This window comes from Ramlibacter pallidus (genome assembly GCF_015070875.1).
GTDB classification, from domain to species: Bacteria; Pseudomonadota; Gammaproteobacteria; order Burkholderiales; family Burkholderiaceae_C; genus Ramlibacter; species Ramlibacter pallidus.
In genome coordinates, this window is record NZ_JADDIV010000001.1 from 164,074 (window position 1) to 221,744 (window position 57,671).

A 57,671-nucleotide genomic window follows, 5' to 3' on the forward strand; every position below is an offset into this window, starting at 1 on the left:
CCCTTGTCGATGCTGGCCACGATCTCCTCGGGCGAGCGGTCGCCGCCGAGCATGTAGGTGTTGGTCATGCGCGGCATCGGGATGTGCGCATAGCTCTCGCGGCGGCCGTTGCCGGTGGGCGCGACGCCCATCAGGCGCGCATTCATCGAGTCCTGGATGTAGCCGCGCAGGATGCCGTCCTCGATCAGCACGTTGCGCTGGCTCGGGTTGCCTTCGTCGTCGACGTTCAGCGACCCGCGGCGGTCCGCGATGGTGCCGTCGTCCAGTACCGTCACGCCCTTGGCCGCCACGCGCTGGCCGATGCGGCCGGAAAACGCGCTGGAGCCCTTGCGGTTGAAGTCGCCCTCGAGGCCGTGGCCCACGGCTTCGTGCAGCAGGATGCCGGGCCAGCCCGGGCCGAGCACCACGGTCATCTCGCCCGCGGGGGCCGGACGCGACTCCAGGTTGGTCAGCGCGGACTTGACCGCATCGTCGACGTAGCTCTGCAGTTGTTCGTCCGTGAAGTAGGTCAGGCCGAAGCGGCCTCCGCCGCCGCCGGAGCCCATCTCGCGGCGGCCGTTCTGCTCGGCGATCACGGTCACGGACAGGCGCACCAGGGGGCGCACGTCGGCGGCCAGCGTGCCGTCGGCACGGGCGACCAGGACCACGTCGTACTCGCTCGCCAGCCCGGCCATCACCTGCGCCACGCGCGGGTCCTTGGCGCGGGCCATCTGTTCCACCCGGCCCAGCAGTTCCACCTTGGAGGTGCTGTCGAGCGTGGCGATCGGATCCTGCCCGCCGTACAGCGAGCGGCTGCCGGCCACCGTGGTCGGGGTGACGCCGACGCGGCCGCCGCGCGCCCCGGAGCCTATCGTGCGCACCGTGCGCGCCGCATCCAGCAGCGACGCCTCGGAGATGTCATCGGAATAGGCGAAGGCCGTCTTCTCGCCGCTCACCGCCCGCACGCCCACGCCCTGGTCGATGCTGAAGCTGCCCGTCTTCACGATGCCCTCTTCCAGGCTCCAGCCTTCGCTGCGCGTGTACTGGAAGTACAGGTCGGCGTCGTCCACCCGGTGCGCGCGGATCTCCGCCAGGGCGCGCGTCAGGTGGGTTTCGTCCAGGCCGAAGGGATCGAGCAGGAGCGCGCGGGCCGTCGCCAGGCGCTCGATGGTGGGTTCGCGGGAGATCATCGGGCCATTGTAGGCCGCACCCCTTGTCCCCGCGGCCTCGCGGTCAACGCGTGGCGAGGGTCCTCAGCAGGGGAAGCTCGTCCAGCGCGGCGAGGAACTCGCGCGCGCTCGCATAGCGGTCCGCCGGCCGCTTCGCCATCAGCTTGTCCAGGACGGGCTGCAGCCCGGCGAACTCCTGCGGCAGCTGCGGCACGGGCGCCGTGAGGTGGCGCGCCAGCAGCAGGTCCAGCGTCTCGCCGCTGTACGGCCGCGAGCCGGTCAGCATCTCGTAGAGCATCACGCCCAGGCTGTACAGGTCGCTGGCCGGCGTGATGGCGCCGCCGGTGGCCTGCTCCGGGCTGAGGTAGAAAGGGGTGCCCACGACCTCGCCATGCCGCGTCTGCGTGAGGGCCAGTGCCTCGTCCTGCAGCAGCGACTTGGCGACGCCGAAGTCGGCCAGCGCCACGCTGCCATCGGGCCGCAGCATCACGTTCTCGGGCTTGAGGTCGCGGTGGATGATGCCGCCCGCATGGATCGCCTCCAGCGCCAGGGCGATCTGCCGCACGACGTCGAGCACGCGTTCGCGCGCCATGCCGCCGCGCAGCTCCGAGCGCAGGTCGCCGCGCTCGAAGTACTCCATCGCGATGTAGGCGTGGTCGTCGGAGAAACCCTGGTCGTAGATGCGGATGACGTGCGCATGGTCGACCCGGGAGAGCAGCGCATATTCCTGGATGAAGCGGGCCAGGTTGGCGCCGCCGCGCTCGGCCGACGCCTCCAGCACCTTCAGCACCACCGGCAGGCCGTCGTCGTCGCGCTGCGCCAGGTACACCTCGGTCATGCCGCCGGACGCCAGCTTGCGCGTGAGGCGGAAGCCCTTGAGCCGCAGCGGCGCGTCGCCCGGCTGGAACTGGTGCCCGCGCAGCGTCGACAGCTTGCTGCGCAGCGCGCCCTTCACGGCCCGGGCGGTGATCTCGGAGTTGATCTCCACCGCGCGCCGGATCTCGTCGGCGCGCTCGGCCACGGCCGCCATGCCGTGCTCCAGGTCCGCGTTCGTCGCGGCGAGGCCGACGATCTCCGCGACGTCCAGCCAGCCGTTGCGCCCGCGCACTTCGAGCGAGGTCATGCCGCCGGTTTCCACGCCTTCGCCGGCCTCCTGCAACACCGCCGAACTCGCCACCACCGTCCAGCCCAGTTCCTTGCTCGCGCCCTGCAGCCGCGCGGCGGCGTTCACGGTGTCGCCGATGGCGGTGGTCTCGCGCACGTCGCCCGCGCCGATGCGGCAGATCGTCACTTCGCCGGCGTGCAGGCCCACGCCCACCGCGAAGGCGGGCAGGCCGCGGCCGCCGAAGCGCTCGTCGAGCCAGCTTCGGAATTCGTGCGTCGCCAGCGCGATCGCCAGTCCGGCCGCGAGCCCGCGGCGCGCCGCGGCGATCGGCGCGTCCGCCATCGTGTCCGCGAACACGGCCATCAGGCCATCGCCGACGAACTTGAGGTGGCGGCCGCCGTGCCGCAGCACGGGGTCGCTGGTGCGTTCGAAATACTGGGTGAGCAGTTCCGCGACTTCGGCCGAACTCAGCTTCTCCGCCAGCGACGTGAAGTTGCGGATGTCCGAGAACAGCACCGTGGCCTGCAGCACCTGGTCCGGCACGGCGTCGGCGGGCGCGTCCAGTGCCGCCGGGTGGGTGAGCGGCTGTCCACCCAGGCTCGCCGTGAAGGCGCGGCGCAGGTGCTCCTCGCGCGCCTGCACGGCGGAATGGATGCTCAGCTCGATGCGGCCGCGCTTTTTCAGCAGCGCGTCGAGCGCGTCCAGCAGCTCCGTGCGCGTGAACGGCTTGGCCAGGTAGTCGTCGGCGCCGGAGCGCATGCCGCGGCGCATGCTCGCGCGGTCGTCCAGCGCGGTCAGCATCATCACCACGGTGGTCTGCAGCGCCGCGTCGGCGCGCAAGGCTTCCACCAGGGCGAAGCCGTCCATGCCGGGCATGTTGATGTCGCTGATCACCACGTCGGGCCGCAGGGCCCGCGCCCGCTCCAGGCCCTCGATCCCGTTGGTGGCGACCGTCACCTCGTAGCCTTCCATGCGCAGGAGGCGGGCAAGGTTGCCGCGGATGGCGTCGTCGTCCTCGACGACCAGGATGGAAGTCATCGCACCCCCCGGTACAGGCGCAGCAAGGCGGCGTCGTCCAGGTCCGCATCGCCGGCGGCGACCGCGCGATTGAAAGCCTCGTGCGCGACGGGCCCCAGCGTGCCTTCGAACCCGGCGGCGCGGGCGGCCTCCAGCGCCAGGCGGGTGTCCTTCTGCAGCAGGGTGACGTGGGCGCGCGGAGACCAGTCACCGGCGATGGCGCGGCGCATGCGGTCGGAGCCGATCCAGCTCTGGCCGCTCGACTGCTCGATCACGTCCAGGGTGGGGCCGGCCTGCAGGCCGAGGCGCTCCGCCAGGGCGATCGCTTCGGCGGCCCCCGCGAGGTTGACCGCCGCCAGCAGGTTGTTGACCAGCTTGGTGCGGGCACCGTCGCCCGGCCGCGTGCCGACGCGGAACAGCTTCGTGCTGAGCGCCTCCAGCAAGGGGCGCTGGGCTTCGAAGACGTCGTCGGGGCAGGCGATCATCAGGCTCATGCTGCCATCCCGGGCGCGGGCGGGTCCGCCGGACATCGGCGCGTCGATGGCATGCAGGCCGCGTTCCTGCAGGCGGGCGGCGATCGCCTCGACGTCCGACGGCGCGATGGTGGGGCACAACAACACGGCCGCGCCCGGCCGCAGGGCCGCCGCGCCACCCGACGGGCCGAACAGCACGTCGCGCGCCTGCGACGCGTCGACGACACAGAGGATCAGGGCCTGGGCACCGGATGAAGCTTCGGCAGGCGTCGCCGCGGCCCGGGCGCCCTGCCGCTGCAACGCCTGCACCTTGTCCCGGACGAGGTCGCAGGCCTGCACCGCCCAGCCGCGCTCCAGCAAGTGGGCGGCGATGCCGCCGCCCATGTTGCCCACCCCCACGATGCCGACCGTCCTGCCCATGGCGGACGATTATGGATGCGCGGAAGACGCAGCTTCCCCGCACATCCCCCATTGAGCAGAGGACGCAACTGGGAGCAACATGTACGTTCGGACACAAATAGGGGCAGTCGTGACAACGGAGGGAGAGTTGGCAGCAGTACGCGCAGCCGGGCCGCAGGCGCCCCGGGAGGAAGTCCACCAGCGGCTGCTGGAATTGCTGGCGGAACAGAGCCGCCGCGTGCCGGTCGGCGTCGGCGTGCTGATGGTGGTCGTCGCCTGGATGGCCTCGCGCGTCATGCCGCCGTGGATCCCCGCCGTGTGGCTGCTGGCCGCGCTGGCCATCCTGATGGTGCGCAGGGAATGGCTCGGCAAGCTGCCGCGGCAGACCGAGCTGCCGACGCCCGTTCGCGTGCGCACCGCCATCCGCCTCAGCCTGCTCAATGGAACCACCCACGGCCTGAGCCTCGCGGCCTTCCCGCTGCTGCCCGACATCGAACGTCCCTTCTTCACCCTGCTGCTGCTCGGACTCTCGACCGGCGCGGTCGGCACCACCGCGGGGCACCGCAAGATCTACCTGGCCTACGCGCTGCCCGCGGCCGGCACGCTGCCGATCTGGTGGGCCATCCATCCCAATTCTCCGATCGGCTGGTATGGCCTGGCGCTGGCCCTGCTGATCGTCCTGTATCTCTGGGTGCTGTACGGCCTGGCCCACAACGCCTGGCACAACTTCACGGACTCGGTGAACATGCGTTTCCTGGACCGGGAGCGTGCCGCGCAGCTCACCGAGGCACTCGCGCAGGCCAACCAGGCCAACCAGGCCAAGACCCGCTTCCTCGCGGCCGCCAGCCACGACCTGCGCCAGCCGCTGCACACCATCGGCCTGCTGGTCGCGGCGCTGTCGTTGCGGCCCATCGAGGGCCGGGACCGCGAGGTCGTCGACCTCCTGAGCCAGGTGACGGTGGCGCTCTCCGAGCAGCTGGACCAGCTGCTGGACATCTCCAAGCTGGATGCGGGCGTGGTCGCACCGGACAAGAAGATGGTCGACCTGGCCGAGATGCTGCGCATGCACCATGCCGAGATGCGGGCGGCGATCGAGGAAAAAGGGCTGCGCGCGGTGATCGACGTGCAGGGCAGCGTGCGCTGCTGGACCGACCCGGCGCTGGTGCTGCGCGTGCTGCGCAACCTGACGGAGAACGCGATCAAGTTCACGCCGCAGGGCCACGTGGCGCTGCGCATGCGGGTCGAAGGCGGCGACGCCTGCATCTCCGTGGAGGACACCGGGCGCGGCATCCCGCCGGCCGAACAGGCGATGGTGTTCGAGGAGTTCTACCAGGTCGACAACCCGGAGCGCGACCGCAGCAAGGGCCTCGGGCTCGGCCTCTCGATCGTCAAGCGCCTTTGCGGCCTGCTCGGCGTGACCTTGCAACTGCACTCCACCGAGGGCCAGGGCACGCGCGTCACGATGCGCCTGCCGCTGGACACCTTCGGCGCGGCGGCCACCGTCGTCCCGGAGCCTGCCCACAACTGGAGCTTCGCCGGCGTGACGGTGCTCGTCATCGACGACGAGCGCTCGGTGCGCATGGGCATGCGCGTTCTGTTGGAGGAACTGGGCTGCCGCTTCGTGGAAGCCTGTTCCGTCGAGGAAGCGACGCGCGAGGCGATCGCCACGAAACCCGACGTGATCCTGGCCGACATGCGCCTGCGCAACGGCGAAACCGGCATCACGGCGATCTCCAGCGTGACGTCCGCGGTCGGGGCCACGCCGGCCTTGCTGATCTCCGGCGACACGGCGCCGGACCGCCTGCAGGAGGCCAACCGCGCCGGCATCAAGCTGCTGCACAAGCCGGTGGCCTTGCCCATGCTGCAGGCGGAGCTGGCGCGCATGCTCGGCGACAAGGTGCAGCCTTGAACCCCCACGAGCAGCGCCGGCTCTCGGGGCCGGTGCGGCGGCTCTCGCGCGGCTATTCGCAGCTGCGCGAAGCCGCGCGGGCCGGCACGGTGTTCGACGTCTTCATCGTGGGCAGCGGCTACGGCGGGTCCATGGCGGCGTACGAGTTCGCCGGACTGCGCGACGCGGGCGGTCGCCCGGTGTCCGTCTGCGTGCTGGAACGCGGCCGCGAGTACGCCCCCGGCATGTTCCCCTCCTCGCTGCAGGAATTGCCCCCGCACGTGCGGATCCACCGCATGGGTCCCGACAAGACCATCGGCCGGAAGGACGCATTGCTCGACGTGCGCATCGGCGCCGACGTGACCGCGATCGTCGGCAACGGGCTCGGCGGCGGGTCCCTCATCAACGCCGGCGTCATGGAGCAGCCGAAGCTGGAGGAATGGGACCTCGCGCGCAAGCACCTGCCCGACGCGGTGGTCGCCGACCTCGACGCCCGCTTCTTCCGCCGCCTGCGCAAGGACCTCGGGGCTTGCGAGCCGGAGGCTGCCGACCATCCCGCGCACGGCAAGGGCGGCCTGCGCAAGACGGCGGCATTGCGCGACATCGCGCGCCGCGCCGGGGGCGAGTTCCGCCTCGCGGCGCTCACCGTGCAGACCGACGACTCGCATCCGGAACTGCCGCAATGCACGCTCTGCGGCGACTGCATGACCGGCTGCAACGTGGGCGCCAAGCTGTCCCTGGACAAGACCCTGCTCGAACGCGCCCGCGAGCGCGGCGCCGAGATCTACACCGGCGGCAGCGTCCTCACCGTGCGCCGCGATCCTGCCGGCGGCTGGGCAGTGGAGACGGTCTTCACCGACGACAACCTGCGCAAGCGCCACGCGCCCGTCCTGGTCAAGGCCCGCAAGGTGGTCCTGGCGGCCGGCACCCTGGGCAGCACCGAGATCCTGCTGCGCTCGTCGGACGCGCTGCCCCTGTCCCCGCGGCTGGGGGGCAGTTTCTCCTGCAACGGCGACAACCTCGTCGCCGTGCACGGCCTGCCGGACGCCGTGGGCACCACGACCGAGGAGTCGCAGCCCCTGGACCGCCGCGACATCGGACCGACCATCACCGGCATCGTCGACCTCGGGGGCTTGCTGCTGCAGGAGTTCGCGGTGCCGGCGCCGCTGCGCCGCTTCTTCGACGAGGCGGTCACCACCACCGACCTGCTGCACCGCCTGACGCAGAAGCCCGCGCGCCGCGCTTCGCAGGACCAGCAAGGGCTGGACAGCGCCGCCGTCGACCCCGCGGCGATGGAACGCACCCTGCTCGTCGGGCTGATCGGCCACGACGAAAGCCGCGGCCGCGTGCTGCTGCCGCGCCGCCGCCGGCGCGCCGACACGCGCGAGCAGGAAGGCCGCGTGCGCATCAAGTGGGCGGAGGTGCGGCGTTCTCCCGTGATGCAGCGGGACTACGCGTCGGCGGCCGACACCTTGCAGCGGGGCGCGCAGGGCGCGGCCGTCCTGCCCAACCCGCTTTGGCAGCCCTTGCCCGCCGCCATGGACTTCCTGGTCGGCAATGAGCGCGGCCCGGTGCTCACGGTGCACCCGCTCGGCGGCTGTCCGATGGGTGCCAGCGTTGCGGAAGGCGTGGTCGACCCCCTCGGGCGGGTGTTCGCCGCGGACGGCGCGATCCACGAAGGCCTGATGGTGCTCGATGGTTCGGTGCTCCCCGGTTCGCTGGGCGCGAACCCCGCGCTGACGATCGCGGCGGTGGCGCGCCGCGCTTCGCGCAAGCTCGCCGCGGAATGGGGCTGGACCCGCGGCCGCGCCCGCTTCGTCGGCCCGCCGGCGCCGCGCCCGCTGTACCGTCCCATCGCCGCGTGCACGCCGGCCCCTGCCATCGCCACCGAGGTGGAACTCGTGGAGCGGCTCGCGGGCGAGGTCGGGACGCATTGGGTCGAACTCACGCTCTGCTACCGCCGGCTGCCGGTGCGCGATCTCGCGGTGCGCGCCTCGCGGCGGCTCGAGCTGTTCCCCGCCAAGTCCTTCGTCCGCGTGTTCGACAACGCAGCGGGCGACGCGCGGCACCGCCTCATGACGCTGCGCGAGGACGAGCGCAACCGCCAGGCCGTCTTCATCGCACGGCTGGAAGGCAGCCTGACCTTGCGCGAAGGCGCCATGCCGGACGGCAGCTGGCTGTCCTCGCGCAAGGCCGCGTTCGCCTGGCTGGCGAACCGTGGCCACCGCGAGATCTGGGACCTGCTGGGCGACGCGCTCCGGCTCGATTTCAGCCGGATCCGCCACGCCGGCGGGTTCTTCCAGTCTGCGGTGCGCGCCAGCCAGTCGCGCCTCTTCGACTACGTGCTGGTCGTCGGCGAAGCCCTGCAGGGCGGCCAGTCGGACATCGGGCGCCAGCTGCCGCAGGGGCACGCGTTGCGCGGCGGCAAGGAACTCACCTATGGCCGCCGCTGCAACCCCTGGCTGCAGCTCACGCGCATGAAGCTGTCCGGTTTCCCCGGCGTGCGGGACGGCAGCGTGCTCGCGCTCGATGGCCGCTTCCTCGCCCGCCAGGGCATCCCGCTGCTGCGCATCACGCGGCAGGAGAACCAGGTGGTGGCGCTGGCGGAGTTCGCCTCGCTGGCGCTGTCCTGGGCGCGCATCCTGCTCGACATCCACCTGTGGTCGTTCCGCGCGCCCGACCCGGCGCCCGCGCGCGAGCCCCGCTTGCTGCCGCAACCGATGCAAGGCGTCCCGGTGTTCGACAGCGGGATCATCCCGCTGCAGGTCCGGCCGGGCCGCCTGCCGGTGCAATTGCGCTGGACCCGCTACGGCCGCCCGGGCGCGCAGCCCGTGGTGCTGGTGCACGGCTACAGCGCCAGCGGATCGACCTTCACGCACGACGCGATCCCGATGCCGCTGGCGCGCTACCTGTGGAACCGCGGGCGCGACGTGTGGGTGCTGGACCTGCGCACCAGCGCCGGCCTGGAGACCGCGCGCGAGCCGTGGAACTTCGAGGACGCGGCCTTCGCCGACCTTCCCGTCGCGATCGACTTCATCGCGCGGCAGACCGGCCGCCCGGTGGACGTGTTCGCCCACTGCATCGGCGCCGTGATGCTCGGCATGGCCCTGCTCGGCACGCCGCTGCCGGAGCGGCCCGGCCAGCCGCGGCACGCGTTCCCGCGCCAGCTCGCCGCGCTGCGCGGCAACATCCGGCGCATCGTGCTCTCGCAGAAGGGCCCCGTCGTCGTGTATTGCGACGACAACGTGCTGCGCGCCTACTTCATGCGGGTGCTGCGGCGGGCGATCCTGCCCGAGGATTACCAGTTCCGCTCCGAGGCGAAGCCCGGCGCGGCTACGCTGCTGATGGACCGCCTGCTGGCCACGCTGCCCTACCCCGACGACGAGTACGACCGCGAGAACCCGGGGCTGCCCTGGCTGCGCGCGCCGTGGGCGGGCTTCCGCCACCGCATGGACGCGCTCTACGCGCGCGACTTCAGCCTGTCCAACGTCGACGGCCGCACGCTCGCGGCAATCGAGGACCTGTTCGGCCCCCTCAACCTGGACACGGTCGCGCAGGCCATCCATTTCGCGCGGCTCAACACCATCACCGATCCCGCCGGCCAGCCCTACGACACCAGCGGCGCGCACCTGGCGGCCCGCTGGCCGCGCGGTGGCACGCTGTCGCTCCATGGCGCCGACAACGGCCTGGTGGACGTGCGCACGGTGGAGGCCTTGGGCTCGCAGATGCGGCACGCGGGCGTGCCCTTCGACGCCCGCGTGGTCGCCGGCTACGGCCACCAGGACTGCCTGATCGGGCGGCACGCGCAACGCGACGTGTTTCCGCTCGTCGAGGAGTTCCTGGCGTGAACCGGCTGTGGAAAGTGCCTTCCGAGGCGATGAAGCCGGTGAAGGGCGAGTGGCACGTCCGGTCCGAGGCCGGCCTCGGCGCCGCGCAGGCCGTGTTCGTCCCGCTGGAGCAGGTGCGGCCCGGCAGCTGGCGCGTCGCCCCGCAGGCCCCCGCCTCCTTCCCGCTGGTGGACGTGGACGAGACGGAGTGGAAGGCCGTGCCGCTGCGGGCGGTGCCAGGGGCCACGCACCACCTGTGCCTGCTGCGGTACGACCATCCGCCCGAGCGCCCCGGCACGACCTTCCGCATGCTCCTGGACCAGGACATCCTGCGCGCGCAGCTGGCGCACCTGGAGGCACTCGATGGAAGCCCGGTGGCCGCCCCGCTGCCCGGGCAGGTTTCGCGCGAAGCGCTGCAGCACGTGCTGGCCGACCAGCTGGCGCGGCACGGGCAGCGCCTGGGCCTGTACATGGTGTCCGCGGCTGGCGGCACGCGGACGGAGCCCCGCAGCCTGAGCTTCGCTTTCGCGAGCTGCCAGTACCCGGCCGGCATGCTGGACCGCCCGGTCGCGCATGCTTCGTACCGCAAGCTGGCGGCCTACCTCGCCGACCCGGCCCACGCGATGCCCGAACGGCTGCTGCTGCTGGGGGACCAGGTCTATGCCGACGCCACCTACGGTCTCCTCGACCCGGTGCGGCTGGACGACCGCTACCGGCTTCCGTACGAGGCGCTGAAGGACCGCGAGGTCGGGCCCATGGCGGACCTGCCGCAGGACTTCCTGGCGCGGGTGCGCATGACGCCGGACGACCACGAGATCGCGGACAACTGGGAGCCCGCGCCGGACGGCGCGCGCGACGAGGCCTTCGAGCACGCGATCGAGGCCTTCTGGCGGCACCAGCGGCAAGGCGACCCGCGCCGGCGCCGCCTGCAGCTGCTCGACGAGGGCCCGGGCTGGTCGCTCTTCATGGCCGACACCCGTACGCAGCGCGAGCACCGCAGCGAAGCCACCCTCGCCACCGCGCACATCCTCGGCCGGCGCCAGGGCGGGCACCTGCTCGCCTGGCTGCGCTCGCGCCGGCCGCAGGACCTGAAGATCGTCACCTCGCCCGGCATGCTGCTGCCGCGCACCCGCGACTGCATCGAGGAGCCGCTGCAGCATGACGGCTGGCAGGGTTTCCCGGCGTCGTTGCACGCGCTGCTGGCCTTCCTCTGTGACCAGCAGGTACGCAACGTGGTGTTCCTCTCGGGGGACCTGCACGTGGGTTGCAGCGCGCGCGTCACGGTGCGCAACCTGGCGACGGGGGCGGGCACGGCGTTCGCCTCGTACCACACGCCGGCCCTGTACGCGCCCTATCCGTTCGGCAACGAAAGCCGCTGGAACCTGCTGCTGCAGGACCGCTTCCGGTTCGCGGCGGTGGCGGGCGGCCCGCCGGTGTACGAGTGCGTGGTCGACGCGGAGATGGTGGAGGAGGGCCGGCAGGGCTGCGGGCTGCTGCAGGCGACCCCGGCCGGCGGCACGTGGGACCTGGCCTTCCAGGTCCTGCGCTGACTCAGGAGATGCGGACGCCCTGCTCCGCCGCCATGTAGACGGCCTCGGTGCGGTTGCGCGTGCCCAGTTCCTGGTAGATCGCGCGCAGGTGGGTCTTCACGGTGCCGTCGCTGATGCCGAGTTCGCGCGCGATCAGCTTGTTGGAGCTGCCCCGCAGCGCCGCGCGCAGCACGTCGGCCTGGCGCTCGGTCAGGGAGGGGAAGGCATCGCGCACGTCGCGTGTCTGGATCTTGGCCAGGCCCGCCGTCGGCAGGTAGACGCCGCCGTCGGCGATGGTCTTGACCGCCAGCATCAGCTGCGCGGGCGGCGAATCCTTGGGGATGAAGCCGGCGGCGCCGAGGTCCACCGCGCTGCGCACCAGCTGCGCGTCGCGGTCGCCGGACAGCACCACTACGCGGGTGAGCGGCGCCGACTCGCGCAGCGCCTCGAGCGCTCGGGCCCCTTCCAGGCCGTCCATGTGCCAGTCCAGCAGGATCAGGTCGAACATGCCGCTGCGGGTGGCCTCCAGGGCCTCGTTGGCCGACGCCGTGAGGGTGACCTCCATGCTCGCATCCAGCTTTTCCAGGAGCAGGCGCAGCCCCTCCCGGAACAGGGAATGGTCATCGCACACCAGAACTCGCATACGGCCTCCTTCTTGGCACCCACACAACGACGTCCCATGGTGGCGCGGGCCGCCGCCGCACGCCTCTGCCCATTGGGAGAGCCGCGCCCGTGCTAGCTCTGCACCAGGCGTTTGGACTTCGAGATGGACATGAGGATACCCAGCGCCATCCCCAGCGTCACCATGGCCGTGCCCCCGTAGCTGATGAAGGGCAGCGGCACCCCCACCACCGGCAGGATGCCGCTGACCATGCCCATGTTCACGAACGCGTAGGTGAAGAAGATCATGGTCACCGCGCCGGCCAGCAGGCGCGAGAACAGGGTGGGGGCCTCCAGGGCGATGGCCAGCCCGCGCAGGATCAGGAAGATGAACGCGGCGATCAGGAACAGGTTGCCGACCAGCCCGAACTCCTCGGAGAAGGCGGCGAAGATGAAGTCGGTGGTGCGCTCGGGGATGAACTCCAGGTGGGTCTGCGTGCCCTGCATGAAGCCCTTGCCGAAGATGCCGCCCGAGCCGATCGCGATCATCCCCTGGATGATGTGGAAGCCCTTGCCCAGCGGGTCCTTCGTCGGGTCGAGCAGCGTGCAGATGCGCTGCTGCTGGTAGTCGTGCAGGATGAACCAGCGGTTGCCCTCCGCGCACAGCATGGGCTCGAAGGCGACCAGCAGGACGATGCCCACCACGGCCGCCGCCACCGGGGGCACCACGAGCTTCCACGACAGGCCCGCGAAGAAGATCACCGCCAGGCCCGCGGCCATCACCAGCAGCGACGTGCCCAGGTCCGGCTGCTTCATGATCAGGCCCACCGGGATGGCCAGCAGGATGCCGCCGACCACGAAGTCCAGCGGCCGCAGCTGCCCTTCGCGCTTCTGGAACCACCAGGCCAGCATCAGCGGGACGGCGATCTTGAGGATCTCACTGGGCTGGATCACGACCCCGACGTTCACCCACCGCTTGGCGCCCTTCTTGGTGATGCCGAACACGGCCACCGCGATGAGGAGCGCCACGCCGATGACGTACACCGGCACCGCGAAGCTCATCAGGCGCTGCGGCGGCACCTGCGCCACCACGAACATGATGGTGCCGGCCAGCAGCATGTTGCGGCCGTGGTCCAGGAAGCGGGTGCCGTGGTCGAAGCCGGAGCTGTACATCGTCAGCAGGCCGGCGCAAGCCAGCAGGAAGACCGCGAACGCCAGCGGCCCGTCGAAGCCCTGCAGGACGGGCACGATGCGCTGGCGGAGCGTGGGTTTGTCGAAGACGGCGGCCATGCGGAATTATCGGGCACGCGCGCCGCTTTACAGGCGCGAAGCTCCTCCCAATGGCCGTGGCCGGCGGCGCACCGGCTGCTACCATCCCCGCACAGCCGAGGCACGCATGAACATCCTAGTCGTCGACGACCACCCCCTGTACCGCAGCGGTGTCGCTTACACCCTGCAGAACGCGGGGATGGACGTGCACGTGGTCGAATGCGCCGCGCTGGACACGGCCTTCCAGCGCCTCGACGACGGCCTGCAGGCCGACCTGGTGATCCTGGACCTGCAGATGCCCGGCTACAGCGGACTGGATTCGGTGCGCAGCATGCGCAGCCGCCGTCCGGAAGTTCCCGTGCTGGTGCTCTCCGGCAACGAGGACCCCGCCGTGGTCCGCGAATGCATCGACCTGGGCGCCTTCGGCTTCGTGCCGAAGTCGGCGCCGAGCGAACAGTTCCATGCGGCCCTGACGCTGGTCCTGTCCGGCGGGGTCTACCTGCCGCCGACCAGCCTGAGCGTGGCCACGCCGGCCAGCCGCGCCCAGCAGGACGCCTGGGGCCGCCTCGGCGCCCAGCTCACCGGGCGGCAGCGCCAGGTGCTCATGGGCATCGTGCAGGGCAAGCCGAACAAGGTGATCGCGCGCGACCTCGGGCTGTCGGACACGACGGTGAAGTCGCACGTGGCGCACATCCTCGACGCGCTGGTGGTCTCCAACCGCACCGAGGCGGTCTACGCCCTGGCGCGCGCCGGCATCAGCATCCGCGACCTCGAATCCTCGCCGCCCCCCGTCCACTGAGCCGGCAGCGCCGCCCGGAGCGCCTCCAGCAGGCGGTCCGGCGTGACCGGCTTCTGCAGTACCGGGAAGGGCAGGCCGCGCTCCAGTATGTCCGCCTCGCCGGAGATCACCACCGCCGGCAGCTGCGGGCCGTGCCTTTCGCGCAGGGCGTCGATCGCCTCCACGCCGGTGATGTCGGCCAGCCGGAAGTCGACCAGGACCAGGTCCGGCGCCACGCCGGCCTCGTGCAGGACCCGCTCGAGTTCCTGCAGCGTGCCGCCGGCGGCGACGCGGGCGCCCGCCTCCTCCAGCCAGGCGACGACGGCATCGCGCGCCAGCTTGTCGTTCTCCACCACGGCCACCAGGCAGCCCGCGAGCGGCGCGGAGCCGGCGTCGTCGAGCCCCGTCTCGAGCAGGGCGCTTTCCTCCTGCGCGACGTCGAGCCACAGGCTCACGCGCGTGCCCCGCGCGGGCGTCGAATCCAGTTCGAGCCGGCAGCGCATCAGGTCCGCCATGTGGCGCGAGATCGCCAGGCCGAGGCCGATGCCTTCGGCTTCCGCCACCGAGGCCGACCGGCCGCGGAAGAAGGCGTTGCAGGCCTGGGCGACGTCCTTTTCGTCCATGCCGACACCTTCGTCCGAGACGGTCAGCACGGCGCGGCCGTCGGCGACCTGGACCCGCAGGGCGATCTCGCCGCGCAACGAGTACTTGAAGGCGTTGTCCAGGAAGTTGCGCAGCATCCGCTCCAGCAGCACGGGGTCGGCCACCACCGTGCACGCGGGCGGCATCTCGACGCGGAAGGCGAGGCCGCGGGCCGCGCACTTTTCCGCGAAGCCCGAGGCGGCGGACGCCACCAGCTGGTCGATCCGCACATCCTGCAGCACCGCCTTCATGGTGCCGGCGTCGATCTGCGCGAAATCCACGAGGTGGCGGAACATGCTGTCGATCGACTCGCTGGTGCGCACGATCTGCTGCGCCATCGCGTCGCGCCGCGCCGGGTCGCGGGACTTGCGGAAGATGTCGGAGAGGAACAGGAGCGCCTGCACCGGCTGGCGCAGGTCGTGGCTGGCGGCGCCCAGGAAGCGCGAGCGCGAATGCTGCGCGTCCTGCTGGCGCTGCAGCGCCTCGCGCAGCTGCGCCACCAGGGAGGCGTTCTGCTCGCCCGCCGCCACCGTGTCGCGCAGCTGCACCCAGACCGCCTGCCCCAGCTTCACCATCATGCGGCCGCCCAGCAGCATGCTGATGCCGATCATCAGCAGTTCGACCGTGCCGGCGTGGCGCACCCAGGCCAGGTACACCGTGGCGAAACAGGCGGTGAGGTAGGCCGCGTAGATCCGCGGCTGCACGGCGAGCACGGCGACGGCCACCGAACCCCAGCCGACCGTGATGATCGTGAGGACCCCGACGTCGGCGATGTCCAGGTAGGGCGCGAAGATGGGCACCGACACGGGCGCCAGCCAGCCCGTGAAGGCGGCGACCACCGCGATCCGGTGCAGCACCCGCGGGGTCTCGCCGTCGCGGGCGACGATCCGCTGGAAGTAGGGCTGGCGCGCCAGCATGACGGCGAGGAAGGGCAGGTACCAGGCCAGGTACAGGGCCCAGCCGGCGGCCGGCACGTAGATGAAGCCGAACAGCGCGCCCATGGCGATGGCCGTGACGGCGCCCTGGCGGGCCTGCGCCAGGATCATCGCCACGCTGCGGCGCACGAGTTCGGGCGCCACCCCGTCTCCCATCGATGCCTTCTGTTCGTTTTCCTGCAGCAAAGCCTTCTCTCCAGCGCCAAGTGTGGCTTAAGAAGGATGCTTAGCCAAGCGACGAATGCGGGCCCCTACCATCGGCCGGATGGACACCACGCACCTGTTGTATCTCCACGGCTTCCGCTCCTCGCCGCGCTCGTTCAAGGCACGGCGGACGGAGGCGGCGGTGCGGGAGCGGCACCCGGGCGTGACCTGGTGGTGCCCGCAGCTGCCGCCGTCGCCGCGCGAGGCGATGGCCCTGGTGGCCGACGGCATCCGCGATTGGCCGCGCGAGCGCATGGCCGTGGTCGGCTCGTCCCTGGGCGGCTACTACGCGACGTGGGTGGCGGAGGAAACGGGTTGCCTGGCGGTGCTGCTCAATCCGGCGGTGCATGCGGCCCGCGACCTGGCCAGGCACGTCGGGGAGCAGGTGGCCTGGCACGACCCGGCCGAACGCTTTTACTTCGCCCCCGCTTTCGTCGACGAACTGCGCGCGCTGGAACGCGGGCCGGTGGCCCGCCCGGAACGCTACTTCGCCGTGATCGCCAAGGGCGACGAGGTGCTGGACTGGCGCGAGATGGCGGGCCGCTACCCGGGCGCACGCCTCAAGCTGCTGGAAGGCGGCGACCATGCGCTCTCGGATTTCGACGAGCACCTGGGCGAGGTCCTCGCCTTCCTGCGCCTGGCCTGAGGAGCCGCCCGGCCCCGGGGTGAGACAATTGGGGATGTTCGTTCTGTTCGAAGAGGCCGGCAAGTTCCTGGCCGGCCGGGTCCTGTCCGAAACGGACACCTCCGCGCAGGTGGAGCTGGAAAGCGGCAAGCGCGTCAAGGTCAAGGCCGTCAACGTCCTGCTCAAGTTCGAGAAGCCGCAGCCCGCGGAGCTGCTGCGCGAGGCACAGGAGATCGCCGCGGGCATCGAGCTGGACCTCGCCTGGGAGTTCGCCCCCGAAGAGGAATTCGGCTTCGCCGAGCTGGCCCGCGAGTATTTCAGCGCCCAGGCCACCCTCGCCCAGCAGGCCGGCGCCCTGGTGCGCCTGTTCGATGCGCCGCATTACTTCCGGCGCGCCGGCAAGGGGCGCTTCCGCAAGGCGCCGCCCGAGATCCTGCAGCAGGCCCTGGCCGCCATCGAGAAGAAGAAGCAGGTGCAGGCGCAGATCGACGCCTGGGCCGCGGAACTCGGCGCCGGCAGCTGCCCGCCCGCCATCCGCGAACAGCTTTACCGCATCCTCTTCAAGCCGGACAAGAACGCGCCCGAGTACAAGGCCGTGGTCGAGGCATCGCGCAACACGCAGACGGCGCCGCTGGCCCTGCTGCAGAAGGCCGGCGCCATCACCTCGCCCTACCAATTCCACTGGAAGCGCTTCCTGCTGGAATACTTTCCCAAGGGCACGGGTTTCCCGCCGGTCGCGGCGCCGCCCATCAAGGACGAACTGCCCGTCGCTCCGGTGCAGGCCTTCTCCGTCGACGACTCGAGCACCACCGAGATCGACGACGCGCTGTCCGTGCAGGGCCTGGGCAGCGGCACCGTCACCGTGGGCGTGCACATCGCGGCCCCCGGCCTGGCGGTCCAGGCCGGCACGCCGCTGGACCAGCTCGCGCGCCAGCGGCTGTCCACCGTGTACATGCCGGGGCACAAGATCACCATGCTGCCCGACGACGTCGTGCAGGCGTACACGCTGCTGGAAGGACGCGACTGCCCCGCCGTCTCGCTGTACGTGCAGATGGACGAAGCCACGCTGGAGGTGAAGGCCAGCGAAACGCGCCTGGAGCGCGTGCCCATCGCGGCCAACCTCCGCCACGACCAGCTGGACGAACACCTGACGCTCGAATGGCTGGAGGACGCCACGGTGCAGTCGCCCGGCGTGCCGGCGCCCGCGGCACGTCTCCGCACCGAACTGTCGTTCCTGTTCCGGCTGGCGAAGCACCTCAAGGCCCAGCGCGAAGTGGTGCGGGGCAAGCCCGAGAACTTCAACCGGCCCGACTACAACTTCCGCGTGCCTGCGGCGGGCGAGGACGGCCCCACCGGCGACGAGGCGGTCGAGATCACCGTGCGCCGCCGCGGCGCCCCGCTGGACCTGATCGTCTCCGAGGCGATGATCCTGGCGAACAGCACCTGGGGCCAGTGGCTGGCGGAAGTCGGCGTCCCCGGCATCTACCGCAGCCAGGCCAGCCTGGCGCCGGGCGTGAAGGTGCGCATGGGCACGAAGGCGCTGCCGCACGCCGGCATCGGCGTGAAGAGCTATGCCTGGAGCACCTCCCCGCTGCGCCGCTACACCGACCTGGTGAACCAGTGGCAGATCATCGCCGCGGCCCGCCATGGCCGCACCGCCGCCCTGGCGGCGCCGTTCAAGCCGAAGGACGCGGAGCTGTTCTCGATCATCTCCGCCTTCGACGCCGCCTACGCCGCGTACAACGGCCACCAGGCCGGCATGGAGCGCTTCTGGACCCTGCGCTACCTGCAGCAGAACGCGATCGGCGAGATCGAGGCGACCGTCTTCAAGGAGGGCCTGGCGCGGGCCGACACCCTGCCCCTGGTGCTGCCGGTCCTCGGCGCCGGCGACCTGCCGCGCGGCACCCGCGTGCGGGTGAAGCTGGGCGCCATCGACCTGATCACGCTCGACGTGAACGGCACCGTGCTGCAGCGCCTGGAGGCGGTGCCGGAAGCCGCGGCGTCGGAAGAAGGCGACAGCGAAGAGGAAACCGTCGCGGGTCCGATTGCGATCGCGGTGGATGTCACCGACACTTCCGGGGAAGAGGCGAAGGCGGCCCCTGCCGCCGCCGATAATTGATCCCGTGAACCTGAAGTCCTTCAGCACCCTGCAGATCGCGCTGGGCGTGTCCGTGGTCGTGCACGCCGCGGTGCTGACCGTCCGCATCGTGGACCCGGAAGGCTTCAACCGCGTGTTCCAGGACACCCCGCTCGAAGTGGTGCTGGTCAACGCCCGCAGCAACGAGAAGGTCGACAAGGCGCAGGCCATCGCGCAGGCCTCGCTGGCCGGCGGCGGCGAGGCCGAGAAGGGCCGGGCGACGTCGCCGCTGCCGCCGTCGGCGCTCACCGCCTTCGGCGACGCCGCGGAAGACGAGCAGAAGAAGATCGACGCGATGCAGGAGCAGCAGACGCTGATGCTCGCGCAGTTGAAGCAGACGCTCGCCGCCATGCCGCCCGTGGACCCGAAGCAGGCGAACTCCAGCCCGCAGGCGGCCGCGCAGGAGGAGAAGCGCCGCCACCTGATGAAGCTGCTCGCCGAGATCGAGAAGCGCATCAACGAGGAGAACGCCCGCCCCAAGAAGCGCTACATCAGCCCTTCGACGCGCGAGGAGGTGTACGCGGTCTACTACGACGGGCTGCGGCGCAAGATCGAGGAACGCGGCACGCACAACTTCCCCGAGCTCGCGGGCCGCAAGCTGTATGGCGAGCTGACGATGATCGTCACGGTCAACCACGACGGGCGGATCCTCGACACCGAGGTCGTGGAGACCTCCGGCAACCTGACGCTGGACCGGCGCGCGGCCAGCATCGCCCGCGCCGCCGGCCCATTCGGCGCGTTCAACGACGCGATGCGGCGGCGCGCCGACCAGATCGTGGTGGTCTCGCGCTTCAAGTTCACGCGCGACGACACGCTCGAAACCAAGCTCACCACCCGCTGAGGGCCGCCACCGTGGACCGTTACTGCGTCATGGGCAACCCCGTGGACCACAGCAAGTCGCCGTGGATCCACGCCCGCTACGCGGCGCTGACCGGCCAGCAGCTGGAATACGGCCGCCGGCTGGTCCCCATGGACGGTTTCGCCGCCGGGCTGCGCGCCTTCCAGGCGGAAGGCGGCAAGGGCTGCAACGTCACCCTGCCCTTCAAGTTCGAGGCGGCGGGCCTGGTCGACTTCCGCAGCACCCGCGCGGCGCTCGCGGGCGCCTGCAACACCCTCCGCATCGAAGCCGACGGCATCCACGGCGAGAACACCGACGGCATCGGCTGGGTGTCGGATGTGCAGAACAACGCCGGCGTTTCCCTGGGCGGCCGCGACGTGCTGCTGCTGGGCGCCGGCGGCGGCGCGGCGGGCGTGCTCGGTCCGCTGCTCGAAGCGCGCCCGCGCCGGGTGGTGGTCGCCAACCGTACCCTCGCCAAGGCCGAAGCGCTGGTGCGCACGCACGCGATGCTCGCCAACGACACGTACGCCGACCTGCAGGCCGTGGCGCTGGACGCGGTGCACGGGCAGTTCGACGTCGTCGTGAACGGCACCGCCAGCAGCATCACCGGCGGCGCGGTGCCCGTGGCGGCCAAGGTGCTGAAGCCCCGGGCGCTGGCGTGCGACTTCATGTACGGCCCGCCGGCCGACGGCTTCCTGCGCTGGGCGCAGGAGAACGGCGCCATCGGGCGCGACGGCCTGGGCATGCTGGTCGAACAGGCGGCGGAGGCCTTCCTGTGGTGGCGCGGCGTGCGCCCGCCTTCGGCGCAGGTGCTGGAGGAACTGCGGCGGGAGCTGCGGCGATGAAGGCCATCGCCCGCTGGCTGGCCCTGCTGGTGCTCGCCTTCATCGCGCTGCAGCTGTTCTTCCTGCTGCGCATCGCGGCGATGACCGTGCTGGATCCGCAATCCACCACGTTCCAGCGGTCCGAGGCCTGGCGCATCGCCACCGAAAAGGACAAGCTGCGCTGGCGCCAGCAGTGGGTGCCGTACGACCAGATCTCCGACAACCTCAAGCGCGCGGTGATCGCTTCGGAGGACGGCAGCTTCGTCAACCACGACGGCGTGGACTGGGATGCGCTGGAGAAGGCGTGGGAGCGCAATGCCAAGGCGGAAGAGCTCGCCGCCAGGCGCGCCCAGCTGGCGCCCACGCGCGCCCGGGCCCCGAAGATCGTGGGCGGCTCCACCATCACGCAGCAGCTGGCGAAGAACCTGTTCCTGTCCGGCGAGCGCACCATGTTGCGCAAGGGCCAGGAGATCGTGCTCACGTTCGCGATCGAACAGATGCTGACGAAGCAGCGGATCCTGGAGATCTACCTGAACAACGTCGAGTGGGGCGAAGGCGTGTTCGGCGCCGAGGCGGCCGCGCAGCATTACTACCGCAAGGGCGCGGCGAAGCTGTCGCCCTACGAGGCTGCCCGCCTGGCCGTGATGCTGCCGCAGCCCAAGCGGTTCGAGAAGATGCCGGGCTCCGGCTACATCGCGGGCCGTGCATCGACGATCGTGGCGCGCATGCGCGACGCCGAGTTGCCCTGACATGCGGATCCTCGGCATCGACCCCGGCTTGCAGACGACGGGGTTCGGCGTGATCGATGCGGAAGGGCATGCGCTGCGCTACGTCGCCAGCGGCACCATCAGCACCACGCATCTGGCGCGCGGCGACCTGCCGGCGCGCCTGAAGGTGCTGTTCGACGGCATCGGCGAGCTGCGCCAGCGCTACCAGCCGGACGCCGCGGCCATCGAGATCGTGTTCGTGAACGTGAACCCGCAGTCCACGCTGCTGCTGGGCCAGGCGCGCGGCGCCTGCGTCACGGCGCTGGTGTCCTGCAACCTGGCGGTGTCGGAGTACACGCCCATGCAGATGAAGCAGGCGGTGGCCGGCACCGGCCGCGCGGCGAAGGCGGAAGTGCAGCAGATGGTGAAGCGGCTGCTGCAGTTGCCGGGACTGCCGGGCAAGGATGCCGCCGACGCGCTGGGGTTGGCGATCACGCACGCCCATGCCGGCGTGGCGACGGCGCGGATCCAGGAGGCGGGCAACATGGCCCGCCGCAACACCGGGATGTACAAGTCGGGGCGCGCGGTCTAGCGGCCGGCCAGGCGCCCGCAGCCCCGCCGCCGCCGTCCCGCGGAGGCGGGAATCCAGGGCTTCAGCATTCGGGGCGCGTCGCGGCAGGCGGCGGGCGGTGCCGTCCCGCGGTGCCTCGCCCTGCACTCCGCTGTCGCTCGTTCCGGGGGCGCTGGAAGGCCGTCCCCGGCGGCGATCCGGCACAACTCACTGCGAGTTTGCCGCGTGCGGCAAACTCTCCGTTCAATCAAAGTGCCGGAAAAATGTGCACAGTCGCAGCTCTCGATACGCGCTACGCGCTCTCGTAGACCTGCTTCGCCGCCGGGAACAGCCTTCCAGCCGAGGCCCCTGACTGCGGGCCGGCACCGCCCGCCGCCTGCCGCGACGTTCGAAGGCGGAGGTGGGCCTGCCGGCCGACGGTGCGCAAGCCCTGGATCCCCGCCTTCGCGGGGATGACGGACGCGGCGAGCTCAGGTCGCGACGCGTTCGAGGAACAGCACGAGGAAGAACCCCGCCGCCGCGAGCAGCGTCCACTTCAGGATGACGAGGCCGTAGCGCTTGTACTTCGCCTGCCCGGTGCCCGCATAGAACGCGAAGCTGACGCCGGCGGCGAGCAGCAACAGCATCAGCAGCCAGCGGAAGACGAGCATCGCCCTACCAGGCGCGGGCGGGCACCGCGAAGCCGGCCGGGGCCTGGCGTTCGTCGGCGAAGCTGACCACCTCGAAGGCGTCCTGGTCCGCGAGCAGGGCGCGGATCAGCCTGTTGTTCATCGCGTGCCCGGAACGGAAGGCGCTGTACGCGGCCAGCAGCGGCTTGCCCAGCAGGTACAGGTCGCCCATCGCGTCGAGGATCTTGTGCTTCACGAACTCGTCGTCGTAGCGCAGGCCCTCGGCGTTCAGGACGCGGTAGTCGTCCATCACGATCGCGTTGTCCATGCCCGCGCCCAGCCCCAGGCCGCGGGACCGCATCATCTCGACGTCCTTGGTGAAGCCGAAGGTGCGCGCCCGCGCGATGTCGCGGGAGTACTGGCCGGAGCTCAGGTCGAACTCGTGGTGCTGCCCGGTGGAGTCGACCACCCGGTGCGCGAAATCGATCTCGAAGCGCAGCTTGTAGCCGTGGTACGGGTCGAGCCGCGCCCACTTGAGGTTCTCGCCCTCGCCTTCGCGGACTTCGACGGGGCGCAGCACCCGGATGAAGCGGCGCGGCGCGTTCTGCTGCTCGATGCCGGCGCTCTGCAGCAGGAACACGAAGGAAGCCGAGGAGCCGTCGAGGATGGGCACCTCTTCGGCCGTGATGTCCACGTAGAGGTTGTCCACGCCCAGGCCGGCGCAGGCGGACATCAGGTGTTCGACGGTATGGACCTTGGCGCCGCCATTGGAGATGGTGGAGGCGAGGCGGGTGTCCGTCACCGCCTCGGCGGAAACGGGGATGTCGACCGGCACCGCGAGGTCGGTCCGGCGGAACACGATGCCGGTGTCCGGCTGGGCCGGGCGCAGCGTCAGTTCGACCCGCTGGCCGCTGTGCAGGCCCACGCCGACGGCTTTCGTCAGGGTCTTGAGCGTGCGTTGGCGGAGCATGGGCGTGATTTTATCGGCTCGGGCGCCGGCGCCGCCTGACCCGTTTGCATGACCTCGATAGAGAAAGCCCATGCGAAGAGCGTGCGGCCCGGCGGTAAACAGTGTGTGTCGAGGCTGTAAAAGCACAACGGGCCCCGCGGGGCCCGTTGCCGTGTCGCGACTCCGGTGCTCAGTCCGCCTGCTTGCGCAGGAAGGCCGGGATCTCGAAGTCGTCCATGCCGCCGCTGGAGAGCGCGTCGACCTTGGCCGCCGCCTGCGTGCGGTTGGTGCGCCAGACGCTGGGCACCTGCAGGCCGCCGTACTCCGGCTGCTGGGGCACGGCCGCCGCCTGCATCTCGCGCGTGACGATGGCACCTGGGCCGCCGACGGCGGTGTGGATGGTCGGCACGTTGAACGGCACGTTGTCGGTGCCGGTGCGCAGCACCTGCAGCGGGGGCGCCGTGCGGCGCTGCTGGCCGTGGCGCGACAGGCCGGTGGCGACCACCGTCACGCGGACTTCGTCGCCCAGCGCGTCGTCGTAGGCCGTGCCGTAGATCACGTGCGCGTCCGGAGAGGCGTAGGCGCGGATGGTGTTCATCGCCAGCTTGGATTCGGACAGCTTGAGGCTGCCCTTGGCCGCGGTGATCAGCACCAGCACGCCCTTGGCGCCGGAGAGGTCGATGCCTTCCAGCAGCGGGCAGGCCACGGCCTGTTCCGCGGCGATGCGCGCGCGGTCGGGGCCGGAAGCCACCGCCGTGCCCATCATCGCCTTGCCCGGCTCGCCCATCACCGTGCGCACGTCCTCGAAGTCCACGTTGACGTGGCCGGGGACGTTGATGATCTCGGCGATGCCGCCGACGGCGTTCTTCAGCACGTCGTTGGCGTGCGCGAAGGCTTCGTCCTGGGTGATGTCGTCGCCCAGCACCTCCAGCAGCTTCTCGTTCAGCACGACGATCAGCGAATCGACGTTGGCTTCCAGCTCGGCCAGGCCGTTGTCGGCGTTGGTCATGCGGCGGCCGCCTTCCCAGTCGAAGGGCTTGGTGACCACGCCCACCGTCAGGATGCCCATTTCCTTGGCCACCCGGGCGATCACCGGCGCGGCGCCGGTGCCCGTGCCGCCGCCCATGCCGGCCGTGATGAACAGCATGTGCGCGCCGGAGATCGCCTCGCGGATCGAGTCCACGGCGAGTTCGGCGCATTCGCGGCCCTTCTCCGGCTTGCTGCCGGCGCCCAGGCCCGATCCTCCCAGCTGGATGTGCTTGTGCGCCGAGCTGCGCGCCAGCGCCTGCGCATCGGTGTTGGCGCAGATGAACTCCACGCCCTGCACGTTGCGCTCGATCATGTGCGCCACGGCGTTGCCGCCACCGCCACCGACGCCGATCACCTTGATCTGCGTGCCCTGGTGGAACTCCTCGACTTCGATCATTTCGATGCTCATTGGGTACTCCTGATTCCTTGCAGTTGCCACTGACTGATTCGTTGGATTGGCGTCTTCAACGCGGGAGCGGTGGATCGGTGCACCGACATCGCTCCTTTCTCCTGGTGATGGGCGAGGCGCGCGGGGGGCCACCGCGGAACCGGCTTTGCCGGGCCGCTGGTGGCGCCCCCTTGAGGGGGAGGCGACCGCAGGTCGCTTCGGGGGTGGTCAAAAATTCCCCACGATGAAATCCTTGATGCGGCCGAAGGCGGTCTTGACCGACCCGCTTTGCAGCGCGACCTTCTGGCCGCGCAAGCGCGCCAGCCGAGCTTCCTCCAGCAGGCCCATGACCGTGGCGGCGCGGGGCTGCGCGATCATGTCGGCGAGGGCGCCGTGGTAGCGCGGGATGCCGCGGCGCACCGGCTTGAGGAAGATGTCCTCGCCCAGTTCGACCATGCCCGGCATCACGGCGCTGCCGCCGGTGATGACGATGCCGGAGGACAGCACCTCCTCGAAGCCGGACTCGCGCACGACCTGCTGCACCAGCGAGAAGATCTCCTCGACCCGGGGTTCGATCACGCCGGCCAGCGCCTGTCGCGACAGCATGCGCGGGCCACGGTCGCCGAGGCCGGGCACTTCCACCTGGGTCTCCGGGTCGGCCAGCAGCTGCTTGGCCCAGCCGGACTCCACCTTGATGTCCTCGGCGTCCTTGGTCGGGGTGCGCAGCGCCATCGCGATGTCGCTGGTGATCAGGTCGCCGGCGATCGGGATGACCGCCGTGTGGCGGATCGCGCCGCCGGTGAAGATCGCCACGTCGGTGGTGCCGGCGCCGATGTCCACCAGCGCCACGCCGAGCTCCTTCTCGTCGTGGGAAAGCACCGCCTGGCTGGAGGCGAGCGGGTTCAGCAGCAGCTGCTCCACTTCCAGCCCGCAGCGGCGCACGCACTTGATGATGTTCTCGGCCGCGCTCTGGGCGCCGGTCACGATGTGCACCTTGGCTTCCAGCCGGATGCCGCTCATGCCGATCGGCTCCTTCACGTCCTGGCCGTCGATCACGAACTCCTGCGGCTCCACCAGCAGCAGGCGCTGGTCGGTGGAGATGTTGATGGCGCGGGCGGTCTCGACCACGCGGGCCACGTCGGCCGGCGTCACCTCGCGGTCCTTCACGGCCACCATGCCGCTGGAGTTGATCCCGCGGATGTGGCTGCCGGTGATGCCGGTGTAGACGCGGGTGATCTTGCAGTCGGCCATCAGCTCGGCTTCTTTCAGCGCCTGCTGGATGCTCTGCACCGTCGCGTCGATGTTCACGACCACGCCCCGCTTCAGCCCGCTGGACGGCGCCACGCCCAGGCCCGCGAGCTTGAGCTCGCCGCCCGGCATGACCTCGGCCACGACCACCATCACCTTCGCGGTGCCGATGTCGAGTCCGACGACGAGATCCTTGTAGTCCTTGGCCATCCTCTTCGCTTTCCTCAGTTCCTCTGGGCCGGCACGTCCGTGGTGCCGACTCCCCTCAGCCTGACCGCATACCCGTCCGCGTGCCGCAGGTCCGCGGCGACCAGCGCCTCCGGACGCCGGCCGTACTTCGACGTCACCTGCGTGAGCGTCTGCGCGAAGCGCTGGCTGCGCGCGAGCACTTCGTCCGTCGTGCCGCGCCCCAGTTCCACCGTGGCGCCGCTGTCCAGGTGCAGCGTCCAGCCGCCCCGCCCGGTCAGCACCAGTTCCTCGATGCCCAGCTCCAGACGCTCCAGCATCGGCCGCAGCGACCGGTACATGCCCAGCACGATCGGCGAACTGCCGTCGGGTCCGACCAGGCGCGGCATGGCCTCGTCCTCCACGTCGCCCGGGTTGGCGTCGAACACCTCGCCCTGCACGTTCACCAGGCGCGACTCGGAGTCCGCTCCCCACAGCGCTTCGGCCTGGTGCTCCTGCAGCTGCACGCGCAGCTTGTTCGGGAACTGCCGGCGCACGACGGCGCGGCGCACCCAGGGCACGGCCTCGAAGGCAGCCTGCGCCTGCTGGAGGTCGACGGTGAAGAAGTTGCCGGAGAGGCGCGGCGCGACGTTCGCGCGCAAGGTGGCGACGCTGTTGTGCGCGACGTCGCCCTGCACCACGATGCCGCCGATCGCGAAGACCGGATGCCGCAGCGCCCACCAGCCCAGCGCCGCCGCCAGCAGCAAGGCGAAGGCGACGAACAGCACCGTGGCAGTGGTGTTCATCAGCCTCACATCCAGCGGCAGGGGCAGCGCCTTCTGTTTCATGCCTTGGCGGTTCCCGGTTCGTGGTCCAGCGCCGCGGACAGCAGCAGCTGCAGGCACAGGTCCTCGTAGCTGATGCCCGAGGCGCGCGCCGACATCGGCACCAGCGAGTGCCCCGTCATGCCGGGCGAGGTGTTGATCTCCAGCAGCGAAGGCTTGCGCGTCTTGCCGTCGATCATCACGTCGATGCGGCCCCAGCCCCGGCAACCCAGCACGCGGTAGGCCTTGACCACCAGTTCCTGGATCGCCGCTTCCTCGCCTTCGGGCAGGCCGCAGGGCACCAGGTACTTGGTGTCGTCGGTGAAGTACTTGTTCTGGTAGTCGTAGTTGCCTTCGGGCGCGACGATGCGGATCACCGGCAGCGCGCGGGCGTCGGCGCCCGTGCCGAGGATCGGGCAGGTCACCTCGTCGCCGGAGACGAACTGTTCGCAGAGCACGTCGGCGTCGAGCGCAGCGGCGGCGTCGACCGCGGCCTGGATGTCGGAGGCCGACTGCACCTTGGCCACGCCGATAGAGGAACCCTCGCGCGCCGGTTTCACGATCAGCGGCAGGCCGAGTTCATCGGGCAGCTTCGCCACTTCCTCGCGCTGGTAAGCGCCGCGGCGCAGCAGCCTGTACTGCGGCGTCGGGATGCCTTCGGCCATCCAGACGCGCTTGGTCATCACCTTGTCGATGGAGATGGCCGAGGCCATGACGCCGGAGCCCGTGTACGGGATGCCGAGCAGCTCCAGCGCCCCCTGCACGGTGCCGTCTTCGCCGAAGCGGCCATGCAGCGCGATGAAGCAGCGCTGGAAACCCTTGCGCTTGAGCTCCACCAGTTCGCGTTCGGCCGGATCGAAGGCATGCGCGTCCACGCCCCTGGACTGCAGCGCCTTCAGCACGCCCGCCCCGGACATCAGCGACACCTCGCGTTCCGCCGACTTGCCGCCCATGAGCACGGCGACCTTGCCGAGCGCCTTCACGTCGGGAGCATTCATTGCGCGCCTCCCAGTTCCACCAGCTTCGCCGGCACGCCGCCGATGGAGCCGGCGCCCATGCACATCACCACGTCGCCGTCCTTCACCGTGTCCAGCACGGCCTGGGGCATCGCCTCGATCTCGCCGACGAACAGGGGTTCGACCTTGCCGGACACGCGCACCGCGCGCGCCAGCGAACGGCCGTCGGCGGCCACGATCGGTTCCTCGCCCGCCGAGTACACCTCGGCCAGCAGCACGACGTCGGCGCTGCCCAGGACCTTGACGAAGTCCTCGAAGCAGTCGCGCGTGCGGGTGTAGCGGTGCGGCTGGAAGGCCAGCACGATGCGGCGGTCCGGGAAGGCGCCGCGCGCGGCCGCGAGCGTGGCCTTCATCTCCACCGGGTGGTGGCCATAGTCCTCGATGACGGTGAACCTGCCGCCGCCCTGCGCCACCGGCACCGCGACTTCACCGTAGCTCTGGAAACGCCGGCCCACGCCGCGGAACTCGCCCAGCGCCTTCACGACGGCGTCGTCCGGGATGTTCAGTTCCACCGCGATGGCGATGGCGGACAGCGCGTTCAGCACGTTGTGCATGCCCACCGCGTTCAGGGTCACGTGCATGTCCGGCAGGGTCACGCCGTTGCGGCGGCGCACGGTGAAGTGCATCTGCGGCCCGACCGCCCGGACGTCCACGGCGCGGACCTGTGCGTCCTCGCTGAAGCCGTAGGTCGTCACCGGGCACTGCACCTCGGGGACGATGGAGCGCACCGCCTCGTCGTCCACGCACAGGATCGCTGTCCCGTAGAACGGCATGCGGTGCAGGAACTCGACGAAGGCCTTCTTCAGGTTGTTGAAGTCATGGCCGTAGGTGTCCATGTGATCGGCGTCGATGTTCGTCACCACCGCCATCACCGGGAGCAGGTTCAGGAAGGACGCGTCGGACTCGTCCGCCTCCACCACGATGTAGTCGCCCGACCCCAGTTTCGCGTTGGCGCCGGCGCTGTTCAGGCGGCCGCCGATCACGAAGGTGGGGTCGAGCCCGCCCTCGGCCAGCACGCTTGCCACCAGGCTGGTGGTGGTCGTCTTGCCGTGCGTGCCGGCGATGGCGATGCCCTGCTTCAGGCGCATCAGCTCGGCGAGCATGACAGCGCGGGGCACGATCGGGATCTTGCGCTTGCGGGCCGCGACCACCTCGGGGTTGTCCTGCTGCACCGCCGTGGACGTGACGACCGCGTCGGCGCCGATCACGTTGGCGGCGGCGTGACCGATGAAGGTCTGGATGCCCAGGTCCTGCAGGCGGCGCGTGGTGGCGCTGGCCGCGATGTCGGATCCGGAAATCAGGTAGCCGAGGTTGCGCAGCACTTCGGCGATGCCGGACATGCCGGCGCCGCCGATGCCCACGAAGTGGATGTGTTTGATGGCGTGTTTCATTTTGCGAGGGCCTCGCAGGCGGCGACCATCCGCTCGGTCGCCTGGGTTTGTTCCATCTTCTTGGCCGCTTCCGCCTTGCGCAGCAGCTCGGTGCGATCGAGCCTGCGCAGCAGGGCGGCCAGCGATTCGGGGGTGAGTTCGCCTTGCGGCACGAGCCAGCCCGCGCCGGCGTCGACCAGGAACTTGGCGTTGGTCGTCTGGTGGTCGTCCACCGCGTGCGGGAACGGAACGAACACGGCCGGTGCGCCGACGGCGGCCAGCTCGGTGACGGTGCTCGCGCCGGCACGGCAGATCACGAGGTCGGCTTCGGCGAAGGCCTCTGCCGTGTCGTCGATGAAGGGCGTCAATTCCGCCTGCACGCCGGCCGCGGCGTAGTTGGCGCGCAGTTCGTCGATCTGCCTGGCGCCGCTCTGGTGCAGCACGTACGGACGTTCCGCGGCCGGGATCAGCGCCAGCGCCTTCGGCACGACGTCGTTGAGCGCCTTGGCGCCCAGGCTGCCGCCCACCACCAGCACCTTCAGCGGCCCGCTGCGGCCGGCGAAGCGCTCCTCCGGCGCCGGCTGGCGCAGGAAGCCTTCGCGCAGCGGGTTGCCCACCCACTCGCCCTTGGCGATGACCTGCGGGAAAGCGCTGTAGACGCGGTCGGCGACGCCGGCGAGCACCTTGTTGGCCATGCCGGCGACGGAGTTCTGCTCGTGCAGCACGAGGGGCTTGCCGAGCAGCACGCCCATCATCCCGCCGGGGAAGGTGATGTAGCCGCCCAGGCCGACCACGACGTCGGGCCGCACGCGCCGCACGACCTGCAGGCTTTGCCAGAAAGCGCGCAGCAGCTTGAGCGGCAGCAAGGCCAGGGTGAGCGGCCCCTTGCCGCGCACGCCGCCGAAGGCCACGGTCTCGAGCGGGATGCCGCGGGGCGGCACGAGCTGCGCTTCCATGCTGTTCGGCGCGCCGAGCCAGTGCACGCGCCAGCCGCGGGCACGCAACGCCTCCGCCACGGCCAGGCCGGGGAAGATGTGGCCGCCCGTGCCGCCGGCCATCACGAGAGCCGTCTTCATGCGCGGCCTCCCCGCATCAGCGTCCGGTTCTCGTGGTCGATGCGCAGCACCACCGCGATGGCGACGACGTTCATCAGCACCGCGGAACCGCCGTACGACATCAGCGGCAGCGTCAGCCCCTTCGTGGGCAGCGCACCCAGGTTCACGCCCATGTTGATGAAGGCCTGGAAGCCGATCCAGATGCCGACGCCCTGCGCGACGAGCCCGGCGAACACGCGGTCGAGCGCGATCGCCTGGCGGCCGATGTGCATGATGCGGCGCGTCATCCAGAGGAACAGCGCGATCAGCGTGACCACGCCGACGAGCCCGAACTCCTCGCCGATCACGGCCAGCAGGAAGTCGGTGTGCGCCTCGGGCAGCCAGTGCAGCTTCTCGACGCTGCCGCCCAGGCCGACGCCGAAGATCTCGCCGCGGCCGATGGCGATCAGCGAATGCGACAGCTGGTAGCCGCGGCCGAGCGCATGCTTCTCGCTCCAGGGGTCCAGGTACGCGAAGATCCGGTCCCGCCGCCAGTCGGACAGCGCGATCATGAGCGTGAACGCCACCAGCATCACCGCGGCGATGAGGAAGAACATGCGCGCGTTGACGCCGCCCAGGAACAGGATGCCCATGGCGATCACGGCGATGACCATGAACGCGCCCATGTCCGGTTCGGCCAGCAGCAGCATGCCGACGATCGCCACGGCGGCGGCCATGGGCAGGACGGCGCGGAAGAAGCGTTCCTTCACGTCCATCTTGCGCACCATGTAGTCGGCGGCATAGAGCAGCACCGCGAACTTCGCGAGCTCCGAGGGCTGGAAGGAGAGCGGCCCCAGCACGATCCAGCGGCGCGCCCCGTTGACGCCCTTGCCGATGCCGGGGATCAGCACCAGCACGAGCAGCAGCAGCGCGGCCACGAACAGCCAGGGCGCGACGCGTTCCCAGGTTTCCACCTTCACCTGGAAGGCCAGCAGGCCCGCCACGAAGGAAAACGCGAGGAACATCGCGTGCCGGCTGAGGAAGAACGTGTGGGCGTAGCGCTGGAACTTCGGGTTGTCCGGCAGCGCGATGGACGCGGAGTACACCATCACCAGGCCCCAGGCGAGCAGCGCCACGGTGACCCAGAGCAGCGCCGGGTCGAAGGCGTGCACGCGTGCCGGCGCCGTCGTGCGGCGGTCGGCTGCCGGCCCCGGCAGCCAGGCGCGGAACGTGGCGGCGAGGCTCACGCTTCCCCTCCTTGCACCATCGCGCCGGCCTCGTCGGCCACGGCCTGCACCGCCGCACGGAACACCTCGGCGCGGTGCGGATAGTTGCGGAACATGTCGAAGCTGGCGCACGCGGGCGACATCAGCACGGCGTCGCCGGCGTGGGCGCGCTGGGTCGCCGCACGCACGGCCTCTTCCATCGTCGCCGCCTCCAGCAGCGGCACGCCCGTCGACTCCAGCACCTCGCGGATCCGCGGACCGTCGCGGCCGATCAGCACCGCGGCGCGGGCGAAGCGCGCCACGGGAGCGGCGAGCGGCGCGAAGTCCTGGCCCTTGCCGTCGCCGCCGAGGATCACGACCAGCTTGCGCTCGGCACCGAGCCCCTGCAGCGCGGCAACGGTCGCACCCACGTTGGTGCCCTTGCTGTCGTCGAAGTACTCGACGTCGTTGACGATCGCGACCGGCTCGACGCGGTGCGGTTCGCCGCGGTATTCGCGCAGGCCGTACAGCATCGGCGCCAGCTGGCAGCCGGCGGAGGTCGCCAGCGCGAGGGCGGCCAGCGCGTTGATCGCGTTGTGGCGGCCGCGGATGCGCAGCGCGTCGGCGGGCATCAGGCGCTGGAGGTGGATTTCCTCTTCCTCGTCCTTGCGCCTCTTCTCGGTTTCGTCGGCGTCGTGGGCGCGCACCAGCCAGGCCATGCCGTGCACGACCTCCAGGCCGTAGTCGCCGGGGCGCCTGGGCAGGTCGCCGCCGAAGGTGACGTGGGCGCGCTGCTCGTACTTGCCGCCCTTCAGGCGCACCGGTTCCGGCAGCATCTTCATCACGGCCGGGTCTTCGCGATTGAGCACCATCACGCCCGTGTCGCCGAAGATGCGCGCCTTGGCGCCGGCATAGGCTTCCATGGTGCCGTGCCAGTCCAGGTGGTCCTGGCTGATGTTCAGCACGGTGGCGGCCGTCGGGTGGAAGCCGGTGATCCCGTCGAGCTGGAAGCTGGAGAGCTCCAGCACCCACACCTGCGGCAGCGCGTTCGCCTCGCGCTTGGACGCCAGCGTCTCCAGCAGCGTCGGGCCGATGTTGCCGGCCACGGCCACCGTCTTGTCGCTGCGCTCCACCAGCTGGCCGGTGAGCGCGGTGACGGTGGTCTTGCCGTTGGTGCCGGTCACGGCCAGCACCGCGGGGTGGTAGCCGTCCGCCTGCCGCATGGCCTCCAGGGCATCGGCGAACAGGCCCAGCTCGCCGCGCACCGGGATGCCTTGCGCGCGTGCCGCATCCTCGACGGGGGCGACCTGCGCCGGCGTCAGGCCCGGGCTGCGCAGCACCAGCTGCTGGCCTTCGACCAGGCCCGCCTCGAACGCGCCGTGCACGAAGCGCGCGTCCGGCACCTGCTCGCGCAGTTGCGGCAGCTGCGGCGGCGCCTCGCGCGTGTCGGCGACCGTCACCCGGGCGCCGTGCTGCGCGCACCAGCGCGCCATGGCGAGCCCCGAGGCACCGCAGCCGAGGACGAGGACGGACTGGTCGCGCAGCTGTTCCATCACCGCAGCTTCAGGGTGGAAAGGCCGACCAGGCACAGCAGCATCGTGATGATCCAGAAGCGGACCACGACCTGCGTCTCCTTCCAGCCGGTCTTCTCGAAGTGGTGGTGCAGCGGCGCCATCAGCAGGATGCGCCGGCCTTCGCCGTAGCGGCGCTTGGTGTACTTGAAGTACACCACCTGCGCCATCACGGACAGCGCCTCGACCACGAAGATGCCGCCCATGATGGCCAGCACGATCTCCTGGCGCACGATGACGGCGATGGTGCCGAGGGCGCCGCCCAGCGCCAGCGCGCCGACGTCGCCCATGAACACCTGCGCGGGGTGGGCGTTGAACCACAGGAAGGCCAGTCCGGCGCCCGCCACCGCGGCGCAGAAGATCAGCAGCTCGCCGGAACCGGGGATGTAGGGCAGCAGCAGGTACTTCGAATAGAACGCGTTGCCGGTCACGTAGGCGAACACGCCCAGCGCGGAGCCGACCATCACCACCGGCATGATCGCCAGCCCGTCGAGGCCGTCGGTGAGGTTGACGGCGTTGCTGCTGCCGACGATGACCAGGTAGGTCAGGATCACGAAGCCGAACACGCCCAGCGGGTAGTTGATCTCCTTGACGAAGGGGACCAGCAGGCCCGCCTTGGGCGGCAGCGTCATGTCGAAGCCGGAGCGCACCCAGTCGTAGAACAGGCCGAGCACGCGCAGGTTGGTGGTCTCGGACACGCTGAAGGCGAGGTACAGCGCCGCCGCCAGGCCGATCAGCGACTGCCAGAAGTACTTCTCGCGCGAGCGCATCCCTTCCGGGTCCTTGTTGACCACCTTGCGCCAGTCGTCCACCCAGCCGATCGCGCCGAAGCCCAGCGTGACCACCATCACGACCCAGACGAAGCGGTTGGTCCAGTCGAACCAGAGGATGGTCGAGACCGCGATCGACAGCAGGATCAGCACGCCGCCCATGGTGGGCGTGCCGCTCTTCTTCAGGTGGGTCTCCATGGCATAGCCGCGCACCGGCTGGCCGATCTTCAGCGCCGTCAGCCGGCGGATCACCCAGGGGCCCATGATGATGCCGATCAGCAGCGCCGTCATGGCGGCCATCACGGCGCGGAAGGTCAGGTACTGCACCACGCGCAGCCAGCCGAACTCCGGCCCGAGGGTCTGCAACCAGGCGGACAGGCTAACGAGCATCCGGCTTCTCCTTTGACTGTTCTTCTTGTGCGCGGGCGGTGATCGCCTCCACCACGCGTTCCATCTTCATGAAGCGGGATCCCTTGACCAGGACGCTCTGGACCTGGCCGAGCGCCTGGAGCACCGCGGCGTTGAGCGCGGCGATGTCGGTGAAATGGCGGCCTTTCATGTCGACGGCCATGTCGCCCAGCGTGAACAGCAGCTCGATGCCGCGCTCGCGGGCGTAGTCGCCGACCTCCGCATGGAACGCGGGGCCCTGGTCGCCCACTTCACCCATGTCGCCCAGCACCAGCAGGCGCGGGGCCGGCAGCTCGGCGAGGACGTCGATCGCGGCGCGCGCGGAGTCGGGGTTGGCGTTGTAGGTGTCGTCCACCAGGGTCAGCGTGCGTGCACCAAGCTTCACGCCCAGCGCGCGCGAGCGGCCCTTGACCGGCTCGAAGGCCTCGAGCCCGCGGGCCACCGCTTGCAGCGGCACGCCGGCGGCCAGCGCGCAGGCGGCGGCGGCCAGCGCGTTGCGCACGTTGTGGCGGCCGGCGATATGGAGTCGGAACGCCATCGGCCCGGCGGGCGTTTGCGCCCGTACCTGCCAATGTCCCTCTTGCCATTCAGACCCGGCCAGAAAAAGATCGGCGTTCGTGTCGCCGAAAGTGATGCACCGGCGCCCGCCGGCCAGGCCCGTCCAGAGCGCCGTAAAGGCGTCGCCGGCGGGGAACACCGCGCAACCGTCGGCCGGCAGCGCGGCGTACACGCTGCCGTTCTCCTGCGCCACGGCCTCGATGGTCGCCATGAATTCCTGGTGCTCGCGTTGCGCGTTGTTCACCACGGCCACGGTCGGCTCGGCGATGTGCGCCAGGTAGCCGATCTCTCCCGGGTGGTTCATGCCCAGCTCGATGACACCGATGCGGTGCGCCGCGCGCAGGCGCAGCAGCGTGAGCGGCAGCCCGATGTCGTTGTTCAGGTTGCCCTGCGTCGCCAGGTGCGCATCCGGCTGCCAGGCGCGCAGGATGGACGCGATCATCTGCGTCACGGTGGTCTTGCCGTTGCTGCCCGTGACCGCGATCAGCGGCAGCGTGTGCTGCCGGCGCCACCAGCGGGCCAGTTGCCCCAGCGCCTGCTTGCCGTCGTCCACCTCGATGCCGGGGAACCCCGCGGGCAGCCGGCCGGGTTGCGCGATCGCGGCGACCGCGCCCTGGTCGCGCGCCTGCGCGATGAAATCGTTGGCGTCGAATTTGTCGCCCTTGAGCGCGACGAACAGGTCGCCCGGCTGCAGCGTGCGGGTGTCGGTGTGCACGCGCTGCACCCGCACGGCGCCGTCGCCCACGAGCTTCCCGCCGACGGCGGCCGCCGCCCGTTGCAGCTCGAACATGCTGTCGCTCATGCGGCCCTCGCCTGCAGCGCCGCCTGCGCGTGCGCCTGGTCGGAGAACGGGTGCTTCACGCCCGCGACCTCCTGGTAGTCCTCATGGCCCTTGCCGGCGACCAGGATCACGTCGCCGGCGGCGGCATCGCGCACGGTTTCCGCGATCGCACGCGCGCGGTCCACCTGCACTTCGACGCTGTCGCGGTGCGACAGCCCCAGCAGCACCTGGCTGATGATCGCCTCCGGCTTTTCGCTGCGGGGGTTGTCACTGGTGACGACCACGCGGTCGGCGTTCTTCTCGGCGACCGCCGCCATCAGCGGGCGCTTGGTGGGGTCGCGGTCGCCCCCGCAGCCGAACACGCACCACAGCTGCCCGCCGCGCTGCTGCGCCAGCGGGCGAAGCGCCTGCAGGCCCTTCTCCAGCGCGTCCGGCGTGTGGGCATAGTCCACCGCCACCAGCGGCTTGCCGGCTTCGTTCAGGCGCTCCATGCGGCCCGGCACCGGGAGCAGGCCCGTGCAGGCACGCACGGCGTCGGCCAGCGGCACGCCGAGCGCCCGCATCATGCCGACCACGCCCAGCAGGTTGGAGACGTTGTACTGCCCGATCAACTGCGTCTGCAGCACATGGCGCTCGCCCGCCTCGGCCACCACGAAGCGCAGCCCGCCGTCGGCATAGCCGATGTCCTGCGCCTGCAGGCGGGCCGGGCGGCCGCAGGAGTAGGTCCAGATCTCCAGCCGGCCTTGCAGCTTCTGCTCCAGCAGCCCACCCTTCTCGTCGTCCAGGTTGACGACCGCGGCCTGCAGGCCCGGCCACGAGAACAGCGCTTCCTTGGCAGCCCAGTAGGCCTCCATGCTGCCGTGGTAATCCAGGTGGTCCTGCGTGAAATTGGTGAATCCCGCGACGCGGATGCGCGTGCCGTCCATGCGGCGCTCTTCGATGCCGATGGAGGAGGCCTCGATGGCGCAGGCCTTCGCACCCTCCGAGAGGAAGCGGCGGAAGTGCCGCTGCATCAGCACGGGGTCGGGGGTCGTCAACCCGGTCGCTTCGACGTGCGGCGGCCGGCCGATGCCCAGCGTGCCGACGATCCCGCAGGGGATCGACCTCGGCTGCAGGTTGGTCAGCGCCTGGGCCAGCCACCACGCGGTGGAGGTCTTGCCGTTGGTGCCGGTCACGGCCAGGACGTCGAGCTCGTGCGAGGGCTCGCCGTAGAACAGCGCGCCGATCGGCCCGGTGGCGGCCTTCAGGCCTTCGTAGGCGGCGACGGCATCGCTGTCGAAGCCGTACCCTTCGCTGCCTGCGTTCTCCACCAGGCAGGCCTTCGCGCCCTGCTGCAAGGCCGCGGGGACGAACTTGCGGCCGTCGGTCGCCGCGCCCGGCCAGGCGATGAAGCCATCCCCCGCGCCCACCTTGCGGCTGTCGCAATGCACTTCGGCCACGCCGCGCTCGCGCAGCCAGCCGGCGGCTTCGGAAGGCGTGCGCAACACCCGCATCAGAACGACTCCTCCACGGCCTGCACCACGATCTGCGGCTTGACGTTCATGTCCGGCTGCACGCCCAGCATGCGCAGCGTCTGCTGCACGGTCGCACTGAACACGGGGGCCGCGACGTCGCCGCCGTAGTACTTGCCGGCCGTCGGCTCGTCGATCATCACGGCCACGACGATGCGCGGGTTCTCCACCGGCGCGACGCCGACGAAGAAGCCGCGGTACTTGCGCTCGGCGTAGCCCTTGCCTTCCTGCTTGTGCGCGGTGCCGGTCTTTCCGCCCACCGAGTAGCCCATCGCCTGCGCCTTCGGGGCGGTGCCGCCGTTCTGCGTGGCCAAGTGCAGCATCTGGCGCACCGCCTGCGCGGTCTGAGGCTGCAGCACCCGCATGCCGGCGGCGGCGCCCTCTGCCTTGAGCAGCGTCACCGGCACCAGCTCGCCGTCGCGCGCGAACACGCTGTAGGCGCGCGCCAGCTGGAACAGGCTGGTGGACAGGCCGTAGCCGTAGCTCATGGTGGCCTGCTCGATCGGCCGCCAGGTCTTGGGCGCGCGCAGCTTGCCGCTGACGATGCCCGGGAAGGGCAGCTGCGGCTTCTGCCCGAGGCCGACCTGCGTGTACAGGTCCCACATCTCGCGCGGCTGCATCTGCATGGCCATCTTGACCGTGCCGACGTTGCTGGATTTCTGGATCACCTCCGCCACCGTGAGCACGCCGTGCGGGTGCGCGTCGGTGATCGTCGAGCCCCCGATGGTGATGCGGCCCGGCGCCGTCTGGATCGGGGTGCCCGGCTTGACCATGCCCTTCTCCAGCGCCAGCGCGGCGATGAAGGGCTTCATCGTCGAGCCGGGCTCGAAGGTGTCGGTGAGTGCCCGGTTGCGCAGCTGCGCACCCGTGAGGTTCTGCCGCTTGTTCGGCGAGTAGCTCGGGTAGTTGGCCAGCGCCAGCACTTCACCGGTGTGCACGTCCAGCACGACGACGCTGCCGGCCTTGGCCTTGTTCTCCAGCACCGCATCGCGCAGCTTCTGGTACGCGAAGAACTGCACCTTGCTGTCGATCGACAGCTGCAGGTCGCGACCGTCCGAGGGCGGCACCTGCTCGCCCACGTCTTCCACGATGCGCCCCATGCGGTCCTTGATGACGCGGCGCGAGCCGGGACGGCCGGCGAGGTCCTTGTTGAAGGCGAGCTCCACGCCCTCCTGGCCGTGGTCCTCCACGCTGGTGAAGCCCACCACGTGCGCGGCCGCCTCGCCCTCCGGGTACTGGCGGCGGTATTCCTTGCGCTGGTAGATGCCCTTGATGTCGAGGGACGCGATCTGCCGCGCCGTCGCCTCGTCGACCTGGCGCTTGAGCCAGACGAAGCTGCGCTCGTCCTCTTCCAGCTTCTTCATCAGCTCGGGCAGCGGCATCTCCAGCAGCTTGGCGAGGTGCGCCAGCTTGGTCTTGTCGTGCTCGACGTCCTCCGGGATCGCCCAGATGCTGGGCACCGGGACGCTCGTGGCCAGCAGCAGGCCGTTGCGGTCGAAGATGCGCCCGCGGTTGGCCGGCAGGTCCAGCGTGCGGGCGAAGCGCACCTCGCCCTGCTTGCGGTAGAACTCGTTGCCGAACACCTGCACCCACGCGGCGCGGCCCGCCAGGCCGACGAAGGCCAGCGCGATGCCGGCCACGATCAGCTTGCTGCGCCACACGGGCGTGCGGCTGGCCAGCAGCGGGCTGGAGGTGTACGCGACGGCCTTGCCCGACCTCATGGCGCCACCACCTCGTGGGCCACGCCCTTGAGCGTGACGTACTGCGTGATCGCCGGCGTGGCCGGGCGCATCTGCAACTGCTCGCGCGCGAGCTTCTCCACCCGCGCGGGCGTCGCCTGCGCGCGCTTTTCCACCTGCAGCCGCTCGTGCTCGATCTCGAGCTTGCGGAATTCGTTCTGCGCCCGCTCGATCTCGGCGTACAGCCGGCGCGAGTCGTACTGCACGCGCACGAGGTACAGGGAGCTCGCCATCAGCGCGAGCAGCAGCAGCAGGTTGATCCGCGTCATGCCGAAGTCCTCTCGGCCACCCGCATCACCGCGCTGCGCGAACGCGGGTTCGCCGCGATCTCCTGCGCCGTCGGCTTGACCCGCTCGATCGCCTTGAGCTTCATCGGTTTCGGGGGGGCGAACGGCGCGCGGCGGTCCACCTCATCGCGCGAATGCTTCGCGATGAACTGCTTCACGATCCGGTCTTCCAGCGAATGGAAGCTGATCACGACCAGGCGGCCTTCGGGATGCAGCACGTGCAGGCTCGCTTCTAGCGCCTCTTGCAGCTCTTCAAGCTCGGCGTTGATGAAAATCCGAAGAGCCTGAAATGTGCGCGTTGCAGGGTCCTGGCCCGGCTCGCGGGTTTTGACCGCGCCAGCCACGAGCTGGGCCAGTTCGGCGGTGGTTGCAAGAGGGCCCCGTTCCTGTCGGCGAGCTGCAATCGCCTTTGCAACCTGAAAAGCAAACCGTTCTTCGCCATAGTCACGGAACACCTCCGTCATCTGCTCGATCGAGGCCGTGGCCAGCCACTGCGCCGCGCTCTCGCCGCGCGTGGGGTCCATGCGCATGTCGAGGGGGCCGTCGTTGCGGAACGAGAAGCCCCGCGCCGCGTTGTCGATCTGCGGCGAGCTCACGCCCAGGTCCATCAGGACGCCGGAGATGCTGCCGCCCTCCAGCTCGCCCAGCGCCGCGAAGCCCTGGTGCCGGATGGAAAAACGGATGTCCTCGATCGTGTTCGCCTCGGCCACGGCGTCCGGGTCCTTGTCGAACGCGACCAGCCGGCCCTGCGGCGCGAGCCGGGAAAGGATGAGGCGCGAGTGACCGCCGCGCCCGAACGTCGCATCGACATAGGTTCCTTCCGGCTTGGTGACGAGGGCAACGACCGCTTCGTTCAACAAGACGGTGGTGTGTTGCCATGTGCCGTCCACCGCCCGCTTTCAGAATGAGAAGTCCTGGAAGGCTTCGGGCATGTCGCCTCGCATGGCCTCGGCCTCCTTGGCCTCGTAGGTCGCCTTGTCCCAAAGTTCGAAGTGGTTGCCCATGCCCAGCAGCATCGTGTCCTTCTCGATGCCGGCCGCGGCGCGCAGCTCGGGCGACACCAGCACGCGGCCGGTTCCGTCCAGCTCCACGTCCATGGCGTTGCCCAGGAAGATTCTCTTCCACCACTGCGCGGCCATGGGGAGCTGCGCGATGCGTTCACGAAACTTTTCCCACTCGGGACGGGGAAAAATCATGAGGCACCCGTGCGGGTGCTTCGTGATGGTCAACTGGTTGGCGGCAGCGGCGGCCAGGACGTCACGGTGCCGGGTCGGCATGGAGAGCCGCCCCTTGGCATCGAGACTCAGCGACGACGCGCCCTGGAACACCTTTGTCAGCCCTCACTACGGTGGAAGCGCAGAAGGAGGAGAGATATCCCACTCTCCTCCACTTCATTGCACTTTTTTGCACTGTAGCAGGAAATCGCTGAGGCGCAATCCACCCCTGGTAATTTTTGGCAATGAAATCAAGCACTTAGAAGCGAAATCGGAGGCACGAGGCCTCCGATTTCCCTTCAAAAGCAAGCACTTAGCCAATGCTCTGCATGTAACGCCTGAGCCGGATCACAGGATGTAGCGCGAAAGGTCCTCATTCCTGCTGAGTTCCTTCAGACGCACATCGACGTACGCGGCGTCGACGGTGACCGCCTGGCCCTCCAGCCGCGTGGCCTCGAAGCTCACGTCGTCCAGCAGCCTCTCCATCACGGTGGACAGGCGCCGCGCCCCGATGTTCTCGGTGCGCTCGTTCACGTCGAAGGCGATCTGCGCCAGCCGGGTGATGCCCTCGGGCGTGAAGCTCAGCTGCACGTTCTCGGTGGCGAGCAGCGCCTGGTACTGCTTCACCAGCGAGGCATGCGTGGTCGTGAGGATCGCTTCGAAGTCTTCCACCGACAGCGAGGACAGCTCCACGCGGATCGGGAAGCGGCCCTGCAGCTCCGGGATCAGGTCGCTGGGCTTGGACAGGTGGAAGGCCCCGCTGGCGATGAAGAGGATGTGGTCCGTCTTCACCGGCCCGTACTTGGTGGTGACGGTCGTGCCCTCCACCAGCGGCAGCAGGTCGCGCTGCACGCCCTGGCGCGACACGTCGGCGCCGGAGGCGTCGCTGCGCGAGGCCACCTTGTCGATCTCGTCGATGAAGACGATGCCGTTCTGCTCCGCGTTGGCGATGGCGGCAGCCTTGATCTCGTCCTCGTTCACCATGCCGGCAGCCTCCTCCTCCACCAGCAGCTTCATCGCCTCGGCGATCTTCAGCTTGCGGGTCTTGCGGCGCACGCCCCCGAGCTGGCTGAACATGCCGCGCAGCTGCTCGGTCATTTCCTCCATGCCGGGCGGGCTCATGATCTCGACCTGCGGCTTGGCGTCGGCGACGTCGATCTCGATGTCCTTGTCGTCCAGCTCGCCCTGCCGCAGCTTCTTGCGGAACACCTGCCGCGCCGTGCTCTCGCCGGCGGGTTCGTCGCCGCGGGCGACCGGGATCAACACGTCGAGGATGCGGTCCTCCGCGGCGTCTTCCGCGCGGGCCCGCACCTTGCGCATCTCGGCCACGCGCGTCTGCTTCACGGCCAGTTCGGCCAGGTCGCGGATGATCGCGTCGACGTCCTTGCCGACGTAGCCCACCTCGGTGAACTTGGTGGCTTCCACCTTGATGAAGGGCGCGTCCGCCAGCTTGGCCAGCCGCCGCGCGATCTCGGTCTTGCCGACACCGGTCGGCCCGATCATGAGGATGTTCTTGGGCGTGATCTCGTGGCGCAGCTTCTCGTCGACCTGCTGGCGGCGCCAGCGGTTGCGCAGCGCGATCGCCACGGCGCGCTTGGCGTCCTTCTGGCCGACGATGTGGCGATCGAGTTCCGACACGATCTCCTGGGGCGTCATGGAGCTCATTCGAGCACCTCGATCGTGTGGTTCATGTTCGTGTAGATGCAGAGGGACCCGGCGATCTCCAGCGACTTCTTGACGATGTCGCGCGCGCCGATCTCCGTGTTGTCCAGGAGCGCCTTGGCCGCCGCCTGCGCATAGCCGCCGCCCGAACCGATCGCGACGATCCCCTGCTCCGGCTCGAGCACGTCCCCGTTGCCGGTGATGATGAGGGAGGATTCGCGGTCGGCGACGGCGAGCATCGCCTCCAGCCGGCGCAGCACGCGGTCGGTGCGCCAGTCCTTGGTGAGTTCGATGGCCGCCCGCACCAGGTGGCCCTGGTGCTTTTCGAGCTTACCCTCGAAGCGTTCGAAGAGCGTGAAGGCGTCCGCGGTGGCGCCGGCGAAACCGGCCAGCACCTTGTCGTGGTAGAGCTTGCGGACCTTGCGGGCGGTGCCCTTGACGACGATGTTGCCGAGGGTGACCTGGCCGTCGCCGCCGATCGCCACCTGCCAGCGGCCGTCGGCGCCCTGCCGCCGCACGCTGACGATGGTCGTGCCGTGAAACTGTTCCATAGGCTCCGCACCTTGGGGTGCGCCTCGCGAAATGCAAGGCGGGAGCGGAACTCTACTCGTTGCGGATGGTGATCCGCGCGTGCTCGCTGATGCCGATGACGTTGAAGAACGCCGCCACCAGCCGGTGCACGTCGGAGAACTGCACCTGGCGGCCTTCGGCCTCGCGCGCGGTGACCCAGTTCAGCACCGTGCCCGCCGCCGTGAAGTCGATGCGGATCAGGCGGGCGCAGGAGATGATCATGATGTCGGTGTCGCCCAGCTTGGCATCGAGCAGCTCGATCGCCTCCTTGCCGTCGCCGAGGATCTGCCCCGACAGTTCGACGGTCGCCACGCTGGAGAGCTGCGAGCTCATGCCGGGCAGCTGCGAGTCGCCGCCGTAAGTCATGACGCTCGACATCACGGAGTCGCGGAAGGCCTCGCCGATGATCGTGTTGCGGCTGGCCACGCTGCCGTCGGCCTGCAGCGACTTGTAGTCGCAGCGCGCGCTGTCCCACGAAGGCGGCGACACCTCGTACGTCACGCAGTAGTCGAGGGCCACCAGTTCGAATTCGTCCGGGCGGTGCATCACGCGCAGCACTTCCATGCGCAGCTTCCACCAGGCCGGGTTCACGCCGCGGTCGCTGGAGGGCGTCTGGTCGCGCAGCACCTTCTCCAGCTGTTCGGCGCCGATGAAGCGCAGCTGCACGTTCTGCCCGGCCCACTGGGTGAAGAGCTTGGCCAGCGGCTCCACCGCCGATTCGACGATCGACGTGAGCTTGGCCCAGTTCAGCTTGTACGGCGGCGTCGCCCGGACCAACGCGGCGTTCAGCGCGGCGAGCGTCTGGGTGCCGAACACCGCGGGGCACGTCCAGTCGGCCAGCGGCTGTCCCGCCGGTGCCGGCGTCGCGGGCTGGCTCATGCTGCCGACGATCTCGGGCATCGAGAACCACTGCGGCGCGGAGCGGCCGAAGCGGCCGGCGAAGTCGATGGCCGCCGATTCGAAACGCTCGTGCCGCCCCGTGGCGCGGTACAGGTCGAACAGCGTCAGCCAGGTCTCGTCGTGGTTCACGCGCGAACCCTGCGGGCCCAGCACTTCCATCAGGCCCGCCTCGGCGCCGTCGTCGTCGCCGTTGGCGAACAGGATGGACGCTTCCTCGAGCTCGGGGTCGTGCGCGAATTCCTCGACGTGGATCGCGAACTGCTTGGACTGCGAGAACGTGCTGCTGGGCAGGCTGGGCGACCCGGCAGCGGCTTCCTGGCGCGCCGCGGCGGCCGGTGCGGACGCGGCGGCCTGCGCTCCGAGCGCACCCGCCGCGGGGGCGAAGGGACGCGCAGGGGGCGTGGCGGGCGCGGCAGGCGCGGCGGCAGGAGCCGCCTGCACCGGCGCGGGAGCCGGCGGCTGCTGCCGTTGCGGCACCAGGCCGAGGGCCTGCGTGGTGGCGTCCGACGATGCGTTCTGCCGCAGCGGCGCGGCGCCGGTGGGCGTGCCCCCCTGCAGTTCCTGCGGGGACGTCCGCGAGTACGCGCTGCCCGTGCCGGCAGCGCCGCCGGCCCGCGCGCCTTCGGGCGGGACGTGCGCCGACATCGGGAAGCCGCTGGCGCCGGTGTGCTGCGAATTGCCGCCGTGCTTGGTCTTCCACCACTGCATCGACATCTGCGCCTCGATCTCGTCGATCTTCTTCAGCGTGGTGGCGCGGTCGTCCGGCTTGGACGGCATGGAACTCTGGAAGAACGAGGGGCGCAGGCCCGGGTCCTGTCCGGCGAGGACCTCGCTGCGCCGCATCTTGCGCAGCATGTCGAACTCGCGCTTGCGCACGAAGTCGTTGCGCCGCTTGCGCTCGATCATCTCCTTGAGCATCTGCTTGGAGTACGAGCTTTCGCGGTCGCCTTCGCCGCTGCCGCTTTCCGACCAGTTCGACGTGGGGCTCTTGACGAACCGCACCACGCGGGACAGCAGGCCGGCGGGGGCGGAATCGTCTTTCGTGGCCATGGGGGGGCTGGGGTACTGCGATGGCCCGGCGTCAGTCGCCGAACATCTTCTGCTTGAGTTCGCGGCGCTGCTGCGCCTCGAGCGACAGCGTGGCGGTCGGGCGGGCCAGCAGGCGGCCGACGCCGATGGGCTCGCCGGTCTCGTCGCAGTAGCCGTAGTCGCCCGCATCGATGCGCGCAATCGACTGCTCGATCTTCTTGAGCAGCTTGCGCTCGCGGTCGCGCGTGCGCAGCTCCAGGGCGTGCTCTTCCTCGATCGTCGCGCGGTCGGCGGGATCGGGGACGATGACGGTGTCCTCGCGCAGGTGCTCCGTCGTCTCGCCGGCGCTGTTCAGGATGTCCTGCTTCAGCTGCAGCAGCTTGCGGCGGAAGAACGCCATCTGCTTCTCGTTCATGTACTCGGCATCCGGCATGGCGAGCACTTCATCGTCCGTCAGTTCTTCTGCGGATTTCGTCTTCCAGTTGTTCGCCAGCTTCGGGTCTTTCTTGATGGAGACGACAGGTGGGGGCGTCAGGACGGATTGGGTTGCCATGGGGGTATAAGTTGCCTTGGCGGAACCGAAGGCGCCGGGCGCGGGCACCGGGGCGGCGGGGGCCGGCCGGGACGCGCTCGGGGCGGGCCGCGCAGGGGCCGGGGCCGGCTGCGCTGCGGTCTTCGGAGCCGCGGATGGAGGGGACGCCTTGGCAGCGGGGGCCTTCGCGGGCGCCGGGCTGGCCTTGGCAGGGATGTTCTTGGCGGCGGCGACGACCGCCTTCGCGCCGTTCACGACCGCCTTGGCCACCGCGCCCACCACCTTGCCGGCGGCGGTCTTCGCGGCCGGGGGGGCCGCCTTCACGGGGGTCTTGGCGGCCTTGGCCGGAGCGCTCTTGGCACTCGTCGGGGTGTTCGTCTTCTTCGCGGGGGTCTTGGCGGGCGCCTTCGCGGCCTTCACGGGAGCCTTGGCCACCGGCTTCTTCGCGACGGGCTTGGCGGCAGCCTTGGCCGGCGCCTTCTTCGCCGCGGGCTTGGCCGCCTTGGCGGCGGGCTTGGCTTTCGCCGTGGCCTTGGCCTTCACTGCGGTTTTCTTGCTCTTGGCAGCGACCTTGGGCTGAGCCTTCACTTCCCGTCTCCTCGCGTCGGCGCTGGCGGCATGCGGCTCGAAGTCCGCAAAAAACCTGCCTTTTGTTGTAGCTGAAGCGCCGTCATGACCGCGATTTATACCCTGAGTTCCGCCCTCTGCACGACCGTGGGCCTCCTTTTCATGGTCGCGCGCCGTCCCCGCCCTGCAAAGTGGAGTTTCCGTGAGTTGCGGAAGCGAGACAAACATGGAGGAACAGCGCCGCGCCGGGTTGGAAAGGGCGCCAGAGTAACCCCGCGCCCCTCGCGCGCCGGCTCGGACCATGCCGACGCGCCGCGTCAGACAAGGCACTGCTCCAGCCCCTGCAGGAAGATCTCGCGGGGGAGCTCGATGCCGATGAAGACCATCTTGCTCACGCGCTGCTCGCCTTCGGCCCACTGCGGCCCCAGGTCGCTTCCCATCAGCTGGTGCACGCCCTGGAAGATCACCTTGCGCTCGGTGCCCTTCATGTGCAGCACGCCCTTGTAGCGCAGCATGCGGGGGCCGTAGATGTTGACGATGGCGCCCAGGAAGTCTTCCAGCTTCATGGGGTCGAACGCGCGCTCCGACCGGAACACGAAGCTCTTCACGTCGTCGTCGTGGGCGTGGTGGTGCGGGTGGTCGCAGTGCTCGCCATGCTCGTGGTCATGATCATGGTCGTGGCCGTGGTGGTCGTGCCCGTGCTCGTCTTCCTTCAGGAAGTCCGGGTCGATGTCCAGCTTGGCGTTCAGGTTGAAGCCGCGCAGGTCGAACACCTCCTGCACCGGCACCTCGCCGAAGTGCACCTGGCGCTGCGGCGCCCGGGGGTTCATGTGCTTCAGGCGGTGCACCAGGGCCTCGACCTCGTCCCGGCCCACCAGGTCGGTCTTGCTGATGAAGATCTGGTCGGCGAAGCCCACCTGGCGCCGCGCTTCCTGGCGCTCGTCCAGCTGCTTGTCGGCGTGCTTCGCGTCGACCAGCGTCAGGATGGAATCGAGCAGGTAGCTCTCGGCGATCTCGTCGTCCATGAAGAAGGTCTGCGCCACCGGCCCCGGGTCGGCCAGGCCGGTGGTCTCGATCACGACGCGGTCGAAATCCAGCAGGCCCTTGCGCTTCTTGGCGGCCAGCAGCTGCAGGGTGGAACGCAGGTCCTCGCGGATGGTGCAGCAGATGCAGCCGTTGCTCATCTGCACGATCTGTTCCTTGGTTTCCGTGACCAGGATGTCGTTGTCGATGTTCTCCTCGCCGAACTCGTTCTCGATGATGGCGATCTTCTGGCCGTGCGCTTCGCCGAGCACGCGCTTGAGCAGCGTGGTCTTGCCGGAGCCGAGGAAGCCGGTGAGGATGGTGGCGGGGATGAGGCTCATGGGAAAAACTCCTGGGGAACCGGGTAGTTTAAGGACGCATCAGCCCTTGCGCAGGACCACGAGGCCCTTGAGGTATTCGCCCTCCGGGAAGGCGAGCGTCATGGGGTGGTCGGGGGCGGCGCCCAGGCGGTCGGCAATGTAGCCGTCCACGCCGGAATCGGTGCCGGCGGAGGCCACGATCTTGTGGAACAGGTCGGCGGAGATGCCGCCGGAACACGAGTACGTGAACAGCACGCCGCCCGGCGCCAGCAGTTTCAGCGCGAGCCGGTTGATGTCCTTGTAGGCGCGCGCGGCGCGCTCGGCATGGGCGGCGGTCGGGGCCAGCTTGGGCGGGTCGAGCACGATGGCGTCGAAGCTGCGGCCGGCCTCGATGAAGCGGCGCAGGCTCGCATTCACGTCGGCGTCCAGGAACTCCGCGCCGGCCGCATCGAAGCCATTGAGCGCCACGTTCGCCCTCGCCCGCTCCAGCGCCGGCCCGGAGGAGTCGATCGAGGTCACCTCCGCGGCACCGCCCGCCAGCGCCGCCACGGTGAAACCGCCCGTGTAGCAGTAGCAGTTCAGCACGCGCCGCGCGCCCAGCCGCTTCACCCATTCGGCGAATTTCGCGCGGCTGTCCCGCTGGTCGAGATAGAAGCCCGTCTTGTGTCCTGTCGCGGCGTCCAGGCCGAAGCGCCAGCCATGTTCGGCGACGGTGAGTTCCGTCGGGCCGTCGCCGCGCAACCAGCCCGTGGCCTCGGGCAGGCCTTCCAGCCCGCGCGCGCTGGCATCCGAACGCTCGTAGAGCCGCGTGAGCCCCGTGACTTCCAGCAGGGCGTCGGCGAGCACCTTCTTCCAGCGCTCGACGCCGGCCGAGAGGAACTGCGCCACGAGGGTATTCCCGTAGCGATCGACGACCAGCCCCGGCAGCCCGTCCGACTCGCCGTGCACCAGGCGCACGCCGTCGCTGGGCACTTGCAGGCGCTCGCGCATCGCCACGGCCTCGGCGACGCGGCGCCGGAACAACGCCGCGTCGATGCGGTCAGCTTCGTCGAAACTCCAGGCCCGCGCCCGCATGCGCGATTGCGGGCTGAACGCCGCCCAGGCGAGAAATCTTCCGTCGTTCGCCTGCACGCGCACGGTTTCGCCGGGATCCGCGCTGCCCTTGGCCACGGCGGAGTCGAAGATCCAGGGGTGCCGGCGCAACACGGAGCGCTCGCGACCTTCGCGGAGGGAGATGACTTTCATGACTCCCTATTGTCGGCGGTCGCCAAAACCGTAAGAATATGCAACAGGACCAAGTCGTTAGAGGAGATGTGCCCATGGGATGGTTTGCCCAGGGCCGCCGGGCGGCGGCAGCGCTGCTGTTCCTGGCGATCTTCCTCGCCGGGGCGGCGGCGCAAGCGCGGACGGCCCTCGCCCTCGACCTCGGCGCGCAGCCGGTGCGCATGCAGGACGCGGGCGACGCGTGGCTGGACGTCACCGGCCAAGTGACCGTGCAGGAGCTCGCGCGCGATGCGTCGATCCCGTGGCATCCCACCGCCGCCGAGAACATCTACAAGGTCGACGGCGGAAAGGCGCTCTGGGTGCGCTTCACCGTCCCGCCGCAGGCGAACAGCGAACGCTGGTACCTCGAAGTGGTCTATCCCGGCGTCGACCGGGTCGAACTGTTCGTGCAGAACGCGAGCGGCCAGTGGACGTCGCGCGTGGCCGGCGACTCCGTCCCGGTCGCCCATTGGCCGGTGCCGCACCGCCACCCTGTGCTGCCGCTGTCGGTGTCCGCCACCGAGTCGCGCGTGCACTGGCTCAAGATCCAGAACGGCACGATCTTCGGTGCGCCGCTGCAGTTCGTCAGCGAGGGCTACCTGGGCCTCACCGAGCAGAGCATCGCCCTGGGCCTGGGCGTGTACCTCGGGCTCGTCGTGCTGGCGGTGGTGCTGGCCGGCATCGGCGGCCTCTCGCTGGGCGACAAGGGCTACTGGCTCTACGCGCTGTCGGCGGTGATGATGTGGCTGTGCCAGGCCACGTTGACCGGCCTGGCGGGCCTGCACCTGTGGCCGAACTCCGCCTGGTGGAACAACATGGCGCCGCAGATCACGCCGCTGTTCGCCATCTCCTCCATCCAGGTGTTCTTCGCCGAGGCGGTGTCGCTGCGCCAGCGCTGGCGGCTGCTGCACCGCGTGGTGGTGGTGGGCGCGCTCGCTTCGATCCCGCTGGCCATCTACATCATGATCACGCCGGACGTCGTGGAGCGCCTGCGCATCATCGTGTTCTACGTGACGGGCGCGACCATCGCCGGCCTCGCCGTGGTCGTCTGGGCGGCGCTGCGCGGCGACCGCTACGCGCCCTGGCTGCTGCTCGGCTGCCTGCCGGTGGCGATCGGCGCCGGCTTCCCGCTGGCGCGGGCGGCGGGCCTGATCCCGGTGAGCTTCATGACCCAGTACGGCATGCAGATCGTGATCGCGATCGAGCTGCCGGTGCTGCTGATCGTGCTGGCGCTGCGCAGCCAGCACCGCCGCGAGCACGTGCGCCGCATCCAGGGCCTGGACCGCATCGACCCGGCCACGGGCCTGATCAACTCCGCCGTCTTCCACGAGCGGCTGGTGCGCCTGATCGCGCGCTCGCAGCGCCTGAAGTTCCGCAGCGCCATGCTGCTGGTGGACATCGGCAACATCGACCACATCCGGCGCCAGTTCGACGCCGATTCGGCCCGCGAGCTGACGCTGCGGGTGGCGGGGCGGCTGCTGTCGGTGGCGCGCGAGATCGACACGGTCGCGCGCCTGTCGGAGCACCGCTTCGGCATCCTGCTGGAAGGACCGCTGCATGCCGACGAAGTGGCCGAGGCGGGGCCGCGCATCGTCGCGCGCTGCCTGATGCCCTTCAAGGGCCGGCCGCTGGAGTGGTCGGCGCACGTGCGCGTGGCGCAGGCGCTGATCCCCATGGACGGCACCGATCCCTCCCAGCTGATCGGCCGGCTGGAGATGCTGCTGGCCAGCGCGCCGTCGGACGGCCGCCGCGCGGTCTTCATGCTGTCGAAGAACAGCATGCCGGCGGCGCTGACGTAGCAACGCCGTCATTCCTGCGCAGGCGAAAATCCCGGGCTTCCGTGCTGCGTCCCGGGTCCGTCACGCCGGGCGGCGGGCGGCGCAGTCCCGCGGTGCCTCGCCCGGCACTTCGCTGTCGCTCGTTCCGGGTGCGCTGGAAGGCTGCTCCCGGCGGCGATCCGGCCAAACTCACTGCGTGATTGCCGCGCGCGGCAATCACTCCGTTCAAGCAAATGCCCGGAAATCAGTGCACAGTCGCAGCGCTCGATACGCGCTACGCGCTCTCGTAGCACTGCTTCGCCGCCGGGAACAGCCTTCCAGCCGAGGCCCCTGATCGCGGGACCGCACCGCCCGCCGCCCGGCGCGACGCGGAGCGCTGGAAGCGCTTCGCGCCCGGGTGCGGGAGCCCTGGATTCCCGCCTGCGCGGGAATGACGAGAAAGGCTCCGTCCCCGCCTCCGGGGAATGGACGATCTACTTCCGCTTCGCCCGCGGATGGGCGGCGTCGTACGCCTTGGCCAGGTGCTGGAAGTCCAGCCGGGTGTAGACCTGCGTCGTGCCGATGTTCGCGTGCCCCAGCAATTCCTGCACCGCGCGCAGGTCCCCGCTCGATTGCAGCACGTGGCTGGCGAAGGAGTGGCGCAGCATGTGCGGGTGGACCGGCGTCGCCATGCCGGCCTTGAGGCTGCGCTGCTTCAGCCTCTGCCACACGGCCTGTGCGCTCAGCCGCCGGCCATGGCGGCCCACGAAGAGGGCCGTCTCCGTCCAGGCATGCGCCGCGTCGCGCACGTCCAGCCATTCGCGCAGGGCGGCGATCGCCTTGCGGCCGACCGGCACGCTGCGCCGCTTGCTGCCCTTGCCCAGGACGTGTGCCTCCCCGGCCTGCAGGTCGACCCAGCCCTTGGCCGTGCCGCTCGCCTGCACGTCCAGCCCCACGAGTTCGCCGACGCGCAGCCCGCAGCCATAGAGCAGTTCGACGATGGCGGCATCGCGTGCCTCGAGCCACGGGTCGCCCTCCTCCTCGGCGAACTCCGCGAACTGCACGGCGTCGTCGACGCTCAGCGCCTTGGGCAGGGGCTTGGGCGCCTTGGGCGCGCGCACGTCCTGCACCGGGTTGCTCTTCACGCGCCCTTCGCGCCCCAGCCACGTATAGAACCCCCGCCAGCCCGACAAAATCAGCGCAATGCCGCGGCCGCTGCGGCCGCCGGCGTTCATCTGGGCGACCCAGCGCCGCACGTGCGCGTTCTGCACCTGCAGCAGGGGCACGCCGGATTTCGCCGCGTTCTCCTGCAGCTTCTGCAGGTCGAGCGCGTAGAGCGTGCAGGTACGGTCGGCCAGCCGCTTCTCGACGCGGACGTGTTCGAGGTAGCGCTCGACCAGGCCGGCGTCGTCCATCGCGGTCAGCGCGGGCGCAGGCGCGACAGGGCGGCACTCGCCAGTTCGGCGATGCGCTCCAGGAAGTCGGTCGCCAGGCCGGACTGGAAGCGCTGCGGGTCCGGCGAGGCCAGCACCAGCATGCCGAACGCGGGGCCGCTGGCGCCCAGCGCGCCGGGCCGCAGCGGGATCAGCGCCATCGACATCGCGGCGCCGGCGTCCTCCAGCCAGTTCGCCGCCTCGATGCCCGAATTCACCCCGCAGTAAGGCAGCGTGAGGGACGTGGCGAAGGACCGGGCGTCTTCGCTCACGCCCTGCGCGAAGGGCTCCTGCGCGTAGCGCTCGTCCACGTCCCACACCTTCAGCGCGACCTGCGGCACCATGAACTGCGACTGCAGCTCGGACACCAGCGTCGCCGGCAGCGCGCGCGTGGACTGCACCAGCAGCAGCGACTTCGCCCAGCGGTGGATGCGGTCCGAGATGATCATGTTCTCGTTGCCGTGCCGCACCATCTCCATGATGCGGTGCTCCAGCGCCTTGATCTTCTCGCGCAGCATCTCGGCCTGCCGCTCCTGCAGGCTGACCGCGCGGTTGCCGTGCGGGCTGGTCAGCTGCACGGCCGCGAGCAGCTGCGCGTGGCGCTCGAAGAAGTCCGGGCTGTTCGCCAGGTAGTTGGCGATGTCGTCTTCGGTGATCGGGTTCATGGGGTTCATCTCGTTGTTTCTCCTGCGTCCTGCAGCTCGATCTCGCCTTCGAACACGGTCACCGCCGGGCCGGTCATCAGCACCGGCGCGTTGCCCCCGTCCCATTCGATCGTGAGCAGGCCGCCGCGGGTTTCCACGTCGACCCGCCGGTCCAGCCGTCCCAGCCGGATGCCGGCCACGACCGCCGCGCAGGCGCCGGTGCCGCACGCGAGCGTCTCGCCGGCACCGCGCTCCCACACCCGCAGGCGGATGCGGCCACGGTCCACCACCTGCAGGAAGCCCGCGTTGACGCGGTTGGGAAAGCGCGGATGGTGCTCGATGCGCGGGCCCTGCTCGCGCACCGGGGCCGCATCGACGTCCGCGACCTCCTGCACCGCGTGCGGGTTGCCCATGGACAGCACGGCGACCGCCACGATCGGCGCGTCGGGCTGGGTGCCCAGGGCGAGATGCCACTTGTGCCATCCGCCATCCGGCTGCGGATCGAGGCCGGCGTCGTCGAAGGGCACCAGCGCCATCTCGAACTCCGGCGGCCCCATGTCCACGGTCACGCGCCCATCCACGCCAAGCCGCGGCTCGATCACGCCGGACAGCGTCTGCACCCGGATCCGGTCGCCGCGGGCCAGGCCCTTGTCCGCCACGAAGCGGGCGAAGCAGCGCGCGCCGTTGCCGCACTGCTCGACCTCGCCGCCGTCGGCGTTGTGGATCACGTACTCGAAGTCGATGCCGGGCGCCGGGGACGGACGCACCGAGAGGATCTGGTCGGCGCCGACGCCGAAATGCCGGTCCGCCAGCTGGCGGTATTGCGCCGCCGTGAGGCCCAGGCGCTGGCGGGTCTCGTCGAGCACGACGAAGTCGTTGCCCGCGCCCTGCATCTTGGTGAAGCGGATCCGCATGCGGCGATTATCGGCGCAGGCGCTCGAGCGCGCGATCGACGAAGAACAGGCGGTCCTGCCCCCACCAGCGCTCCGGGTGGCCGGGGATGACGAAGGTCGGCGCGCCGAACACGCCCAGTTGCACGGCTTCTTCGCTGAAGGCCTGGTACTCGCGCAGCACCGCCGGATCGCGCTCCCGCGCATGCAGCGCGGCGCCGTCGTAGCCGTTCTCGTTGGCCACCGCGATGCGGACCTCGGCCTGCGAGGTGTCGCGCTCTTCCGCCCACAGCGCGCGCAGCAGCGCATGCGACAGCACGAAGGCATCCAGCCCCTGCTGCTGCGCGGCGATGACCATCCAGCCGGCGTACTTGTTCCACTCCGGATCGGCCGGCATGGATTGCGGGTAGTGCCTGGGCTCCACGTTCAGCGGCATGCCCAGGTAGTCGCGCCAGCGCGCCAGCTCCTCGGCGTGGTAGCTGCGGCGCGGCGCCGGGCGCGTGCGGATCGGGATGCCGCCGGTCTGCTGGACCACCGCCTGGAAGTCGTACGGCTTCAGCACCAGCTTCACGCGGTGCCTGCGCACGATGTCCTGCAGCTGCGGACCGGCAAAATAGGCCCACGGCGATGACAGGCTGTAGTAGCAGTCCAGTTGAATCGTCGTCATGCGCGGATGATAGGCCCGTGAACGCAATCCCCACTCCCTTGCCCCCGGTGCCGCCGCAGGCGATCGCCAGCGAGCGCAAGCCCGAAGCGCTGGCACGGCTGGCGCGTGACGCCCAGGCCGACCTCGCGCGCCTGAATCTCCCGCCGCCGAACTGGGTCCTGCCCGCCACCGCGCCGGACGGCACTGCCGTCCTCGACGTGCTCGTGGCCGGCGCGGGCATGTGCGGCCAGACCGCGGGCTACGCGCTGCTGCGCGAAGGCGTGCGCAACCTGCGCGTGGTGGACCGCTGCGCGCGCGGCGACGAAGGCCCCTGGGGCACCTACGCGCGCATGCTGACGCTGCGCAGCCCCAAGCACCTGACCGGGCCCGACCTGGGGGTGCCATCGCTCACCTTCCGCGCCTGGTACGAGGCGCAGCATGGCGAGGCGGGCTGGGCCGCGCTGCACAAGATCGGGCGCATCGACTGGCGCGACTACCTGCTGTGGGTGCGCGACACCGTCGGCCTGCCGGTGGAGAACGGCGTGAGCCTGGTGTCCGTGCGGGACGAGGCCGGGCTGCTGCGCGCGACGCTGCGTTCGGCGGCAGGCGAGGAAACCGTCTGGACCCGCAAACTGGTGCTGGCCCTCGGGCGCGACGGCAGCGGCGCGCCGCGCTGGCCGGCCTTTCCTTCGCTGCACCGCGACGACCCGGTGGCGCGCGGCAAGGTCTTCCACTCCGCCGACGCGATCGACTTCGAAGCCTGGCGCGGCAAGCGCATCGCCGTGCTGGGCGCCGGCGCGTCCGCCTTCGACAACGCGGCCTGCGCGCTGGAGGCCGGTGCCGAAGTCGCGCTGTTCGCCCGCCGCGCCTTCCTGCCGCAGGTGAACAAGAGCAAGTGGACCGCGTTCACCGGCTTCTTCCGCGGCTACGAGGCGCTGGACGACCCGCGCAAGTGGCGCATCTACACCTACATCTTCGACGAGCAGGTGCCGCCGCCGTGGGAAACGGTGCGGCGCTGCGACGAGCATGCCGGCTTCACCCTGCGCCTGGGCACGCCCTGGCAGGACGTCCGGCCGGACGCCGATGGCGTGGTGGTCGAAACGGCGGCGGGCCGGGAGCGCTTCGACGCCGTGATCTTCGGCACGGGCTTCGACGTCGACCTGCTCGACCGGCCCGAGCTCGCGCGCTACTCCGGCGAGATCGACACCTGGGCAAACCACGTGAGGCCGGAGCAGGCGCGGCAGCATCCGGAACCCGCGCGTTTCCCTTACCTGGGCGCGGGCTTCGAGCTGCGCAGCCGCGGCGCGGCGCACCGCGACGCGCTGTCCCGCATGCACCTGTTCAACTGGGGCAGCACCATGAGCCATGGCGCGCTGGCAGGCGACATCCCCGGGCTGGCCATCGGTGCAACCCGCCTGGCGCAATCCATCGCCCGCGACCTGTTCGTCAGCGAAGCCGACGCGCACCTGGAGCGCCTGCTGGCGCTGGAGGAGCCGGAGCTGCTGCCCACGAAATGGTACGTGCCGCCGGAAGAGCGGCGGTAACGGCTTCTCCATCATTCCCGCGGGACGCCGGCGACCGTTTCGCCGTCATTCCCGCGCAGGCGGGAATCCAGGGCGTCCGTATTTCTCCCGGGGCCCGTCGCGCCAGGCGGCGGGCGGTGCCGTTCCGCGGTGCCTCGCCCTCCACTTCGCTGCGCTTCGTTCCGGGTGCGCTGGAAGGCTGTCCCCGGCGGCGATCCGGCCTAACTCACTTCCGAGTTTGCCGCGCGCGGCAAACTCTCCGTTCAAACAGAAGCCCGGAAATCAGTGCACAGTCGCAGCGCTCGATACGCGCTACGCGCTCTCGTAGCCCTGCTTCGCCGCCGGGAACAGCCTTCCAGCCGAGGCCCCTGACTGCGGGCCGGCACCGCCCGCCGCCTGCCGCGACGTCTGAGGCCGGGAGTGGGCCCGCGGCCCACGTTGGTTTGGACGCCTTGGATCCCCGCCTGCGGGGGCGACGGAAAGCGGAGGCTCTGCCTTCAGTCGATCGTGATGTTCGCCTGCCGCACCACGTCCGCCCACTTCGCGCGGTTCGCCTTCACCGTCGCGCGGAACTGCTCCGGCGTCTCCAGGCGGATGGTGTTGCCGGTGCCTTCGAGCTTGGCGCGCACTTCGGGCATCTGCAGCACCTGGCGGACCGCGCCATTGAGCCTGGCGACGATGGCCGGATCCGTCCCCTTGGGCGCGAACAGCGCGAACCACGTCGTGCTCTCGAAGCCCCGGGTGCCGGGAAGGCCGGTTTCCGCGATGGTCGGCACTTCGTCGATCACGCCGACGCGCTTGGCGGTGGTCACCGCGAGCAGCCGCACCTTGCCCGCCTTGTACTGCGTGAGCACGGTCTGCACCTGGTTCATGATGCAGCAGACCTCGCCCTTGAGCACGCCCTGCATCGCCTCGGGCCCGCCCTTGTAGGGCACGTGCACCATGTTCAGGCCCAGCTTCGCGTTCATCTCGGCGAACGCCATGTGCGTGCCCGTGCCGTTGCCGGTCGACGCGTAGTTGTACTTGCCCGGGTTCGCCTTCACCGCGTCGACGAACTCCTTGAAGGTCTTGACGTCCAGCACCTCGGGATTGATGGTGAGCACGTTCGACACGTCGATGATGGGCGTGACCGGCACGAAGTCCGCTTCGACGTCGAAGGGCAGCTTCTTGTAGAGCGCCGCATTGCTGCCGTGCGTGGCGGCGGTGCCGAACACCAGCGTGTAGCCGTCGGGCTTGGCACGCGAGACGAACTCGCTCGCCACGTTGCCGGCCGCACCGACCTTGTATTCGACGACGATCGGCTGGCCCAGCACCTTGGACAGCGGCTCCTGGATGGTCCGCGCGACCACGTCGACCCCCGAACCGGCCGGGAACGTCATGACGAAGGAGACCGGATGTTCCGGCCACTTGGCGGCGGCCGGCTGCGCCTGCGCCGCGGGGGCGAGGCAGGCGGCGGCCAAGGCGGCGAAGACGATGCGACGGGAGAAGGCGGAAGTGTCCAAGTCGGGCTCCACGGATGCGTTGGCGTCCATTGTGGCAACTTCGTTCGATGCGCGCAGGCATCAGCTTATGCTGCGGCCTTGCCATCCACGCGAGCCGCCATGCGCATCCCCGACTGGACCCCCGAACGCAAGCCACAACCCCAGGAGCTGGTGCAGGCCATCCTCGACCGGCGCGGCGGGACGCTGCTCAACCTCGACCGCGCACTGCTGTGGAGCGAGCCGCTGGCGCGCGGCTGGAACACCTACCTGAAGAACGTGCGCACCGGCCTGGGGGCGGACCGTGCGCTGCGCGAGCTCGGGATCTGCACGGTCGCGCTGCTCACCGATGCCCACTACGAGTACCACCACCACGCGCCGGACTTCCTCGCGGCCGGCGGCAGCCAGGCCTCGCTCGCTGCGCTGCAGGCCTATGTGCGGGCCGGGGCATCCGGGGAGCCGGAGGGCCTGGCCGGTGACGAGGCGCTGGTGGCGCGCTACGCCGCGCAGATGACCCGCGACGTGAAGGTCGACGACGCACTGTTCGCCCGGATGCAGGCCCGTTTCGCCCCGACGGAGCTGGTGGAGATCACCGCCGCCATCGCCACGTACAACATGGTGGCGCGCTTCCTGGTGGCCCTGGGCGTGACGCCGGAAGAGTGATTCGCCGGGCATCGCGCCGGCGACCCGCGTGATGTAATCGACGCATGGTACGAGCCAGCCAGCTTCTGCACTCCCAGCGCGAACCCGCCGTCCCGCGGCCGGCGGCCACCGTCCTGCTGCTGCGCGACGCCGCCGGCGGCGTCGAGGTGCTGATGACGCGGCGCTCGCCCACGGCGAGCTTTGCGCCCGGCGCGTACGTGTTCCCCGGCGGCGGCATCGATGCCGCGGACGCGCAGGCGCATGCGCTGGCGAACCGGCGGCCCACGCAGGACGACCTGCGGCTCACGCAGGCCATCGCCGCGATCCGCGAGAGCTTCGAGGAGCTCGGCGTGCTGCTGGCGACGCGCGCGGACGGCAGCCCGGCCACCGCCGACGACGTCGCCGCGCTGGACCGCCATGCGCCGTTCGCCGCGCAATGCCGCGCGCGCGGGCTGCGCATGGCCGCGGACCGGGTCCACGTGCTGGCGCACTGGATCACGGACCGCGACCTGCCGCGCCGCTTCGACGTGCCCTTCCTGGTGGCGCGCATGCCCGCCGGCCAGTCGCCGGTGGCGGACGAAGCGGAGCAGTTCGAGCCGGT

Annotated in this window: 48 protein-coding genes (2 of these 48 only partly in view); 14 read left to right on the top strand and 34 right to left on the bottom strand. The window is 70.2% G+C overall.

The window, feature by feature from the left end; all coding sequences use genetic code 11:
* The 3 genes in view from tldD to IM787_RS00855 are tightly spaced (at most 43 nt apart) and all read right to left on the bottom strand, a layout consistent with a single transcriptional unit that may run on beyond the window.
* Positions 1–1,169: the 5' portion of a metalloprotease TldD gene (gene tldD / locus IM787_RS00845; RefSeq protein ID WP_193674737.1), read on the bottom strand. It extends 292 nt beyond the left edge of the window; 1,169 of the gene's 1,461 nt are visible here — the first part of the coding sequence; its start codon is at positions 1,167–1,169; its stop codon lies off the left edge, out of view.
* 43 nt (positions 1,170–1,212) lie between these two features.
* The gene (locus IM787_RS00850) at positions 1,213–3,291 is read right to left on the bottom strand and encodes a protein kinase domain-containing protein (RefSeq protein ID WP_193674738.1); all 2,079 of its coding nucleotides are present in this window, start codon (positions 3,289–3,291) and stop codon (positions 1,213–1,215) included.
* Positions 3,288–4,163 (bottom strand): NAD(P)-dependent oxidoreductase, encoded by an 876-nt coding sequence (locus tag IM787_RS00855; RefSeq protein WP_193674739.1) that lies wholly within the window; start codon positions 4,161–4,163, stop codon positions 3,288–3,290. Before IM787_RS00855 ends, IM787_RS00850 begins: the two co-directional genes overlap by 4 nt.
* A 127-nt stretch (positions 4,164–4,290) precedes the next feature.
* On the opposite strand from IM787_RS00855, the gene IM787_RS00860 reads away from it, so the two are divergent.
* The 3 genes from IM787_RS00860 to IM787_RS00870 are packed head-to-tail and all read left to right on the top strand — an operon-like array spanning position 4,291 to position 11,407.
* A complete protein-coding gene (locus tag IM787_RS00860; protein WP_193674740.1) occupies positions 4,291–6,051 on the top strand; it encodes an ATP-binding response regulator in 1,761 nt (586 codons plus the stop codon).
* On the top strand, positions 6,048–9,878 hold the full coding sequence (locus IM787_RS00865) for an FAD-dependent oxidoreductase (RefSeq protein WP_193674741.1): 3,831 nt from the start codon (positions 6,048–6,050) through the stop codon (positions 9,876–9,878). Before IM787_RS00860 ends, IM787_RS00865 begins: the two co-directional genes overlap by 4 nt.
* Positions 9,875–11,407 (top strand): alkaline phosphatase D family protein, encoded by a 1,533-nt coding sequence (locus IM787_RS00870; protein WP_193674742.1) that lies wholly within the window; start codon positions 9,875–9,877, stop codon positions 11,405–11,407. Before IM787_RS00865 ends, IM787_RS00870 begins: the two co-directional genes overlap by 4 nt.
* A 1-nt stretch (position 11,408) precedes the next feature.
* On the opposite strand, the gene IM787_RS00875 is transcribed toward IM787_RS00870, so the two are convergent.
* Together IM787_RS00875 and rodA are read right to left on the bottom strand one after the other, a co-directional pair.
* Positions 11,409–12,029 (bottom strand): response regulator, encoded by a 621-nt coding sequence (locus IM787_RS00875; RefSeq protein WP_193674743.1) that lies wholly within the window; start codon positions 12,027–12,029, stop codon positions 11,409–11,411.
* Positions 12,030–12,121: 92 nt separating this feature from the next.
* On the bottom strand, positions 12,122–13,276 hold the full coding sequence (rodA, locus tag IM787_RS00880) for a rod shape-determining protein RodA (protein WP_193674744.1): 1,155 nt from the start codon (positions 13,274–13,276) through the stop codon (positions 12,122–12,124).
* A gap of 106 nt (positions 13,277–13,382) precedes the next feature.
* Between rodA and IM787_RS00885 the strand changes: the two genes are divergently transcribed.
* Complete coding sequence (locus tag IM787_RS00885) at positions 13,383–14,054, top strand: response regulator transcription factor (protein ID WP_193674745.1); 672 nt, start codon at positions 13,383–13,385, stop codon at positions 14,052–14,054.
* Here IM787_RS00885 and IM787_RS00890 read toward each other — a convergent pair.
* Entirely contained in the window at positions 13,988–15,766 is a 1,779-nt protein-coding gene (locus tag IM787_RS00890; RefSeq protein WP_193674746.1) for an ATP-binding response regulator, read from the bottom strand. The genes IM787_RS00885 and IM787_RS00890 overlap by 67 nt on opposite strands.
* 109 nt (positions 15,767–15,875) lie before the next feature.
* On the opposite strand from IM787_RS00890, the gene IM787_RS00895 reads away from it, so the two are divergent.
* Genes IM787_RS00895 through ruvC form a run of 6 tightly spaced genes read left to right on the top strand, consistent with a single transcriptional unit; the run spans position 15,876 to position 21,537 of the window.
* Positions 15,876–16,460, top strand: coding sequence for a YqiA/YcfP family alpha/beta fold hydrolase (locus IM787_RS00895; RefSeq protein WP_193674747.1), 585 nt, complete (start codon positions 15,876–15,878; stop codon positions 16,458–16,460).
* A 34-nt stretch (positions 16,461–16,494) separates the two neighbouring features.
* Positions 16,495–18,558, top strand: a complete 2,064-nt coding sequence (locus IM787_RS00900) for a ribonuclease catalytic domain-containing protein (RefSeq protein ID WP_193674748.1) — start codon at positions 16,495–16,497, stop codon at positions 18,556–18,558.
* Positions 18,559–18,568: 10 nt separating this feature from the next.
* The gene (locus IM787_RS00905; protein ID WP_227494068.1) at positions 18,569–19,417 is read left to right on the top strand and encodes an energy transducer TonB; all 849 of its coding nucleotides are present in this window, start codon (positions 18,569–18,571) and stop codon (positions 19,415–19,417) included.
* A 29-nt stretch (positions 19,418–19,446) separates the two neighbouring features.
* Entirely contained in the window at positions 19,447–20,259 is an 813-nt protein-coding gene (gene aroE / locus IM787_RS00910; protein ID WP_255528511.1) for a shikimate dehydrogenase, read from the top strand.
* A complete protein-coding gene (mtgA, locus tag IM787_RS00915) occupies positions 20,256–20,987 on the top strand; it encodes a monofunctional biosynthetic peptidoglycan transglycosylase (protein ID WP_193674751.1) in 732 nt (243 codons plus the stop codon). The genes aroE and mtgA overlap by 4 nt, the downstream gene beginning before the upstream one ends.
* Position 20,988: 1 nt before the next feature.
* The gene (gene ruvC / locus IM787_RS00920; RefSeq protein WP_193674752.1) at positions 20,989–21,537 is read left to right on the top strand and encodes a crossover junction endodeoxyribonuclease RuvC; all 549 of its coding nucleotides are present in this window, start codon (positions 20,989–20,991) and stop codon (positions 21,535–21,537) included.
* Between the two features lie 449 nt (positions 21,538–21,986).
* On the opposite strand, the gene IM787_RS00925 is transcribed toward ruvC, so the two are convergent.
* The 23 genes from IM787_RS00925 to IM787_RS01035 form a co-directional block, all read right to left on the bottom strand.
* Positions 21,987–22,166 carry a hypothetical protein gene (locus IM787_RS00925; protein WP_193674753.1) on the bottom strand — a complete coding sequence of 60 codons (180 nt, stop codon included), beginning with the start codon at positions 22,164–22,166 and terminating at the stop codon, positions 21,987–21,989.
* Between the two features lie 4 nt (positions 22,167–22,170).
* Positions 22,171–23,094: a UDP-3-O-acyl-N-acetylglucosamine deacetylase gene (gene lpxC, locus IM787_RS00930; RefSeq protein ID WP_193674754.1), complete on the bottom strand. Its 924-nt coding sequence runs from the start codon at positions 23,092–23,094 to the stop codon at positions 22,171–22,173.
* A 169-nt stretch (positions 23,095–23,263) separates the two neighbouring features.
* A complete protein-coding gene (ftsZ, locus tag IM787_RS00935; protein WP_193674755.1) occupies positions 23,264–24,511 on the bottom strand; it encodes a cell division protein FtsZ in 1,248 nt (415 codons plus the stop codon).
* A 207-nt stretch (positions 24,512–24,718) separates the two neighbouring features.
* Positions 24,719–25,948, bottom strand: a complete 1,230-nt coding sequence (gene ftsA / locus IM787_RS00940; protein WP_193674756.1) for a cell division protein FtsA — start codon at positions 25,946–25,948, stop codon at positions 24,719–24,721.
* Positions 25,949–25,962: 14 nt separating this feature from the next.
* Complete coding sequence (locus IM787_RS00945) at positions 25,963–26,751, bottom strand: cell division protein FtsQ/DivIB (protein ID WP_193674757.1); 789 nt, start codon at positions 26,749–26,751, stop codon at positions 25,963–25,965.
* Positions 26,748–27,725, bottom strand: coding sequence for a D-alanine--D-alanine ligase (locus IM787_RS00950; protein WP_193674758.1), 978 nt, complete (start codon positions 27,723–27,725; stop codon positions 26,748–26,750). The genes IM787_RS00945 and IM787_RS00950 overlap by 4 nt, the downstream gene beginning before the upstream one ends.
* Positions 27,722–29,134, bottom strand: a complete 1,413-nt coding sequence (murC, locus tag IM787_RS00955; RefSeq protein WP_193674759.1) for a UDP-N-acetylmuramate--L-alanine ligase — start codon at positions 29,132–29,134, stop codon at positions 27,722–27,724. Before murC ends, IM787_RS00950 begins: the two co-directional genes overlap by 4 nt.
* Positions 29,131–30,189 carry an undecaprenyldiphospho-muramoylpentapeptide beta-N-acetylglucosaminyltransferase gene (gene murG, locus IM787_RS00960; RefSeq protein ID WP_193674760.1) on the bottom strand — a complete coding sequence of 353 codons (1,059 nt, stop codon included), beginning with the start codon at positions 30,187–30,189 and terminating at the stop codon, positions 29,131–29,133. Before murG ends, murC begins: the two co-directional genes overlap by 4 nt.
* Positions 30,186–31,364 (bottom strand): putative lipid II flippase FtsW, encoded by a 1,179-nt coding sequence (gene ftsW / locus IM787_RS00965; protein WP_227494070.1) that lies wholly within the window; start codon positions 31,362–31,364, stop codon positions 30,186–30,188. Before ftsW ends, murG begins: the two co-directional genes overlap by 4 nt.
* 26 nt (positions 31,365–31,390) lie before the next feature.
* Positions 31,391–32,905: a UDP-N-acetylmuramoyl-L-alanine--D-glutamate ligase gene (gene murD / locus IM787_RS00970; RefSeq protein ID WP_193674762.1), complete on the bottom strand. Its 1,515-nt coding sequence runs from the start codon at positions 32,903–32,905 to the stop codon at positions 31,391–31,393.
* On the bottom strand, positions 32,905–34,083 hold the full coding sequence (gene mraY, locus IM787_RS00975; RefSeq protein WP_193674763.1) for a phospho-N-acetylmuramoyl-pentapeptide-transferase: 1,179 nt from the start codon (positions 34,081–34,083) through the stop codon (positions 32,905–32,907). Before mraY ends, murD begins: the two co-directional genes overlap by 1 nt.
* Positions 34,073–35,461 carry a UDP-N-acetylmuramoyl-tripeptide--D-alanyl-D-alanine ligase gene (locus tag IM787_RS00980; RefSeq protein ID WP_193674764.1) on the bottom strand — a complete coding sequence of 463 codons (1,389 nt, stop codon included), beginning with the start codon at positions 35,459–35,461 and terminating at the stop codon, positions 34,073–34,075. Before IM787_RS00980 ends, mraY begins: the two co-directional genes overlap by 11 nt.
* Entirely contained in the window at positions 35,458–36,933 is a 1,476-nt protein-coding gene (locus IM787_RS00985) for a UDP-N-acetylmuramoyl-L-alanyl-D-glutamate--2,6-diaminopimelate ligase (RefSeq protein ID WP_193674765.1), read from the bottom strand. The genes IM787_RS00980 and IM787_RS00985 overlap by 4 nt, the downstream gene beginning before the upstream one ends.
* Positions 36,933–38,672, bottom strand: a complete 1,740-nt coding sequence (locus tag IM787_RS00990) for a peptidoglycan D,D-transpeptidase FtsI family protein (protein WP_193674766.1) — start codon at positions 38,670–38,672, stop codon at positions 36,933–36,935. Before IM787_RS00990 ends, IM787_RS00985 begins: the two co-directional genes overlap by 1 nt.
* Positions 38,669–38,959: a cell division protein FtsL gene (ftsL, locus tag IM787_RS00995; protein WP_193674767.1), complete on the bottom strand. Its 291-nt coding sequence runs from the start codon at positions 38,957–38,959 to the stop codon at positions 38,669–38,671. Before ftsL ends, IM787_RS00990 begins: the two co-directional genes overlap by 4 nt.
* Positions 38,956–39,867 (bottom strand): 16S rRNA (cytosine(1402)-N(4))-methyltransferase RsmH, encoded by a 912-nt coding sequence (gene rsmH, locus IM787_RS01000; protein WP_193674768.1) that lies wholly within the window; start codon positions 39,865–39,867, stop codon positions 38,956–38,958. Before rsmH ends, ftsL begins: the two co-directional genes overlap by 4 nt.
* Positions 39,868–39,876: 9 nt before the next feature.
* A complete protein-coding gene (gene mraZ, locus IM787_RS01005) occupies positions 39,877–40,305 on the bottom strand; it encodes a division/cell wall cluster transcriptional repressor MraZ (protein ID WP_193674769.1) in 429 nt (142 codons plus the stop codon).
* Between the two features lie 234 nt (positions 40,306–40,539).
* Complete coding sequence (hslU, locus tag IM787_RS01010; protein ID WP_193674770.1) at positions 40,540–41,856, bottom strand: ATP-dependent protease ATPase subunit HslU; 1,317 nt, start codon at positions 41,854–41,856, stop codon at positions 40,540–40,542.
* Positions 41,853–42,404, bottom strand: coding sequence for an ATP-dependent protease subunit HslV (hslV, locus tag IM787_RS01015; RefSeq protein WP_193674771.1), 552 nt, complete (start codon positions 42,402–42,404; stop codon positions 41,853–41,855). Before hslV ends, hslU begins: the two co-directional genes overlap by 4 nt.
* A 52-nt stretch (positions 42,405–42,456) precedes the next feature.
* Entirely contained in the window at positions 42,457–44,373 is a 1,917-nt protein-coding gene (locus tag IM787_RS01020) for an STAS domain-containing protein (protein WP_193674772.1), read from the bottom strand.
* A 31-nt stretch (positions 44,374–44,404) separates the two neighbouring features.
* A complete protein-coding gene (gene dksA / locus IM787_RS01025) occupies positions 44,405–45,472 on the bottom strand; it encodes an RNA polymerase-binding protein DksA (protein WP_354004334.1) in 1,068 nt (355 codons plus the stop codon).
* Between the two features lie 296 nt (positions 45,473–45,768).
* A complete protein-coding gene (locus tag IM787_RS01030; RefSeq protein WP_193674773.1) occupies positions 45,769–46,815 on the bottom strand; it encodes a CobW family GTP-binding protein in 1,047 nt (348 codons plus the stop codon).
* Positions 46,816–46,854: 39 nt separating this feature from the next.
* On the bottom strand, positions 46,855–48,039 hold the full coding sequence (locus IM787_RS01035; protein ID WP_193674774.1) for a class I SAM-dependent rRNA methyltransferase: 1,185 nt from the start codon (positions 48,037–48,039) through the stop codon (positions 46,855–46,857).
* 74 nt (positions 48,040–48,113) lie between these two features.
* Here IM787_RS01035 and IM787_RS01040 point away from each other — a divergent pair, with 74 nt between their 5' ends.
* Positions 48,114–49,856 carry a sensor domain-containing diguanylate cyclase gene (locus tag IM787_RS01040; protein ID WP_193674775.1) on the top strand — a complete coding sequence of 581 codons (1,743 nt, stop codon included), beginning with the start codon at positions 48,114–48,116 and terminating at the stop codon, positions 49,854–49,856.
* Positions 49,857–50,308: 452 nt separating this feature from the next.
* On the opposite strand, the gene IM787_RS01045 is transcribed toward IM787_RS01040, so the two are convergent.
* From IM787_RS01045 to IM787_RS01060, 4 genes are read right to left on the bottom strand one after another with little or no spacing between them, the layout of a single operon-like run.
* Positions 50,309–51,229 carry a tyrosine recombinase XerC gene (locus IM787_RS01045; protein WP_193674776.1) on the bottom strand — a complete coding sequence of 307 codons (921 nt, stop codon included), beginning with the start codon at positions 51,227–51,229 and terminating at the stop codon, positions 50,309–50,311.
* Between the two features lie 5 nt (positions 51,230–51,234).
* The gene (locus tag IM787_RS01050; protein ID WP_193674777.1) at positions 51,235–51,921 is read right to left on the bottom strand and encodes a DUF484 family protein; all 687 of its coding nucleotides are present in this window, start codon (positions 51,919–51,921) and stop codon (positions 51,235–51,237) included.
* Positions 51,918–52,805, bottom strand: coding sequence for a diaminopimelate epimerase (dapF, locus tag IM787_RS01055; RefSeq protein WP_193674778.1), 888 nt, complete (start codon positions 52,803–52,805; stop codon positions 51,918–51,920). The genes IM787_RS01050 and dapF overlap by 4 nt, the downstream gene beginning before the upstream one ends.
* 7 nt (positions 52,806–52,812) lie before the next feature.
* The gene (locus IM787_RS01060) at positions 52,813–53,448 is read right to left on the bottom strand and encodes a 2-hydroxychromene-2-carboxylate isomerase (RefSeq protein WP_193674779.1); all 636 of its coding nucleotides are present in this window, start codon (positions 53,446–53,448) and stop codon (positions 52,813–52,815) included.
* A gap of 17 nt (positions 53,449–53,465) precedes the next feature.
* Here IM787_RS01060 and IM787_RS01065 point away from each other — a divergent pair, with 17 nt between their 5' ends.
* The gene (locus tag IM787_RS01065; protein WP_193674780.1) at positions 53,466–54,971 is read left to right on the top strand and encodes an FAD/NAD(P)-binding protein; all 1,506 of its coding nucleotides are present in this window, start codon (positions 53,466–53,468) and stop codon (positions 54,969–54,971) included.
* A gap of 476 nt (positions 54,972–55,447) precedes the next feature.
* Here IM787_RS01065 and IM787_RS01070 read toward each other — a convergent pair whose 3' ends face one another.
* Positions 55,448–56,482: a Bug family tripartite tricarboxylate transporter substrate binding protein gene (locus IM787_RS01070; protein WP_193674781.1), complete on the bottom strand. Its 1,035-nt coding sequence runs from the start codon at positions 56,480–56,482 to the stop codon at positions 55,448–55,450.
* Positions 56,483–56,530: 48 nt separating this feature from the next.
* On the opposite strand from IM787_RS01070, the gene IM787_RS01075 reads away from it, so the two are divergent.
* Together IM787_RS01075 and IM787_RS01080 are read left to right on the top strand one after the other, a co-directional pair.
* Positions 56,531–57,091 (top strand): carboxymuconolactone decarboxylase family protein, encoded by a 561-nt coding sequence (locus IM787_RS01075; protein WP_227494031.1) that lies wholly within the window; start codon positions 56,531–56,533, stop codon positions 57,089–57,091.
* 44 nt (positions 57,092–57,135) lie between these two features.
* Positions 57,136–57,671: the 5' end (the start) of an MBL fold metallo-hydrolase gene (locus tag IM787_RS01080; RefSeq protein ID WP_193674782.1), read on the top strand. It continues 1,099 nt past the right edge of the window; the window shows 536 of its 1,635 coding nt (coding positions 1–536); it begins with the start codon at positions 57,136–57,138; its stop codon lies off the right edge, out of view.

Coding starts and splice junctions, on each gene's coding strand:
- IM787_RS01030 (WP_193674773.1), bottom strand. CDS start 46,815: ATGAGCCTCATCCCCGCCACCATCCTCACCGGCTTCCTCGGCTCCGGC.
- IM787_RS01050 (WP_193674777.1), bottom strand. CDS start 51,921: ATGAACCCCATGAACCCGATCACCGAAGACGACATCGCCAACTACCTG.
- aroE (WP_255528511.1), top strand. CDS start 19,447: ATGGGCAACCCCGTGGACCACAGCAAGTCGCCGTGGATCCACGCCCGC.
- IM787_RS01060 (WP_193674779.1), bottom strand. CDS start 53,448: ATGACGACGATTCAACTGGACTGCTACTACAGCCTGTCATCGCCGTGG.
- dapF (WP_193674778.1), bottom strand. CDS start 52,805: ATGCGGATCCGCTTCACCAAGATGCAGGGCGCGGGCAACGACTTCGTC.
- IM787_RS00875 (WP_193674743.1), bottom strand. CDS start 12,029: ATGCGAGTTCTGGTGTGCGATGACCATTCCCTGTTCCGGGAGGGGCTG.
- murD (WP_193674762.1), bottom strand. CDS start 32,905: ATGGAACAGCTGCGCGACCAGTCCGTCCTCGTCCTCGGCTGCGGTGCC.
- IM787_RS01035 (WP_193674774.1), bottom strand. CDS start 48,039: ATGAAAGTCATCTCCCTCCGCGAAGGTCGCGAGCGCTCCGTGTTGCGC.
- rodA (WP_193674744.1), bottom strand. CDS start 13,276: ATGGCCGCCGTCTTCGACAAACCCACGCTCCGCCAGCGCATCGTGCCC.
- IM787_RS01020 (WP_193674772.1), bottom strand. CDS start 44,373: ATGGCCACGAAAGACGATTCCGCCCCCGCCGGCCTGCTGTCCCGCGTG.
- IM787_RS00925 (WP_193674753.1), bottom strand. CDS start 22,166: ATGCTCGTCTTCCGCTGGCTGCTGATGCTGTTGCTGCTCGCCGCCGGC.
- IM787_RS00855 (WP_193674739.1), bottom strand. CDS start 4,163: ATGGGCAGGACGGTCGGCATCGTGGGGGTGGGCAACATGGGCGGCGGC.
- IM787_RS00985 (WP_193674765.1), bottom strand. CDS start 36,933: ATGCGGGTGTTGCGCACGCCTTCCGAAGCCGCCGGCTGGCTGCGCGAG.
- murG (WP_193674760.1), bottom strand. CDS start 30,189: ATGAAGACGGCTCTCGTGATGGCCGGCGGCACGGGCGGCCACATCTTC.
- hslV (WP_193674771.1), bottom strand. CDS start 42,404: ATGGAACAGTTTCACGGCACGACCATCGTCAGCGTGCGGCGGCAGGGC.
- IM787_RS01045 (WP_193674776.1), bottom strand. CDS start 51,229: ATGGACGACGCCGGCCTGGTCGAGCGCTACCTCGAACACGTCCGCGTC.
- IM787_RS00900 (WP_193674748.1), top strand. CDS start 16,495: ATGTTCGTTCTGTTCGAAGAGGCCGGCAAGTTCCTGGCCGGCCGGGTC.
- IM787_RS01070 (WP_193674781.1), bottom strand. CDS start 56,482: ATGGACGCCAACGCATCCGTGGAGCCCGACTTGGACACTTCCGCCTTC.
- IM787_RS00895 (WP_193674747.1), top strand. CDS start 15,876: ATGGACACCACGCACCTGTTGTATCTCCACGGCTTCCGCTCCTCGCCG.
- IM787_RS00850 (WP_193674738.1), bottom strand. CDS start 3,291: ATGACTTCCATCCTGGTCGTCGAGGACGACGACGCCATCCGCGGCAAC.
- ftsA (WP_193674756.1), bottom strand. CDS start 25,948: ATGGCCAAGGACTACAAGGATCTCGTCGTCGGACTCGACATCGGCACC.
- IM787_RS00990 (WP_193674766.1), bottom strand. CDS start 38,672: ATGAGGTCGGGCAAGGCCGTCGCGTACACCTCCAGCCCGCTGCTGGCC.
- hslU (WP_193674770.1), bottom strand. CDS start 41,856: ATGAGCTCCATGACGCCCCAGGAGATCGTGTCGGAACTCGATCGCCAC.
- mraY (WP_193674763.1), bottom strand. CDS start 34,083: ATGCTCGTTAGCCTGTCCGCCTGGTTGCAGACCCTCGGGCCGGAGTTC.
- ruvC (WP_193674752.1), top strand. CDS start 20,989: ATGCGGATCCTCGGCATCGACCCCGGCTTGCAGACGACGGGGTTCGGC.
- ftsL (WP_193674767.1), bottom strand. CDS start 38,959: ATGACGCGGATCAACCTGCTGCTGCTGCTCGCGCTGATGGCGAGCTCC.
- IM787_RS00945 (WP_193674757.1), bottom strand. CDS start 26,751: ATGAAACAGAAGGCGCTGCCCCTGCCGCTGGATGTGAGGCTGATGAAC.
- murC (WP_193674759.1), bottom strand. CDS start 29,134: ATGAAACACGCCATCAAACACATCCACTTCGTGGGCATCGGCGGCGCC.
- IM787_RS00890 (WP_193674746.1), bottom strand. CDS start 15,766: ATGGGAGACGGGGTGGCGCCCGAACTCGTGCGCCGCAGCGTGGCGATG.
- IM787_RS00980 (WP_193674764.1), bottom strand. CDS start 35,461: ATGAGCGACAGCATGTTCGAGCTGCAACGGGCGGCGGCCGCCGTCGGC.
- mtgA (WP_193674751.1), top strand. CDS start 20,256: ATGAAGGCCATCGCCCGCTGGCTGGCCCTGCTGGTGCTCGCCTTCATC.
- IM787_RS01040 (WP_193674775.1), top strand. CDS start 48,114: ATGGGATGGTTTGCCCAGGGCCGCCGGGCGGCGGCAGCGCTGCTGTTC.
- IM787_RS00885 (WP_193674745.1), top strand. CDS start 13,383: ATGAACATCCTAGTCGTCGACGACCACCCCCTGTACCGCAGCGGTGTC.
- IM787_RS00950 (WP_193674758.1), bottom strand. CDS start 27,725: ATGAATGCTCCCGACGTGAAGGCGCTCGGCAAGGTCGCCGTGCTCATG.
- lpxC (WP_193674754.1), bottom strand. CDS start 23,094: ATGCTCCGCCAACGCACGCTCAAGACCCTGACGAAAGCCGTCGGCGTG.
- ftsZ (WP_193674755.1), bottom strand. CDS start 24,511: ATGAGCATCGAAATGATCGAAGTCGAGGAGTTCCACCAGGGCACGCAG.